We start from the raw sequence: 56286 nt of genomic DNA, 5'->3' as shown, positions 1-56286 counted from the left end.
CTTCTGACTTTCTGCGCCCGTGCGCAGCGGCGCATGGGGTTTATTGCGTTTTCTGTACAAAGGAATCCATCATGAAGTTCATCCCACGTGCATTCTTCTTCGCGGCGGCGCTGGTGTGCGCGCATGCACACGCGCAGGCCCCCTATCCCAATCAGCCGATCCGTCTGATTGCACCGTTCACCCCGGGCTCCAGTTCGGATGTGACCGCCCGCGCCATTGCGCAACAGATATCCACCACGCTGGGACAGCCGGTGGTGGTGGAGAACAAGCCCGGCGCCAATGGCGGCATCGGTATGCAGACGGTCGCGCGCAGCAAGCCCGACGGCTACACCTTCGCGGTGGCCACCGTCTCGACGACCGTGGTGCCACCGCTGATCTCGAAGCATGTGCCCTTTGACCTGTTCAAGGATTTCGTGCCCGTGGCCACCATGGCCAACACGCCGCTGCTGCTCACCGTGGCCAATGAGTCGCCGTACCGCAGCGTGCAGGACCTCGTGGCCGCGGCCAAGAAGCAGCCCGGAACGCTCACCTACGGCAACTCGGCTGGTCTGTACCGCATTGCCATGGAAGCCATGAACCACGCCGCCGGGATCGACCTGCTGGGCATTCCTTTCAGGGGCGCTGCGCAAGCCGCCACCGAGTTGCTGGGCGGGCGTATCACCGTCAACCCCGATGCGTTGGGCGCGGCCGCACCCATGCTGCAGGCCAAGCGCCTGCGCGCACTGGCCATGCTGGGTTCCAACCGCACACCGTCTCTCCCCGACGTGCCCACGATGCAAGAGTTGGGCTACAAGGGCTTTGCTTTTGACGGCTGGTTGGGCGTTCTGGCACCGGCGGGCACACCACAGGCCATCATCGACCGCATGCACAAGGAAATTGCAGCGGCCGTGAAGACGCCAGAAATCCAGTCCCTGTACACGCGTCTGGGCATGGAAGGCACCGTCTTGTCGCCTCAGGCCTATGGTGAAGCAATGAAGAAGGACACCGCGAAGTACGGCGCGGTGGCCCAGCAGGCCGGGATCGAGAAAGAATGAGCGCGCCCGCTCCTGCGCTGCTGCAGATCGTGCAGCAAGCCCGCGCCATGAGCGCTGGACGCATTCCGGAGCGGGTGCTGCACCAGGCTCGCCTGAGCATCCTCGACACGGTTGGCTGCAGCCTGGCGGGCACGCGCACCGAAGAGGCCGGCCTCGTCGTGGCCTGCGAACCGGCCAGTGGCGATGAGCGCACCACGGTGTTCGGGACGCCGCACCGGCGGTCGCTCAAAGGCGCGGCGCGCATCAACGCCTACCTGGGTGACGTGCTCGAACTCAATGACCTGATTGGCGGCCACGCCAGCATTGGCAACGTGAGCGCGGCGCTGGCCCTGGGTGAGTCGCTCGGCGCATCGGGCACGCGGGTGCTGGAGGCGGTGGTACGCGGCATTGAGGTCACCACGCGTGTCTACGAATCCGTTTACCCCACGTTGCGCCGCTACACGGAAATGGCACTGGTGCCGGTGGGCTTTCCGTCCACCGTCGGCGTTGCGGCGGCGGCGGCCCACCTGCTTGACCTGGACGAGACGCAGACGGCCCACGCCCTGTCCATCGCGGCCAGTCTGGCGGGCTGGTGTCCGGCAGAAGTCATTTTCGGCAACGGTGGCTCGGTCAAGCCCATGCTTTTTGGCGCGCAGCCGGCCGATATCGGCCTGACGGCGGCGCACTATGCGCGCGCCGGCATGACCGGTTCGCCGAACCTGCTCGATGGTTCCTTTGGCTTCTTTGCTACGGCGTCCACCGCAGGCGCGTTCAACGCCGAGGCCTGGCACGACCGCTGGGCGCTGGACCAACCGCGCCGCAAGCTGCACGCCTGCTGTGGCTACCTGCATGCGCCAGCCGATGCGCTTGGCCGTCTGCGCGCATCACGCGCGCTCAATGAGACAAGCATCACGCTGCGCGTGGCTCCCTACGTCGCCGACGTGGTGAGCAAAGACCGTCTGCCCGACTCGCCCAACGACGCGCGCTTCCACCTGCAATACGTGCTTGCCTTGGTGGCGTGTGGCGCCGACGTGATCCTGCCGGAGCACAGCATTGCGCTGAACGAACAACTGCGCCGGCCCGAGGTTGTCGCCGCCATGGAACGCGTGCGCGTGATCGCCGATCCGGCGTTCACGCACTACCACCAGTGCAGCATCAAACTCACCGACGCAAACGGCCATGTCACCGTGGAGGCCGTATCGGCTCCGCGCGGTTCACCGCATGCACCTTTGAGCGACGCCGAGGTGGTGAACAAGTTTCTTAGCCTGGCCGAGCCGGTGCTGGGGCGCGAGCGCGCCGACCGCTTCGTCGAGCAAGGCATGGTGCTCGAAGCCACGGCCAACGTCCGCGACTGGATTGCGCTGCTGCGCAACGCGTGAACGGAGGAACGGCCAGCACGGCCTTTCGCTGGCGCCACCAACACAGAGCGAACAGACAAAAAAGGCCCGCCGGTATCGGCGGGCCTTTTCGCATGGAGCGTTGCACCCCACCAGGCATCAGAGCGCCAGTTGCTTGGCGATGATGTTGCGTTGGATCTCGCTGGTGCCGCCGCCGATGGGCCCCACGCGCGAGTCGCGGAAGAACATCTGCATGTCGTACTCGTTGGAGTAGCCTGCGCCGCCCATGATCTGCATGCCGATATCCGCGCACTTGAAGTTGTTTTCGGTGGCGACGATCTTGGCGATCGAAGCTTCCGTCACCACTGGCGAGCCGGCGTCCAGCAAGTCGGCCACGCGGTAGGTCATCTGGCGGGCCGTCTCGGCCATGATCACCATGTCGGCGAGCTTGTGCTGGATCACCTGGAACTGCGAGATCGGTTTGCCGAACTGGATGCGATCACGCGCATAGTCGCGCGCGTACTCGGTGATCTTGAAGCAGTGGCCAGCCGAAATGGCGGCCAGCCCCAGGCGTTCGAGACCCAGGCAGTTCATGATGTTCTTCCAGGCTTGGCCTTCGCCGCCGAACAGATAGTTTGCGGGCACGCGCACGTTGTCGAAAAACACCTCGTTGGCGTGGCTGGTCCGTCGGCCCAGCATGGACAACGGGCGGATCGTCACACCGGGGGTCTTGGTCGGAACCAGGATCGTGCTGATGCCGTTGTGGCGTGCCTGGGTGTCGGTCTTGACGATGGCCACGATGTAGTCGGCCACGTGGGCGCAGGTGATCCACACCTTGTTGCCGTTGATCACGTATTCGTCACCATCACGCACGGCGGACGTCTTGATGCCGGCCACGTCGGAGCCGGTGCCCGGCTCGGACATGCCCAGCGCCAGCTTGGCCTGGCCGGAGATGATCTTGGGAACAATCTCCTGTTTCAGCTCAGGGGAGCCAAACTTCGCGACGTGCATGCCAGCGTAGATCGCCGACGTGGTGACGGCCTGGGCGATGCCGGTGTAGTAGTAGCCAAGCGTCTCCAGCATCACGGCGATGTCCTTGTAGGAACCGCCCATGCCTCCGAGCGCCTCGGGGTAGAACAAGCCGAGGTAGCCGGCCTCGGCCAGGGCGTTGTACGCCTCGTGTGGAAACTCGCGCGCTTCGTCCATCTGGCGCACCTTTTCCCAGGGCAGGTGGCGCGACAGCAGATCGAGCACGCCCTCGCGCATCATGTTTTGTTCTTCGGTAAGGCCAGTGGTATTGATCAGGGATTGGGACATGGTTGGCTCCGGGATGTGGGGATTCAGGGTTTGGTCAGGACGGCTTCGCGGCCGGTGCGAGTGAGGACCATGGTGGTCATCAGACCGGTCTGCACGACTTCGTCGCGCTGGTTCAGCAGTTCCATGCGGCGTACGAGCACGCCGCGGTCGGGCTTGGACGTGGGGCGCGCTTCAACGACGGTGGCGCGCAGGCGCACCGTGTCGTTGAAGAAAATCGGTTTGAGAAACTTCCACTCGTCGATGCTCAGAGCGGCCACGGCGGTGCCGTCGAGGTAGCCCAGGCTCGCACTTAAGCCTGTGACCACGGACAGGCCCAGTGCGCCGTGTGCAATGCGTTGGCCGATCGGTGATTTCGCGCTGGCCACCGCGTCGGTGTGCATGGGGTTGACATCGCCCGAGATCCAGGAGAACTGGACCACATCGGTCTCCGTGATGGTTCTGGCGCGGCTTTCGTCGACCCGGCCGACCTCGAACTCTTCAATGCAAAGGCCTCGCATGGTGTGTTCCTTGAGTGAGGTTTCAGGGGGTGGCGGGGCGGGCCGCGAACAGCGGTCCGTCTTCGTACTGCAACACGGCCATCTCGACGGCCGTGCCTGGCTTCCAGTCACCGGCGAGCGCATCGGTCAGGCGACACGCGAGACGGATGCCGACATCGAGGTCGACGATGCCAACGGCATAGGGCGACTCGGCCGCAAACACAGCGGGTGCGGCATGGATGCGCGTCCACGAATACAGCGTGCCGCGCGGCGACAAGGCGCACCAGCTGACCGTGGCGGACCAGCAATGCGGGCAGATGGGACGCGGCGGGAAGGTCTGTTTTCCGCAGGCATCGCAGCACGTGGTTTGCCACTGACCCTGCGACAGGCCGTCCCAGAACGTTTTCGTGAAAGCCGAGCGGCGCGGGGGGTAGGCGCGCAGACCTGTGGTGGGGATGATGGGAAGCTGTGTCATGCCATGGCCTCCAGCACGTGGACGAGGGCGGCGTTGTAGTTGCCCAGCTCGCCCGTTGAAAGACCGAAGCGGGCGTTTTTCACCTGGCGTTCGCCGGCGCGGCCACGCAACTGCGCGGCCAGCTCGACGTAGTTGTAGAGCGATGTCACGTAGGCGGGGTGGCCGCGCGAGGTGAGGCCACCCGAGGTAGACACCGGAATGCGCCCTCCCAACCGTGTTTCCCCTTCGGCAGCGGCGCGGGCACCTTGACCGCGCGGCACCAGGCCAAGCGCTTCGCTGACCAGCACTTCGACAATGGTGCATGGCGCATACAGCTCAGCAATGTCGAGATCGGCAGCCGTGATGCCCGCCTGGGCATAGGCGTCCTTCGAGGCGCGCACAGCGGATTCGAAGGCGATCATGTCGTTGGGCACGTCGTTGATCTGGTGCGAGCCATCGTGGTAGAAGCCGCGGCCGCGCACCAATGCGTAGGGCCGGCCAATCGACTTGGCGACTTCTTCGCTTGCCAGCACCAGGCAGGCGGCGCCGTCGCCGCGCGGGGGCACGTCGTACAAGCCCAAGGGCTCGACGATCGGGCGTTGCGACACCACCTCTTCCAGCGTGATGGGCTTGCGGTACTGCGCCAGCGGGTTCAACGACGCGTGGTAGCGGTTCTTCACCGCAACAGCGCCAAGCTGCTCGCGCGTAGCGCCGTGTTCGTGCATGTAGCGCATGGCGTCCATCGCGTACCAGGCGATGGGCGTGAAACCGGCTGACGTGTGGAAGTCCACGTCGCCCGTGGTGCGCATGCTGCTCATCATGTGCTCGGCGGCGGAGACGGCGCTTTCCATGTTGATGCCGAGTGCGAGTGCAACCTCTGACCGGCCCAGCAAGATTTCGTCGCACGCCTTGTCGAATGCCAGCGCCGCGGTCATGCCGTTGCCCATCACCTCCATCACGCTGCCGCGGCATGCCAGGCGCAGTTGGCCAATGAGGAAAGTGTGGAAGTACTTCTGCCGCGTGTAAGGCCGGGGGAGCGTGAATACCAGGCTCTGGATGTCCTCTTTGGAGACCCCTGCGTCCTGCACTGCTTCGGCAATGAGGCGCGTCATGATTTCGTTCTCCAGCACCTGCAACGCTTCTTCATCGGCCGTCTGGTGGCGACCGATGGGGATGGCGCTGGCGCCGATGAGGGCGACGCGGCGTGTCATGCCGCGGCTTTCTGCGACTGTGCGGCCGCCGCTGCACCGAAAGCGCCTTCGGCCTCAAGCCGGGCGATCCGAGCATCGTCATAACCCAGGGCATCGCGCAACACGGCCTGCGTATGTTGTCCCACGGCCGGTGCGGCTTTTGGTGGCACGCACGGCGTGCGCTCCAGGCGCAACGGGTTGGCGATGTTGGGGATCCATCCCTTCACCGGGTGAGCGATACGCGTCACCAAGCCGCGCGAACGTGCTTCGTCCGACGCAAGGGCCTCGCCCAAGGTGCGCACCTGACCGTGCGGGACGTTGGCCGCGCGCAAAAGCGGCGCCCAGTGGCTCCAGGGCTGTTTCGCAAAGGCCTCGTTCATCACCTGGAAGATGCGTTCGCGATGCTCGAGTCGTTTGGCTCGCTGGGACAGCACTGGGTCGTTGGCCAGGTCGGGGCGCGCCAGAACCTGCTCGAACAGGCGCTGAAAGATCTTGTCATTGCCGCAGTTGATGTAGAAGGGCTTGTCTTTCGACTCAAACACGCCTGAGGGGCAGGTGTCGGGGCTGACGTTGCCGTTGCGACGCGGCTCGTGGCCCGTGGTCAGGTGCTGCATGGCACCGTACCCGGTCATCACAATGGCCGTGTCGAACAGGGCCACCTCCACTTTCTGCCCGACACCGTCACGGTTCCTGGCCATCAGTGCGAGCAGGATCGCGTTGGTCGCTGACATCGCGGTGGCCACGTCCATCACGGCAGCGCCCGTGCGAACACCCTGGCGGTCGTTGTATCCGTTCATTGAGATGAAGCCGCTCTCTGCCTGTGCGATCGGGTCAAACCCGAGGCGGTCGGCGGAGGCGCCCTCGCGCCCATAGGCAGAAATGGAGCAGTAGACGAGGCGCGGGTTGAGCTTTGCGCAGGTGGCGTAGTCCAGGCCGAATCGGTCCATCACACCGCTGGAAAAGTTTTCAACGAGCACGTCGGCTTGGGCGATGAGTTCCTTCGCCACCGCCAATCCGGCCTCGCTCTTCATGTCCAGGCCGAGGCTTTGCTTGTTGCGGTTGGCCCAGAGGAAAGGCCCACCCTGAGCAGGGATCTCAGGATCAACGGTCGGGTAGTGCCGGAAGTCGTCCCCACGCTCGGGGGCTTCGACCTTGACAACGGAAGCGCCGAAGTCAGCGAGGTTCTGGGTGGCCAGAGGCCCTGCGATGAAGTGCGTGAAATCGACGACTCGAAGCCCTTGCAGCGCGGGTGCCCCGGTGCCAGGGGTGCTTTGATGGACGGGCAACGCATTAATGCTTTGCTGATTGAACATGGCTACTCCTATCAATGGTTGAACCATTATAAGATGCGATGCGAGGGTGCGCAAACCCCTATTCCGCACCGGGGAACTGTTCGAGCAGCCGGAGACGCCGGGCGCGCAGTGGCGCGCCCGGCGGGGCGCAGCCGGTGGTTTGGGTGAGGGACAAAAAAACGGCGCACCCGACCGGGCCGCCGTCTTCAAAGTTGGGCTATGCCCGGCGCAACGATTGCGCTCAGCCCATTTTGCGAGGACCGCTGCCGCGTGCTCGCGTTGGCGGCTGTGATGTGTCCACCGAAAGTGGCCTGGCGGTCGTGACTGGGGCCGCTTCCTTGGCGTGTGAGAGATAGCTGCGTTGAAGCCGCTTGAGGCTGGCCTCCATCTCCGCTACAGCGCCAGGTGCGTCGCGCGCCTCCAGCAGCTTGATGAAACGCTTGCGAGAGGGCAATACGAAGGAATTCTCGTAGGGGCCGATGGTCACGACGAAATGCCTCAGTACGCCCAGCACGCTGTCCATGACGATCACCATCACCGGGTTGCCCGTCATGCGCGTGAGGATGCGATGGAACTCCAGGTTCACCTCGGCACGGGTAGCCAGGTCACCACGTTCGTTGGCCTCCTCCGAATCACGCACGTTCTCACGCAACTGCTCTATCTGCTCGGGCGTGGCTCGCTGGCAAGCCTCGCGCACCACGATCGACTCCAGCCAGATGCGGGCCTCCGTCAATTGGGCCGCCTGTATGCTGCCGCTGTGAAACATGTCCAGCAACCCCGTGGCAATCGTGTCACCGCTGACCTCAGTGATGAAAGCGCCGCCTGTGGCGCCTTTCTGCAGCCTTAGAAGTCCCGCGTGCTCCAGCGATCGCAACGCTTCGCGCAACGTGTTGCGCGATACGCCAAACTGCTCGGCAAGTGCGCGTTCTGATGGCAGCCGATTGCCAACGCGAAGCTTGCCCTCGGCGAGCTGACTTCGGATCTGCGCTGCGATTTCCTCAAACGCACGAGGCGAACGAATTGGGCGGAAGACGGCATCATGGTCGTCGGGTGTAGGGGAGGGGGATGATCGAGTGACCACGTTATAAACGCGAAAGTGGTTGATCGGCTCAATGATAGAACCATAACCATTTGACAGCACGATACGGGGTGGCTGTAGACAGAAAAATCGGGGTGCGGACGAATTCTTGGACTGCCTGGAGGTAGTTCCATACACGGATCGTGGTCGCGCTCTAAGATGAGTTCGGCAACCGCTACCGCATCTTCAAGTTCGACCACAAGAATTTCGTCTATCTCGCTCATACGCTCCATGGGCGGGCGACATTCCTACGCGTGGCGGGATGGGCATCTCCTCGCCGTGCGCACCGAGGTGGTATGGCTGAGAACGGCCGCGCCTGCGTGGAAAGCCGACGGCACGCCGCTTTCCTCCATTGCGACGGCCTCGGACGCAGTCTTGGTCCTGCCCGGCCCCCCCAAATCAATCAAGCGGAAAAGTCGTGATTTAAGTCACATCGTGCAGTTGGATTCGGAAGACAGATTGGATAGGTTTTAAGGAGCAATACTGCCAATCACCGCAAAAGGTCGAAAGTTGTTGTCTTCCACTGAAAACCGACCCAGTGGGGGTGCGGACGAAAACTTGGACTGGTTTATGCCATGAGCCCAAGACTGTCTCGATACGCGATGTGACTGACCAGCACAAATCAGCTTCCCCATCGCTTGAAAGGCAGATAGCTTGGCTCGTCGTTGGCGCTGCGATCAGTCTGGGGGCGTGGGCCTGCCCATGCAGCGCGCCAGTCAGATCGGCGAGCTGCTGCCGCATCGCTGGCAGCCCTTGGCCTAAGCCCTAGGCTGGTAGCCTTGGGGCATGACCAACCCCTAGAATGCCAAGCGCTCCACCGCCGTGCAGCGCGTCTATCAACTGCATATCCAGCTCGTATAGGCGCTGTCGCCATTCACAAGCTGCTCGTTACCGTGCAACACCTCGAGAACCGGCAGCGATTGTTCGAGAACAGGCCGGGTGGTAAAGGCCGCCGTGTTGATGGGAACCTTTACTCCACCTGAATGTTCTGGCGCTTGATGACCTCGCCCCATTTCTGGGTCTCGGCATGCATGAAGTTGGCGAACTGTTCGGGCGTGCCACCTGCGGATTTGAGCGATTGTTCGTCGAGGAATTTCTGAAACTCGGGTGACTTCAGCGCCGCGTTCACACCGCCGTTGAGCTTGCTGACCACGTCGGCGGGCACACCTGCGGGTGCGAGCAGACCGACCCAGGAATGGGCCTCGAAGCCGGGGTAGCTGTCGTTCACGGTGGGCACGTCGGGCAGCGCGGGGATTCGCTCGCGCGAGGTCACGGCCAGCGCGCGCATCTTGCCGGCGCGAATATGGGCCAGCACCGAGGTGACGCTGACGAACATCACCTGCACCTGCCCACCGAGCACGTCGGTGATGGCCGGCGCACCACCCTTGTAGGGCACGTGGTTGAACGCGGTGCCCGAGGTGGCTTTGAAAAGTTCGGTGGTGAGGTGGTTGGAGCTGCCTGCGCCGGTGGAGGCGTAGTGCAGCGTGTCGGGCTTGGCCTTGGCCAGGTCCACGAGTTCACGCAGGCTCTTGGCCGGCACCGAGGGGTGCACGACCAGCACCAGGGGCGATGTGGCGATCAGCGCGATCGGCTTGAGGTCTTTGTCGGAGTCGAAGGTGAGCTTGTAAAGCAGCGGGTTGACGGCGTGCGTGTCGAAGGCGGTCAGCAGGGTGTAGCCGTCCGCCTTGGAACGCGCGACCTGGGCCGCGCCGATGGAGCCGCCGGCGCCGGCCTTGTTCTCCACCACCAGGGACTGGCCCATGCTGGCGCTGAGTTCGGTGCCGAGCTTTCGCGTCACGTTGTCCACGATGCCGCCAGCAGGGAAGGGCACGACCACCTGGATCGGCTTGTTGGGGTAGGCGCCCGACTGCGCGCTGGCGGCCAGCGGCTGGGCTTCCCTTTCCAGTGGAGATGGTGCTGGAGCTTCCCGTCAATGCATACGTGGTGGAGCAGAGAGGTGAATGGTGGGTCGTGCGCGTCGCTGCCACCAGTGAAGCCGTGTACCACGGCCCTGGGCCGGTTGGGGTGCTCGTCTCGCCGGCACCCTTTTGATCGACATTGATCGGTCCGTTCTGCTGTTTGGAGCTCTATTCCATACGGTTTAGCATCATTATTGGAATTGGCCAACCGGACCTGTGGGCTTACCCGAAGTAAATCTTTGCCCGCATTCTTAAACGCAAGGATATTGGTCCAAGGGGGCGCACAAATCGGCCAGTCTGCTACCAGGCTGGGGCCTCCTTCAGAACTTGGGGATGCGCAGGGTCTTGCTGATCATGGCCGTGCCCGACAGCGCGAACAGCACGCTCATGGGATGCAGCTGCCAGGGCCCGAGTTGCCACACTCCGCCCCATAGTTGCGCACCCAGCGCACCCTGCCAGGCGGCCCATGACAGCACCGCAGTGAGGATCACGCTGGTGGGGATCGGCGTGCCTTCAAAGTAGGCCACCTTGCCCGAGTCGGTGGTCAGGTGTTCGGCCGTGACGTTGAAGCGCGCCAACCGGCTGACGCCGCAGCAGACGAAGTAGCACAGGATGACGATGTCCCAACCGCTCTGCAGCCCCGCGGCGAAGCCCAGCGCTGCCGGGCCGACGCCGAAGGAGATGACGTCGGCCAGCGAATCGAGTTCGCGGCCCAGCGGCGAATGCTGGTGGCGCCAGCGCGCCACCTTGCCGTCGAAGACGTCGAAGACGAAGGCCAGCGGTGTCATTGCGGCCGACAGCAGAAAGTGTGTGAGCGAGCCGCTGGCCATGTACATCATCGCCAGGAACACCGACAAAACTCCGCAGGCGGCATTGCCCAGTGTGATGAAGTCGGCCAGATGAAAGCCGCGGATCATCGAGAAGCGGCGTGGCGGGGTAGAGGGCGTCATGTCAGAGTCTCCGTAGTTGGCGATGACAAGCGTTGCGAAGTCGACTCCCTGAAATGCCTGCCTGGGCCGCGTCTCGCACGCCTGGTCTTCGATCTATCGAGAATCCTCAAGTTGTCAGTGGCATCAAAAGCTCGCAATAAAGTAACAGATTGATCGGATGCTCAAGTTTTCAGTGCAGTGTCCGCTATGAATAGTGACGCACTCACATCTGCACCGAGACATGACCATCGAGCCATCAGCATCTCACCTTGAGTCTGAACAAAATGACCTCTTGACCGCCAATCCAACCATCGTGGATGGCGAGCGGGACATTCGCATTCCGTTCGGCCCTCGCTTCTTTTGTAAATTCGATCAGTCTCGTGGCGGGCTAGCGTCAGCGACCTCTGATCACTTTCTCGCTGCCCCGAGGCAAATCTTCGCTCTCGCAGAGGGCATCAGGCACTCGCTGCTTGAGGTGCACCACAAGCTGGGACACAACGTTACGTACGAGGTGAAGGAGACGATTCTCCAGTTACCAAACTCGGAGCAGGCATCGCGGTACGTGTCTGTGGCCCAGACCGCTGGCGAGTCGCTACAAGAGGACGTGAGACGGGCCGTGGTGGAGCGCTTTTGCGAACAGTGCTTTACTGCGAAGTACAGCTTGCGAGAACCTACAGACGAAGTCGTCGTAATTCCAGCAGAGGCATTTGAGGCAATGATGCGTGGGGATACGGACTATGTGTTGCCAGAGATCGAAACAACAAAGAGGGGGCTGGACATCCACGACGTCCTGGATCTGGAGGGGCTGGTGGCAGATGCAGTCGCAACACCTGCATTGAACTTCGCACGTGCAAACGCGGGCAAACAGGTGCAGTGCTTGGTTGTTACACCTGCAGGTAACCTAGAAATTATCGGAATTGCGGCTAGACCTGAAAGCAGATGGGAGTCAGCCGGCCCAATCACTTTGGTGCGCCAGATCGATGGCCTGGCCATCTCGGGCCACAAGGTCGACTTCGCGATGCCCAATATCTCCTTCAATGGCAGCGATGACCGGTCAGGAAATGGGCCCGAACCAATGCCAGATAACTTCGTCGCCGCGATCGGAAAGGGCGAGGAAAGCGACGTGCCGCCTGAGCCGCTTCTGACGCAAGTGCGTGAGTACATTGGCTCCAACACGCTGCTCGTACGGATTCGTGTTGAAGTTGTCGCGGTCGGGGCGAAGATCGGATATCAACTCGTTCACATGGAGAGAGTGCGTCTACCAGAGTTCTACGAGGTGCCACTCGTCGACTTTCAGTAAGAGATGTCGGCGGCCACAAGGCACGTCCACAAGGTCATCAGATCCAATCCATTCGAAAGCTCACCGCGAGGGCTTGGGCGTATCAGCACAGAGTATCGGTGCCGATACGAAGCCAGTTCGCGAGCATCAAAGCTCTCATAGGACCCAATGCGAGGTCGTGAGTCCGCAGGAGCGGCCGGCTCACGGAAACCCTGAAGGCGACTGGACACAAGAAGAGCCTCCATAGCCGCATTCGGGGTCGAAGGGGTTCGAATAGCGATGTCCTCGGGGGAGAGGTTGAGGCAACTGATCAGCAAATTGAAGTGTTCGAAGTGTTTGTCTTTGGCCAGCATCAACTGCATGCTGGAGGACACTTGGTCCAGTGCGGCGAGCGGAAGACGTAACTGCCTTGAATCGCACTGTTGGGCTAGCCTTAGCAGCACGGTCCATCGACTCTTCGGAAGATGACGCGCAAAGCGCTCGGTCGGATCTGGACTCAATCCAGAACCAGGAGGAACAAGTCTGGCGCCGACTTTCCCGAACAGGTCCTCAAGCTGCGCATAGACCTCAGGAGCAAGTCGGCCGAATGTGCCTGTGGCGGCCTGTGACGGGGTCAGGCCACGTGATCGGGATCTCAGGTACTTGACCGCAACCTCCACGCATGTGTGGCTGTATTGGGTTGTCGGTGCGGTGACTTTATCGCTCGACGGTTGAGATGCGCGAGGTACGGCGTCGAGGTACGTGACGTCAGGCAGGTCGATCCTTGGAGCATTGGAGAACGCGGTCGTTGCTTGTCGACGGGCTGTCTCCCCGCTCCAATCCAGCAGGAAGTGAAGGTAGCTGGCGCAGGTTGTTTCCCGCCTGCTGTGCCCCAACATCCGCGAGACCGCCCAGGTGGCACGACGCGTCGTTTCCGTTCTACTGAGCAGCAGTTTGCGCACATGTTCAGCCTGCAACGCGCTGTCGGCAATGCAATGCCCCCAAACAACACCCCAATCGGGCGAAGTGGGGAGAAGATGAAGTCCGACCATGTTGGCCAATGAATGCCTTGCATGGTGCAGCTTGATCTTGTCGTTTCTGGTCGCCCAGCGCAGTGCTGCGGTTACGTGCGTACGCAAATCGCTCAGGTCGCTTTCAGCTGACTCACCGTCGACATTCACCAAGAGCCGCTCATTGGCGGAGAAATCCGTGCTTCCGCGCCTGAACGCAAACCATGCGTGAACAACCGCTAACTCATGAGCATCGAGCGCAGAGATCAGGGGGACCTTTCGACGGGACCCTGGAGTTTTCAGTTTTATGTGCCGGTGATCAACGATCAGCACAATGCAGTCCGCCACTTCTATCCAGTTTCGCGCAGAAATATGTGTGGCCTCTGCCCCGCGAAGCCCGAAACGATAAGTCAACAACAGAAAGAAAGCCCGTTGAAGTGGTGTGGGAGCGGAGTTGTTAGGAACAGGGCACAGGTGGGAGAGCGCTAGACGGTACTCCTGGGGTGTGATGAATCCTGGCGAAACAGCAGAGTTGGTCAACCCTTCAGATATCTCGTCCCAATAAGGGGCGACTGCACCATAGCGCTCGGCATAGCGGTGAAACTCAACCAGCCGATCAAGAACGTACTGCTGTGCCTTCTTGTGTTTAGCCTCGCTGTCATGTTCGGTGTCCGCGAGCGTGGGGTCGATGACATTCTGGTAGAAGTTCGTGACTTCTTCTTGATCAGCGTCGGTTATGTCAATCGTGTGCGACAGCGCGAGGAATCCGGCCGACAGGGAATCCAGGTAGCGAGCCACAGAAGAGCCTTCCAACTCCTTTTTGTAGTTTTCTCCGCGCGTGAGCAAGTGAACGGCCCAATCCGCAAGGATCAGGATGTTTCTGGGTACGCAGGCATCTGCGCTGCGAATGGCTTCACGCATGTTGGCAGCCGCTTTGGCTCTCGTGTAGCCTATCTCGCCAGATTGCGTGTCGATCACGGTCGAACCTTTTCGCCTACCGTGAAACCTGGCTAGTGTTGCGCGCAAGCTGCCTAGAAGCGATCGCGCATCGAGCTTCCCAGTTTTCGTGGGCGCTTGGCGAGAGGCAAGCCACGCCGGATGTTGATCCTTCTGGTTGATCGAAGGAGCAGAACGCCGTGCATGCTCAGCTGATTCTTCTTCCTGAACGAGACGTTGGCCAAGGCTCGCTGCGACGAAATCCGAGCGGCCCAACGAGTATGAGCTAATTCGTCCGGACATTACGCCGCCTTGTAAGCCGGGCCGGTGTAGGCAGTTGTAGTGATCCGCCCAACGGCATAGCCAAACGATACCTTTGTCAATGCCGTCTGCTGCATCCAATTGCATGCTGTGCAGAAGCCTGACGGTCAAGGCGTTGCGGATGGTGCGGTTGTAGACTTTGGTAAGAGGCTTGGTGGTCAGAGTCCTGAGCAACGGCAAGGCACGTGGGGGAACGAGAAATCTCTTGACCGGACCATCAGCGACGGTCCGGTCAACTGGGCAGATCTCAAGATAGACGTCCGCCTTGTTCACCAGAAGCGCCATGCGTTCATGGTGCGCGTTGGCTATGCAGGTCAGGATCTCCGGGTCACTGACTCCGGCATTCACTGCAACATCCGCAATACAGAGCCAAGTGCATGCCAGTCTGGAAGGAACGGTGCCATCGAGCGCCTCATATGATTGATCAAGCGCCTCACGGACCGCGACAATCCTCTCAGGGGCCTGCAATGCAGCTGCACCGAATGCAGCCTTGCCAGGCTTCTGGGGGAGCACCCACGTGCGAACGCTTACTTTGATCCCGAGATCTCGATGTAGGCGATCGAGCCGCGTCTGAAACGCGGAGTAGCGACTGATAGCAGAGCTTCTGGCGTTGCCGTTCTCATCGAAAACGATCGCATCGCGCAGCGCCTCCCACTGCTCTGGTGTGACCGAGGCCAGATCCTTTGCCTCGCGCTTGAAGGCGTCGAAGATTTGGTTGGCCTCTTCGCGCGCCGCGCTGGCGGCTTCTGTCCGATGAAGCTTACGAAGCTCAGCACCAAAAGCCTTGCTATCAGTTTTGGGGTGTGTGCCTGTGGGTGGGTGGGTGGTCACGTCGGGAAAGCGCAGCCTCGGCAGTGTGAGGCTGAGTGGCGCAAGCGCCAACTCGACGCACTCCCTCCAGTAGGCTTCTTCATCAATCCAGCAGCGAGTTGAGAGGTCGCTGAACGTTTCTGTTCCAGCTTCCGCGTGCCCCAGGTGCGCATCAACAAGTTCGGCGCTCAGCCTCGCTTGCCGAAGGGACGTTGCCATACGATGGCGAAACGCGTTCGCGGGCAATGGCCAGTCGAAGATCCGCCGGTTGGTCAGCGCGCTCTCGGTCATCTCCAGCCATTCAGTGGGGTTGGAGTAGTTGAGTCGAAAGAAGAGGGGAATCCTCGGGTTGGCGTTCGGACCAAGGACGCTCAGAAGGTCCGCTGCCAACGGATGCGACAGATCATGCAGTTGGGCTTGGAGCTTACGTAAGTACGGCAGATACAGTTCTTCAAGCAGATCTACAGCGATGCGTGGCAACGGGATGATGCGGCCACACTTGTCACCAGTCACATCAAGCGAGGCCTTGTCGTCCAAGAACACACGTCCGCGCGACAGGTCGAAATGCGGCAAGCGTTCAAACACCGAACGCGCGGGCCTGGCGCCTGTGCAAACTAAGAGCAGGGTGACGCAGTAGGTGGTGAATGCGTTGTGGAAAGCTACCCAATCGTCGATAGCAGCGATTTCAACGATGCGTTCGTTCGCGCGCCTGATCTCCTTGGCGATCAAGTCGTCGATCAAGTTCAGCCGGCTTCCCATGGCGTTGACCACATCTGGAAGCGACGTCAGGGCGGTCACATGCGCTGGCGCTATGCTCTGCAGGCCGGTTGCAACTGCGGCGCGGTTCCAGCCGGGGTATGCCATGGGTCCTGACGTCAAGGACGACGGCCAATTCAGCAGCAGTCGTGCAAAGGTCGAATCGCCGGTAGCTTCGAAGGCCTGCTGTTCCCCGGCAATTGTCAGGAAGCCCGAAGAAACACGCCAAAGGTCGCGCGAAGACTTGGTCCAATGGTTGAACGCGCTTTCCGGGGATCCGGGGAAGATCTCGGCCAACGAACTCGCTCCGGGATTCTTAGCCCACGCTTTGGACATGGGGGTCACCACCTCGAAGCTCAACTGCAGAACCCACTCCTCACTGATTTCTGCTGTCCACGGCGTCAATTCAGGCGTTCTTGGAGCTGCGTTGACATGTCTTGACGCAGGGCGAGTCAGAGTTCGGTTTCTGAGATCGAGTACCCAAACCAACTTGTCATCGGAATCGTCCCCCTTGAGGCAGTGTGCGAATCGAACATGTCCCAGAGCGCGCATTGACAGCTTGGTTACAAGGGCCACGATGGTCAGGGCCGCGAGCAGTTGTTCCTCGTGCTGGGATGACTTCAGGCCTTGCTCAATCAATTGGCTGAGCTTGTCCTTCTCCCAGGGGCTCAACTGAGTCCAGCTGATGTCTAGGTACTGTCGATCTTCTTCCTTCTGCAGGGCAAGGCGCCTGGAGACAGCATGGAGTTCCCTTGCCGCTGTTGGCTCTTCGACTTGAACCTTGAGAAGTCGGCAATCTGATTCTTTGGGATTAGTGGTCAGTTCACAGACGTCAAGTGACTCCACGGCCAGCTGATAGGACGTGGCCGAGACAGGGTCGGTTCGCGGGTTTGAGTTGCGGGCGACGAAGTAGGCGCCGCCTTGACTGCCCGCCGTATTTCGGGATTCGAGGAGCCTGTACTCGCCATTGATGAGGCGATGCAGTGCATTCCTGGTCGTAATCAGGCTGTCATCGCTGTGGGTCTCATGAACATCGAGCTGGGCGCGCAGCGCAATCGTGTACTGCCCGAACTTCGCATTGAAGTTGCGGTCGGCAGGAGCTGTATCCACGAACCAGCGCAGTTTTGCCAGCTGCTCAGCCGTGTCTCTGGTGTTTCCACCTTGGAGGCTCTGCGCTTCGAGGCCAATTCGTAACTGCGTGCAAATGGTTCTGAGCGAAGCCTCACCAAGGAACCCGGCCAGCAAGGCCTCGTAAGCTATTGCGAACAACCAGACACGGAAGCGATGGAGACGGTGGACTTCATCTGGTGCAAGTCGACTGCTCAGCTGAGAGGCAATCTGTGCCGACAGGTAATGCTCTTCCAGGGTGCCGCGAAAGAACTTTTTGGTCTTGGCTCCCGTGGGGAGGGGCCGTACCAACTGTGGCGATACGGCCAGTTCCTCTGCGAGAGACAGGAGTGGATAAAGCGTGGTTCTGTCTGACCAGGTGCGAAGGGCGTGAGCCGTTTCCGGGTGAGTCAAGAACGCCAGGGTCGAGCCCAAGGCTTGCTCGATGTCCAGGTTTCCGATCAGCTTAAGCAACTGTTGAGCAGTGGTCGTTTGGCCTCGCTCGTGGGCCCAGTCCAAGAAGCACTGGATATGGGGCTTCTCTCGTTGCCGCGCGCCCAAATGCGGGTTTTGGTCAGCGCTCATGTGACCCGTTGCGTCGACCTGAGCGTCAGAAAAGTGGAGCTAGTCAGCATTGTGAGAGCCAGTCACGCAGAGGGTGGCAGGCCAGTTTATTGCATCTTGGTGCCATTTGCATAGCTTGCAGCTACTTTTTGGCAGCTACTATCACTTTAATTCTCCGAAGCTTCGAGGGTTGCTCACAGCTGCTGTGCCCAAGGGTGTGGACAACCCCTGGGACAACTGCCGCAGGCCGCGGCCCGCCTGGCGATGCGAGCGATGCTCAAAAAAGGGGCATGGCCCGCTCTCGAGTGCAGGGCAATGTCGAGATGAGCTGGTCGACCACGTACGAGCAGTGTGAGCTTGCTCAGGCCTCAGCCCTGATGGGATTGACCAGCGTTCCGATGCCTTCGATTTCCACCTCGCACACATCGCCGGGCCGCATCCAGACCGGTGGTTGACGCACAAAACCCACGCCGGCAGGTGTGCCGGTGATGATCATGTCGCCCGGGCGCAACCCGATGCCCTCGGAGCAGGCCGATACCAGTGTGGCCACATCGAAGATCATGTCGCGGGTATTGCCGTCCTGCAGCAGCTGGCTGTTGAGCCGGCACTGGATATTCAAGCCCCTGGCGCCCGGCGGCAGCTCGTCGGCCGTGACGAACTCGGGGCCGAAGCCACCGCTGGCGTCGAAGTTCTTGCCCCACAACCACTGGTGGGAGCGCGCCTGGTAGTCGCGCACGGTGCCGTCATTGAAGATGGAATAGCCCGCGACGTGTTTGAGCGCGCGGTCCCGAGGGATGTTCCGGCCCGCCTGACCTATCACGACCACCAGCTCCGCCTCGTAGTCGAACTGGGTGGACAGTTGGGATCGGACCATCGCCTGCCCGTGTGCGACCCAGGAGGAGGGAAAGCGCTGAAAGATCACGGGGTGGGGCGGAGGCGGGGCGCCGATTTCCCTGGCATGGTCGCTGTAGTTCAGACCGATGCCGAACGCCTTCGACGGATTGAGCAGCGGGGGCAGCCAGGTGATCCGATCGAGCGGGATGCGGTGGCGAGGCTTGCCTGCGATCGTGGCCCGGATCCGGTCCAGGCCCTCGTTCCCGAGAAGCAGCAGTGCATCGAGCGTTGACGGGTGTCCTTCGGCCGTGAGGTGGATGACCGTGTCGCCGTCCCGGGCGCCCAGGGCGGGGCGGCCAACGGTGTCGTCCATGAAAGCCAGCAATCGCATCGGGAAAGTCCTTTTCGGCAGGGGTTAGTTCTGTGCGACGGGGGCCAGTGACTGGATGTAGGCGGTTCCCGTCTTCAGGACATGTCGAAAGAGGATTTCGCCGGCGAAGCGCGCGTCGCGCAATTCCATGGCCGACATCACGAGCTCATGTTCCTTGACCGATTCTTCCCAGCGCCCATCGGTCGTGATCGCGACGAAGCGCGGGCGCCGGGCGCGTGTCATCAGGTCGGCATGGGTGCGGCTGAGCTGCGGGTTGCCCGCCATCGCGATGATGGTTTCGTGGATGCGGTGATTGAGTTCGAAGTAGCGGTCGCGGTCCTGCTCGGCAAACCGTTGCAGCATTTCGTCGTGCAGTTCGCGCAAGCCTGCCAGGGCCTGCTCAGAGGCCTCCAGCGTCACGGTCTCCACCGCCAGCCGCTCCAGCGCCGCGATCACGGCGAACAGGTTGACGATCTCATCGGTCGAAGGGGTGGTCACGCGCGACCCCCGATTGGGCAGCAGCTCGACCAGGCCTTCGGCCGCCAGCACCTTCAAGGCCTCCCGGATGGGCGTGCGCGAGACACCGAGCACCTCGCACAGATCCATCTCGTTGATGCGCTCGCCCGAGGCCAGGTCGCCGTGGACGATCATGTCCCGGATGCGGTCGCAGGTGTCGGCGTGCACGCCGTGCCGCCGTCGCCGGTCCTCGGCGCCTGACGGCTCTTCCGTGCCCTGCGCTGGCACGGGGCTTTCCACTGACTCCGTCATCGGCTTGTCCATCGCGCTCCCCATTTGCATGCAGATTTGACTTCAAGAAACTCGCTTTGCATTATATGAGTGCGAATTTCATGCAAGAACGCACTATAAAGGTGCATAAATGAATTGTTGACAGCTTTTTCTGAAAAAAGATAATTCACTTCAGCGTTCTTTGCATTACCACTGCGTTCGCGTCCGTGAATTCCATCCGTTTGCCCATCTTAGGAGTTGCCATGAAGTTTCGCCGATCCCTTCTACTCTCGGCCATTGCCGCGCTGGCCTTTGCGGGCGTTCACGCTCCCTCGATGGCCCAGCAGCGGCTCCGCGTGGCGGGCAACTTCCCTGCGGACCACACGGCCACCAAGGTGATGGAGATCTTCAAGAAGGAGGTCGAGGCGCGCACGCAGGGGGAGCTGCAGATCGATCTGTTCCCGAACATGCAGCTCGGTGGTGCGTCTGAAAACGTCGACCAAGTGCGTTCGGGCACGGTCTTCGCGATCGTGACCTCCATTGCCTATTTCACCCGCATCGTGCCGGAGTACGAGGCGGTCAGCCTGCCCTTCCTCTTCAGCTCGCGCGAAGCGGCTTTCCGGGTCATGGACGGGCCGGTGGGCAAGCTGTTTGACGAACGCATGGCTCAGAAGGGCTTTGTCAGCCTGGGCTATGGCGAGCTGGGCTTTCGCCATGTGACGAACAACGTGCGGCCCATCACGTCGTCCGCCGACTTCAAGGGACTGAAGATCCGGCTTCAGCCCAACGAGGTGCACCTGGATACCTTCCGGGCACTCGGCGCCAACCCGGTGGCCATGGACGTGAAGGAGGTCTACTCGGCCATGCAGCAGGGCGTGCTCGACGGCCATGAGAATCCCTACAACATCATCGCCAGCCGCCGCTTCAACGAAGTTCAAAAGCACTTGTCTGACACCGGTCACTTCTACGATTTCATCAACGCGGCCGCCAACAAGCGCCTGTTCGAGCGCCTGAAGAAGCCGCACCAGGATGCGGTGATGGCTGGCATGAAGGAGGCCATGGTCTGGCAGCGCGCCGAGGCGGCCAAGCAGGACGAGGGCTGGCGTCAGCAACTGGTGAAGGCCGGCATGACCTTCACCCCGATCACGCCGCAAGGTCGTGCCGATTTCCGCCGCAGCACCGCCAGCGTGGTGGAGTCGCTCAAGAAGCGCATTGATCCGAAGCTGATCGATGCGGTTGTGAGTGAGGCCGCGAAGTGACGCAGGGGCTGAACCCCTCGGAGGCGGCACCGCCTTCCGACGATCGGCTGCCTTCGATCTGGCCGGCTCTGCGGCGCTGGGTCGAAGCTTTTGACAAGGCGTCGATGGTTGTGATCGTCGTGGCGATGGCCGCGATGACGCTCATGGTGACTTTGCAGGTGTTCTGGCGCTACGTGCTGAGTTCGTCCATCGACTCCGCCGACGAGGTCTCTCGCCTGTTCTTCGTGTGGGTCATCTTCCTGGCGATCCCCCATGGCATCAAGTACGCGGTGCACGTGGGCATCGACTTGCTGGTCATGAACCTGTCTCCACGGAACAAGGACCGGCTGTTTCGCCTCGTGAGCGTGGCCAGCGCGGTGCTGATGGCGGCGATCTTCTACGCGGCCTGGATCGCCACCCTGGACAAGTGGCAGGAACTCATGCCGACTTTGCCGATCTCCGCCGGCATCTACTACGTCGCCGTGCTCGTCTGCGCGGCCCACTCGTTCGTCCACCTCGTGTTGCACGCGTGGCTGGGTTCGCGCATCTGGGAAGGAAGATTGTCATGACGCTCCTTGTGATCTGTGTCTTCTGCCTGCTCGCGTTCGCGGGCATGCCGCTGGCGTTCGCGCTCGGCTTCGCCTCACTGGCCGCGCTGTACGCCGCCGATTTCGAGCTCGTGATGCTGTCCCAGCGCATGCTGCACGCGGTGGACAACTTTCCCCTGATGGCGATCCCCCTGTTCATGCTGGCCGGTGAGCTGATGGTCAAGGCCGGCATGATGGAGCGGCTGGTGACTTTCGCCAACAGCCTGGTCGGTCGGGTGCACGGCGGGCTGGCGCACGTGACCATCATCGCCGGCACCATCCTGGCCTCGGTCAGCGGTGCGGCGGTGGCCTCGGCCAGTGCCCTGGGCAGCGCCCTCGTGCCTTCGCTGCGCAAGCACTACCCCGACAGCTTCAACTGCGCGGTGATCGCATCGGCGGCCAACCTGGGGCCGGTGATTCCGCCGTCCAACGCCATGATCGTCTACGCCCTGATGGCGGGCTCATCGGTCTCGGTCGGTGGCCTCTTCATGGCTGGCATCGTGCCGGGCGTGCTGCTGGCGCTGGGTTTCATCGGCATCGCCAGCTTCGTTTCCTGGAAACGCAAGTACCCGCCGACGGGCGAGGCCTTCAACGCGCGCAATGCCTGGGTGCAGTTCCGCAAGGCGCACATCATCCTGTTCATGCCGATCATCGTCGTGGGCGGCATCATCGGTGGCGTGTTCACGGCCACCGAGGGTGCTGCCATCGCTGTGGTGTATTCCGGGGCTGTGGGCCTGCTGGTCACGCGCAAGCTGCGCTTGGCGGACCTGCCCGGCTGCCTGTTCCGTGCGGCGGTCACGGCGTCGATGGTGGGTGCCCTGATTGCACTGGCCGCCACCGTGACCTTCCTGCTCACGATCGACATGGTGCCGCAGCAGATGGCCGACTTCGTCAAGGGCATGACCTCGGACCCCATGGTGTTCGTGCTGCTCACCATGCTGCTGCTGGTGGTGGTGGGCATGTTCCTGGAGTCGAACGCGGCTTACATCATGCTGGTGCCCCTGTTCGTGCCGATCGCGGACGCGTTCGGCCTGGATCCGTTGTGGTTCGGCTTCCTGTTCATGTTCAACCTCGTGATCGGCATGATGACGCCGCCGGTGGGGGTGCTGTTCTTCGTGATGAGTGGCATCACGCGGGTGCCCATGGGGGCGATCATCCGCGAGTCCATGCCCTTCGTGATCTTCCAGTTCGCGATACTGTTGCTGTGCGTGGCCTTCCCGTCCATCGTCACGGCGCTGCCGCGAGCCCTGGGTTTCTGAGCGGTGGCCGCCATGACACAAGCGCTTTCGCCCGGGGTGGATACGGGCTCGCTGGACCTGCTGATCACCGGCGCCACGGTGGTGCACACGCGCCCGCAGCTGGAGGTGATCGACAACGCGGTGATCGGCATCGCCGGAGCGCGGATCGCCTTCGTGGCGCGCGCCGACGCCGCGCCCCGCGCGAGCGCGCGACGCACCCTCGATCTGAAGGGGCACATGGTGCTGCCCGGTTTCATCAACGTGCACACCCACACCATCCTGACCATGGTGCGCGGCGTGGCCGAGGACATGGGCTTCGCGCCCGCCTATACCCCGGGCGTGCCACACGGCCATGAAGTGACCCCCGACGAGGCTGTGGCGCTGGCCCGGCTGGGCGCGCTGGAGGCGCTGATGTTCGGCTCCACGGTCATCAACGACAGCTATGTGCACGCGGACCTCACCTTGCCGGCCATGGCCGACGTGGGGCTGCGAGCCTATGCCTGTGGGCGCATCCATGATGTGGATTTCTCGCGGGTGCACCTGGGCGAATGGCGCCACGATGACGCGATCGGGGAGCGCACTCTCGCGGAGGCGATGGCGCTGCACGAACGATGGCACGGCGGCCCCGACAGCCGCACGGGCGTGCACCTCACCCCGCACGCGCCGGACACCTGCTCGCGGGCGCTGCTGCAGCGGGTGGCAGACCACCGCGAGCGCCATGGGGGCGTGGTGACCACGCATCTCTCGCAAAGCCGCATGGAGAACCAGCGCGTGCAGGAGCGCGACGGATGCTCGCCCTGTGAGCTGCTGGATGAGACCGGTTTGCTCGGTCCCGCGCTGATCGCCGCGCACGGCATGTACATGAGTGAGGCCGACATGCGGCGAGCTGGCGCGGCGGGCATGAACCTCGCGCACGTGCCCAAGGGCAATGCGACGGGCGGTCGCATCGCGCCCACGCGGAGCATGCAGGACGCCGGTATCCGCCTGGCGCTGGCGACGGACAACATGCACGCGGACATGATCGAGGTCATGCGCTGGGCGCTGAACCTCGGCCGTATCCAGGCAGGGGGCATCGACGACGGCTGGCAGCCGGCGGACATGTTGCGCATGGCGACCTACAACGGCGCGCAGGCCATGGGTCTGGGCGAGCATCTGGGCTCACTGGAGGTTGGCAAGCTGGCCGACATGGTGTGCGTAGACATGCGCCGTCCGCACTTGGTGCCCTGCATCAACCCCCTGGGCAACCTGGTGCACACGGGTCAGGGCCGCGACGTGGCCATGGTGATCGTGCACGGTGAGGTCGTCGTTGAAGGCGGTCGCGCCCTGCGCGTTGACCAGGACAGCATCTTGGCCGACGCCCAGCAGGCGGCGGCTGCACTTTGGCAGCGGGCTCGCGCACAAGTCGAGCCTCGGAGAACCGCTTGAAAATTCTCGTCATCAATCCCAACATCTCCCTCAGCGTGACCGAGCTGATTCGCAATGAGGCGCATCGCGCGGCCTTGCCAGATACGAGGATCACCATGGCCACCGCGCCTTTCGGTGTGGCCTATATCGAAACCCCTGGCGAGGCCGCCGTGGGTGCCTATGCATCTTTGCAGCTTCTGGCGCAGCAACAGGCCGAGCACGACGTGGCCGTGATCGCCGCTTTCGGCGACCCGGGTGTGGCCGCTGCCAAGGAGCTGCTGGACATCCCGGTGGTTGGCCTGACCGAATCCGCCGTGGCCGCCGCCTTCCTGCTCGGGGGCGCTTCGCCATCGTGGGCATCTCGCAGCGCATCGGCGCCTGGTACGTGCAGACCGTGGATCAATTGGGTTTGTCCTCACGCATGATCGGTTACCGCGGTCTCCAGCAGGGTTTTGCCAGCGTGGGCACGGTTCAACAGGAGGCGCGCGACGTGTTGCGCGAGATGTGTCTGGCTTGCGTGGAGCAGGACGGAGCGGACAGCATCATCCTGGCGGGCGCGCCGCTGGCCGGGCTGGCGCGCGAGATCGCCGACGACGTGCCTGTGCCGCTGATCGATGGGGTGGGCAGCGCGATCCGCATGGCCGAGGCCCTGGGGCGCGGCGCTTACACGCCCCGTCGCAACGGTGCGCTGTCACCCCCACCGCCCAAGGCACACCAGGGTCTGGAGGGTGGGCTGGCCACGCTGATCGGGCGGCAGCCATGAACGCCGCCTTCGATCTCGTGATCCGCAACGCCCGTGTGGCGACCGCATCGGATTGCTTCGAGAGCGACATTGGCATTCGCGATGGGGTGATCCAGCAACTTGGCCGGCAGCTTGCTGGCGGCGCCCGCGAGATCGATGCGCTGGGGCGGGTGGTCACGCCGGGTGGGGTCGATGCCCACTGCCATCTCGATCAGCCCATGGCCCCGCCCGTGCGCATGGCCGACGATTTCGATACCGGCACGCGCGCCGCGGCCTGTGGAGGCACGACCACCGTCATTCCTTTTGCGGCCCAGGTGAAAGGCCAGTCCTTGCGTGCCGCGGTGGACGACTACCACTTGCGCGCACAGGGAAAGTCGCATCTCGATCACGCTTTCCATCTGATCGTGAGCGATCCCACGCCCGACGTGCTGGCGCGGGAACTGCCCGCGCTGATCCGGGAGGGATACACGTCGTTCAAGATCTACATGACGTATGACGACCTCAAGCTCAACGACGGCCAGATCCTGGATGTGCTCGAAGTCGCGCGGCGACACGATGCAATGGCCATGATTCATGCGGAAAACGCCGATTGCATCGCCTGGCTGACCCGTCGCCTTGAGGCCGCGGGTCGCACCGCACCCCGCTTCCATGCGCACGCGCGGCCGATGCTGGTGGAGCGCGAAGCCACGCACCGCGCCATCGCGTTGGCCGAGCTGATCGATGTGCCGATCCTGGTCGTTCACGTGTCGGGGCGCGAGGCCGTGGAACAGATCCGCTGGGCCCGTTCGCAAGGCCTGAAGGTGTTCGCGGAGACCTGTCCGCAGTACCTGTTCCTCACCGCCGAAGACCTGGGCATCGACGACAGCTACAAGGGTGCGCGCTGCGTGTGCAGTCCGCCGCCGCGCGACAAGCAGAACCAGCAGGTGATCTGGGACGGCCTGGCCGACGGCCTGTTCACGGTGTTTTCGTCCGACCATGCACCGTTCCGTTACGACGGTACCGAGGGCAAGAAGCCGGGAGGAGAGGAAGTCCCGTTCCAGCACATTCCCAACGGGATTCCCGGCATCGAGACCCGCCTGCCGCTGCTGTACTCCGAAGGGGTGCTGGGCGGGCGCATCACGCTGCAGCGCTTCGTCGAACTCACGGCCACCAATCCCGCCAAGGCCTATGGCTTGCATCCTCGCAAGGGCACGATCGCCATTGGCAGCGACGCCGACCTGGTGATCTGGGACGAAGGCGAACGCACGGTGCGCAACACGGAACTGCACCATGCCGTGGACTACACACCCTACGAAGGCATGGGTTTGCGCGCCTGGCCAGGCACCACGCTGGCGGGGGGCGAGGTGGTGTGGGATGGCCGGAACTTCCACCCCCGTCAAGGCAAGGGCCGGTACTTGCAGCGAGGCCGGCCCAGCCTGTTGCCACAGGCACCCCGCTCGGCAACACCTTAGTGGTCCGGCGGGCGCCTAGTACGGCCGCCCGTCCTTGTGCGTGAAGGCCCAGCGGCCGTCGACCTGCACGGCCTGCAGGTCGTCCTCCGGGTAGCTGACCTCGTCGCCCTCGCTGCGGTCACCCACCTCCAGGTATTGCACCTCCTGGTCGGTTTCGTTGGCCAGCCGGTGGCCATTGCCGCTGCCGGCCGGAAAACCCGCGCACATGCCGGGCGACAAGGGCGTGGCGCCCTCGTCGGTGTACAGCGTCGGGTGCCCGGCCAGGATGTAGACGAACTCGTCCTGCCGGCTGTGGGCGTGGCGCAGCGCCGACACCGACTTCGGCGGCAGGGTCGTGTGGTTGACCCCGAAGTGGGTCAAGGCAAACAAGTCGCCCAGGGGACGCTTGACGCGCCCGGCCACGCGGGCTGCAAAGGGTTCGGGATAGTTCGAGGGCTTGGTGCGCGCCGGGGCGTCGGTGGCCATCACGGCCATGGGTCGGGTGTCGTTGGGCATGGGAAGGCATTGTGGGCGGGCGCTGAAAAGCGGGCAAGAGCGGGCCCTCTTCGGCGCATCGCCGCCAGGCGGGTGGCTCAAGATCGTGGCCAATCCGCCGATGCCCTGGGGGTGGTGGCGCTGGGCCATGACCGCCAAAAGCGGGCTGGCCCGGGACGCCGATCCCCTTACTCCTCCAGAAAGCTCTCCCGCATGAAACTCAACGACATCAAGGTCGGCAGCCGCCTGGCCATCGCCTTCGGACTGGTTCTGCTGATCACGGCCCTGATGGCCGGCATCGGCGTCTGGCGCCTGCAGGAGCTGGTGCAGACCACGCGCACGCTGGCCGGGGAAGACAACGAAAAACTGCAGCTGGCGGTGCGCTGGCGCCAGACCATCGACGTGAACTGGGTGCGCACCCGCGCCGCGATCCTGGATTCCGACACCAGCCGCATCCCGATGTGGCAGGCCGACATGGACAAGACCTCCGAGATCACGACCGCTTCGCGCAAGCGCATGATCGAGCTGGTCCACTCCGACACGGGCAAGGCGCTCATCGCCGACATCGACGCCGCGCGCGAGGCCTACCGCACGCCGCGCGGGGCCGTGCTCAAGGCGCGCATGGCCGGTGAGGACATGAGCGCCGCGCTCGACCGCGACCTCAAGCCGCTGGCCGAGAACTACATCAACACCATTCTGAAGCTGGAGCAGCGCCAGCAGGGCATCTACGACGCCGCCCTGAAAGAGGCCGAAGCGAAGGCCGCCAGCGGCCGCACCATCCTGATCATCGGCGGCGTGCTCGCGACGCTGCTGGGCGCGGCGGCCGCCTTCGTGCTCAGCCGTTCGATCACCGTGCCGCTGCGCCAGGCCGCCGAGGGCGCGCGCCGTATCGCCGACGGTGACCTCACGCAGGCCATCCGCACCGAAGGCCGCGACGAAGCCGCCCAGTTGCTGCAGGCGCTCAAGGGCATGCAGGACAGCCTGGGCCGCGTGGTCTCCAACGTGCGCGGCAACGCCGAGGGCGTGGCCATGGCCAGCGCCGAGATTGCCCAGGGCAACAACGACCTGTCGGCTCGCACCGAGCAGCAGGCCAGCGCGCTGGAAGAGACCGCCGCGTCCATGGAGCAGCTCAGTTCCACCGTGCGCCAGAACGCCGACAACGCGCAGCAGGCCAACCAGCTCGCGATGAGCGCCTCCACCGTGGCCACGCAAGGGGGCGAGGTGGTCGCCCAGGTGGTGGACACCATGCGCGACATCAACGACAGCAGCCGCAAGATCGCCGACATCATCGGCGTGATCGACGGGATCGCGTTCCAGACCAACATCCTGGCGCTGAACGCGGCGGTGGAAGCGGCGCGCGCCGGTGAACAGGGCCGCGGCTTCGCGGTGGTCGCCGGTGAAGTGCGAAACCTCGCGCAGCGCAGTTCGGAAGCCGCCAAGGAAATCCGCGGCCTGATCACCGCCAGCGTGGAACGCGTGGAGCAGGGCAGCTCGCTGGTCGACCGTGCCGGCGTGACCATGACCGAGGTGGTGAACTCGATCCGCCGCGTCAACGACATCATGGGCGAGATCAGCGCGGCCAGCCAGGAGCAGAGCTCGGGCGTGGCTCAGGTCGGCGAGGCCGTCACGCAGATGGACCAGGCCACGCAGCAGAACGCGGCGCTGGTGGAAGAGAGCGCGGCCGCGGCCTCCAGCCTCAAGACCCGCGCCGAGCAGATGGTGCAGGCCGTGGCGGTGTTCAGGCTCTCGTCGGGCTGAGCCAGCGGCGCAGCGACAGCCAGGCAAAGACCGCGCCCACGGCGGCGCCGGCCAGCACGTCCAGGAACACGTGCTGGCGGATCGCCATCGTGGACCAGACGATCACCCCGCAATGCAACACGCTGAGCCAGCGCAGCGCGGCCGGCGCGCCGGTCTCCCGGAAGATGCGCTGGAACCAGAAGGCCGAGAACACCGCCGAACCCACGTGCAGCGAGGGACAGGCGTTGCCCGAGGCGTCGATGCCTTTCAGGAAGGCCAGCCGGGGATGCTGGGACCAGTCGATGTCGGTCAACGGTGTCTGGGTCGGGACCAGCCAGAACAGCGCCAGGCAGAACACGCACAGCGCGCCCACCCACAGGCCGTAGCGCAGCAGCTCGCGCAGGTTGGGCAGCAGGGCCGGTGCCAGCGACACGTAGACCCACAGCGACACGTAGGCGTAGAAGGCGCCGGGCAGGAACGGCACCCAGTCGTCCACCACGAGCGTGGGCATCATGAGCGGTTCGGCCATCGGGTGGTGCAGCACCCAGAAGTAGGCCTGGAAGAACAACACCATGAACGCCATGGTGCCGAAGGCCTTGAGGTACCACAGCGTGACGAACCGGGACAGGAGCTGGCGGTACCAGGCGCGTTCGGTGGGGGTGGGCATGGGTGTGGGTGGGGCCGGCGCAGGGGGGCGGGCCTAATGTACGACACGCGTGTGACAGCCGGCCTTCCTGTAGCCCCTTTGTATAATCCCATGCCCTGTGAAGCAAGGGCGGCGCGCCCGCCCAAGGCCGTACCAGAACCCCAAGACGGTCTTTGCTTCGGAGGAGTTCCCCCATGTTCGTTTTTGCGCATCGGCTTGCGTGCAGGCCCCACCGTGCCAGTCTCATCCTTGGGCAATTTTCATGAGCTCCACTGAACTGATCCGCACCTTCCTTGTCGACCGCCTGGGTGTCCAGCCCGATCAGGTGCTGCCCGAGGCCTTGCTGGCCGAGCTCGGGGTGGACTCGCTGATGCTGGCCGAACTGATGTTCGAGGCCGAGGACCGGCTGGGCATCGACATTCCCTCCGACGTGCAGCCGCCCAAGACGGTGGCCGAGATGCAGGCCGTGATCGATTCGCTGGCCGCGCTCAAGGCCGGTTGAACATGCGCCCCCACCGCGTCGCGATCACCGGCATCGGGGTGATCAGCCCCTACGGCGGTGATGCCCGGGATTTCTTCGAACGCCTGCTGGCCGGGGAATCCGCCGTGCGCCACCTGCGGGTGACGCAGGACCTGCCGCGCCCGCTGTCCCACCCGTTCGTGGGCTGTGCCGGCTTCGACCCCGAGGCCGCGCTGGGCAAGCCGCTGGCGCTGATGATGGAGCGTTTCGCCCAGCTCGGCGTGGCCGCGGCCTTCCAGGCCTGGGCGCAGGCCGGCCTGCCGCGCCAGGCCACGGACACCGAGGGCGCCGAGCGCGAGGCCTGGGGCTGCATCTGGGGCACCGCCCTGGGCGGCCTGGAGGCGCACGAGCGCGGTGGCCGCGATCTGTGGATCCGGGGGCGCGAGCGCGTCTCGCCGCTGTCGGTGGTGCAGGGCATGAACAACGCGGTCAACGCCCACATTTCCATCCAGCTCGGCCTGGGCGGCGTGAGCACCAGCCACACGGCGGCCTGCGCGTCCTCCAGCATCGCCATCGGCGAGGCCTTCCGGCGCGTGCGCAGCGGTGAGGCCACGGTGATGGTCACCGGCGGCTCCGACGTCTGCCAGTCCTACAGCGTGTTGCGCGCCTGGGACGCCATGCGCGTGATGGCGCCCGGCGACGCCGACACCGCGCCCGCCGCCTGCCGCCCGTTCGCGGCCGACCGCGCCGGCCTCGTGCTCGGCGAAGGCGGGGCGGCGCTGGTGCTGGAGGCCTGGGACCACGCGGTCGCCCGCGGCGCGACCATCCATGGTGAAATCGTGGGCTATGGCACCAGTTGCGATCACAGCCACCTGGTCCGCCCGCACCGGCAGGGCCAGGTGCGCGCCCTGCGCGCCGCGCTGGCCGACGCCGGCCTGGCGCCGGCCGAGGTCGGCTACGTCAACGCCCACGGCACGGCCACCCCCGAGGGCGACCCGGTGGAGGTCGCGGCCCTGTGCGAGGTGTTCGGCGATGGCGCCGCGGAGTTGCCCGTGAGCGCCACCAAATCCATGCACGGCCACCTGCTCGGTGCCGCCGGCGCGATCGAGGCCGTGATCACCGTGCTGGCGCTGCGCGAGCAGGCCATTCCGCCCACCGCCCACCTGGCCGGTCGCATCGACCCCGCCTGCGAGGGCGTGGACCACGTGCTGCAAGGCCGCCGCCAGGTGCCGCTGCGCGCGGCGCTGTCCAATTCCTTTGCCTTCGGTGGCAGCAACGCCGTGCTGGCGTTCCGCGCGCCGCCTCTTTGAAGACTCCCCTCCCGAGTGACCGTCATGACCCAACCCGTTTCCCCCGCCACCGTCGATGCCCTCTGGCCCGAGGTGGTCGCGCTGATCATCGAAGCCCTCAACATGGAGCTCGCGCCCGCCGAGGTGGATCCCGACGGCCCCTTGTATGGCGACGGCATGGGCCTGGACTCCATCGACATGCTGGAGATCTCGCTCGTCATTTCCAAACGCTATGGTTTCCAGATGCGTTCGGACAACGAGGACAACGAGAAGATCTTCGCCTCGCCGCGCGCCCTGGCCGCCCACATCGCCAGCCAGCGCACCCAGTGAGATGACCGCTTCCACGCTGCTGCGGGACCTCGGCGCGCTGCTCCTGATGGTGGCCTGGGTGATCGCGGCGCACGTGGGCAGCAACGGCTGGGGCAATGCCGACTTCAACGCCGCCGTGGCCGTGCTGCCCATCGCCGTGGCCGTGCTGATGGCGCTGTGGCGCCTGCCCCATTGGGCCGTGCGCGGGGCCGGCGTGCTGGCCCTGGGCGCCTTGCTGGCCTGGCTCTGGCCGCGGCTGCGCCACAACGTGGCCCTGCTGTATTACATCCAGCACCTGGGCATCCACATCGCGCTGGGCGTGCTGTTCGGCAAGTCGCTGCTCGGCCCCGGCGACGCCCTCATCACCCGCATGGCGCGGCGCATCTTCGGACCCGAGCTGTCCGAGCGCAAGCTGCGCTACACGCGCGGCGCCACGCTGGCCTGGACGATCTTCTTCTTCGCCAATGCGCTGGTCTCCACCGGGCTCTTCATCTGGGCGCCGCCGGCCATCTGGTCGATCCATGCCAACGTGCTGACCGGTCCACTGATCGGCCTCATGTTCCTGGGTGAGCACCTCGTCCGCCTGCGGGTGCTGCCGCCGCACGAACGCCCGGGCCTGGCCGACATCCGGCGGGCCTACCAGCGCGAGTCGGCGCGCCGCGGCGCCGCGCCACCGCCGCCATGAACGACACGACCCTGCCGCTGATCGGGGCCCACGGGCTCGACGATGTGTTCGCCTGGCGCGCGCAGGGCGCGGTGCGCGTGCGCGAGTTCCTGGCCGACGCGCACGCACTCGCCGCCCGCCTGCCCGAGGGCGGCTGGCTGCTCAACGTGTGCGAAGACCGCTACCACTTCGCGGTCGGTTTCGCCGCCGGCTTGCTGGCGGGCAAGGTCAGCCTGCAGCCCTCGTCGCAGTCGCCCGAAACGCTGCAGCGCCTGGCGGCCGACTACCCCGGCGTGTCCTGGCTGGGCGACCGCCCCGGGGCGGTGCCCGACCTGCCCGGCCTGGTGTTTCCCGATCTTGCCGTACAGCCCCGGACCGAGGTCAAGGACATGCCCCGGCTGGACGCCGAGCGCGTGGTCGCCATCCTGTTCACCTCGGGCTCGACCGGCCTGCCCCAGCCGCACCGCAAGACCTGGGGCAAGCTGGTGCTCAACGGTCGCGCCGAGGCCACGGCCCTCGGCCTGATGCAGCGGCCGCAATCCATCGTGGGCACCGTGCCCATCCAGCACAGCTACGGTTTCGAGTCGACCTTTCTGATCGCGCTGCACGGCGGTTGCCAGTTCGCGGCTGGCAAACCCTTCTACCCGCAGGACATCGTGGCCGCGCTGGACGCCGTGCCGCGCCCGCGCATGCTGGTGACCACGCCGTTCCACCTCTCCGCGCTGCTGGCCTCGGAGCTGCCGCTGCCGCCCATGGACCTGGTGCTCTCGGCCACCGCGCCGCTCAGCCCCGATCTCGCGCGCCGCGCCGAAGAACGCTGCGGCGCGCCGGTGCACGAGATCTACGGCTCCACCGAATCGTCCGCGCTGGCCAGCCGCCGCACGCTCGACGGCGCGGCCTGGCGGCTCATGGAGGCCGTGCACCTGGAGCACGAGGGCGACACCACCTACGCCAGCGGCGGCCACGTCGAAGGCCGCGTGCCGCTGGCCGACATCATCGAGCCTGGCACCAAGGGCTGTTTCCTGCTGCACGGCCGCCATGCCGACCTGATCAACATCGCCGGCAAGCGCACCTCGCTGGCCTACCTGAACCACCAGATCGGCGCGCTGCCCGGCGTGGTGGACGCGGCCTTCTTCCTGCCCGATGAGCTCGGCGACGACGGCGTGACGCGCCTGACCGCCTTCGTGGTCGCGCCCACGCTGGACGCCCGCGCGCTCATGGCCGGCCTGCGCCAGCGGCTGGACGCGATCTTCCTGCCGCGCCCGCTGGTGTTCGTCGAGGCGCTGCCGCGCAACAGCACCGGCAAGCTGCCGCGCCAGGCCTTGCAGGCGCTCTACGCCGAGAAAGTGGGCCCTGGCCATGGACGCGGCTGAGTTCCACTGGGCCGTGCCGCCCGACCACCCGGCCTTCGCCGGGCACTTCCCGGCGCGCCCCATCGTGCCGGGCGTGGCGCTGCTTGATCAGGCGATCGTGTTCGCGGGACAGATGCGCCAACGCCCGTGGCAGGGCGGGTGGCAGGTCGCGCAGGCCAAGTTCTTCGTGCCGGTCGGGCCGTCCCAGGTGCTGCGCTTCGCGCTGCAGACCACGCCGCGCGGCGCCATCGCCTTCAGCGTGAGCTGCGAAGGCCGCGAAGTGGCGGCGGGCAGCCTCGTGCCCCCGGCGCCATGAAGGGCGGCACCCCTCCCGAGTGGATGCGCCAGCGCGAACGCAGCCACCTCGGCGCGCTGCGCTTCATGGTCTGGCTCTCGCTCACGCTGGGCCGCCCCTTCGGCCGCCTGGTGCTGCGCTTCGTCACCCTGTACTTCGTGCTTTTTTCGCCGAAGGCCCGGCGCGCCAGCCGCGACTACCTGCGCCGTGCGCTCGGCCGGCCACCCACCTGGGGCGACGGTTACCGGCACGTGCACAGCTTCGCCAGCACCGTGCACGACCGCGTCTACCTGCTCAACGACCGCTTCGACCTGTTCGACATCCGCTTCGTGGGCGACGACGCGCTGCACGAGGCGCTGCAGCGCCAGCGCGGCGCGCTGCTGCTCGGCGCCCACCTCGGCAGCTTCGAGGTGCTGCGCGCCATGGCCCACGCGCGGGCCCATGCCCCCGTGGCGATGATGATGTACGAGGACAACGCGCAGAAGATCAATGCCATCCTCAACGCCATCAAACCGGGCGCCCGGCAGGACGTGGTGGCGCTCGGCCACCCGGATACCATGCTCAAGGCGCGCGACAAGCTCGACGACGGCCACCTGGTCGGCCTGCTGGCCGACCGTTCCCTCGCCCACGACAGCACGGCAGAATGCCTCTTTCTGGGGGAGCCGGCGCGTTTCGCGGTCGGGCCCTGGCGCATGGCCGCCATGCTGCGCCGGCCGGTGTTCTTCATGGCCGGCCTGTACCTGGGCGGCAACCGCTACGAACTGCGCTTCGAGCAGCTGGCCGATTTTTCCACCGTCGAGCGCGGCGAACGCGACGCCGCCATCGCGCAGGCCATGCAGGCCTATGCCGACCGCCTGAGCGAACTCTGCCGCCGGGCGCCTTACAACTGGTTCAACTTTTTCGACTTCTGGCCACGCACATGATCCGACGACTCCTCACCGGCCTCGTGCTGCTGGGCTTCACCGCCCTGGCGCACGCCGCCCTCGACCTCGACCAGCTGATGGCCGAGCTCGCCCGCAACCCCGGCGGGCAGGCGAAGTTCGTCGAGAAACGCCACCTCGCGCTGCTCGACAAACCCGTCATCGCCACCGGCGAGATGCGCTACACGCCGCCCGACCGGCTGGAGAAACGCACGCTCACGCCCCAGGTCGAGACCATGGTGCTCGACAAGGACACGCTCAGCGTGGAGCGCGACCGCCGCCGCATGACGATCCGCCTGAGCGCGCGCCCCGAGGTGGCCGCCTTCGTGGACAGCATCCGCAGCACGCTCGCGGGCGACCGCGCCGCGCTGGAGCGCAACTACAAGCTCTCGCTCAGCGGCAGCCTGGAGGCCTGGGTGCTGGTGCTGGTGCCCAACGACGAGCGCATCACCAGCCTGCTCAAAAGCATCACCGTCAAAGGCGTGCGCCAGCAGGTGCTGGGCATCGACTACCTGCAGGCCGACGGCGACCGCACCGAAATGACGATCGAGCCGACGCCATGACCCGCAGCGTGTGGCGTGCCCTGCTGATCTGGCTGGCGGCGATGGCCGTCGGCCTGGGCCTGTTGTGGAACACGCGTTTCTCGGCCGACGTCTCCTTCTTCCTGCCGTCCAAGCCCACGCCCGAGCAGTCGGTCATGGTGGACCAGCTGCGCGAGGGCGCGGTCTCGCGCCTGCTGATGCTGGCCATCGTCGGCGGCAGCGCCGACCAGCGCGCCGACGCCTCGCGCGCGCTGCGCGCCTCGCTCAAGGGCGAGCCCAGCCTGGACACGGTGCAGAACGGCGAGGCGGAGGCGCTGGACGCCGCGCGCGATTTTCTGCTCGACCACCGCTACGTGCTCAGCGGCGCCGTCACGCCCGAGCGCTTCAGCGTGGAGGGCCTGCGCAGCGCGGTGAACCACAGCGTGGACCTGCTCAGTTCCTCGGCCGGCCTGCTCTTCAAACCCTACCTGGCGCGCGACCCACCGGCGAGCTGGTGGAACTGGTGTCGGGCCTCAATGCCGGCGTGCAACCCAACGAGCAGGACGGCGTGTGGGCCTCGCGCGACGGCGAACGCGCCATGCTGGTGGTGCAGACGCACGCGCTCGGCTCCGACACCGACGGCCAGGCCGCCGCCATCGACCTGATCCGTGAGCGCTTCGCGCAGGTGCAGCAGCAGCCGGGCATGGAGGGGTTGACGCTGGAAATGTCCGGCCCGGGCCTGTTCGCGGTGCGCGCGCGCGCCACCATCCAGGAAGAGGTCAGCCGCCTCTCGCTCATCAGCACCGTCATCCTGGCCGTGATGCTGGGCTTCATCTACCGCCGCGGGCGCCTCATGCTGCTCACGCTGGTGCCGGTGCTCAGCGGCACGCTCGCGGCCATCGTCGCGGTCGGCCTGGTGCACGGCACCGTGTTCGGCATCACCGTGGGCTTTGGTGCCGCGCTCATCGGCGAGGCGGTGGACTACGCCATCTACTACTTCGTGCAGTCGGGGCGGCAGGGCGTGGGGTCCTGGCGCGAGCAGTACTGGCCCACCATCCGCCTGGGCGTGCTCACCTCGGTGCTCGGTTTCGGCGCGCTGCTGTTCTCGGGCTTCCCCGGCCTGGCACAGCTCGGGCTGTACGCCATCACCGGCGTGCTCACGGCCGCGCTGGTCACGCGCTATCTGTTGCCGCAGCTGGCCGGCCCGGGTGTGCATCTGCATGACGGTGCGAGCAAGGGCCGCCTGCTGCGCCCGCTGGTGGAGCGCGCCACCATGTTGCGCTGGCCCTTGCTGGCGCTGGTGCTGGTGTCGGCGGTGTACCTGGTGCAGGAGCGCGACGACCTCTGGCAGTCCGACCTGTCCGCGCTGTCCACCGTGAGCCAGGCCGAAGGCGAACTCGATGCGCGGCTGCGCGGCGACCTGGGCGCGCCCGATGCGCGCTACATGGCCGTGATCACCGCGCCCGACCGCGAGAGCGCGCTGCAGGCCGCCGAACGCGCGGGCGCCAAGCTGCGGCCGCTGGTCGAGCAAGGCCTCATCGGCGGCTTCGACACCCCGGCGCGTTTCCTGCCGAGCGAGGCCACGCAGGCTGCGCGCCGCGCCAGCCTGCCCACGCCCGAAGAACTGCGCGAGCGCCTGCGCAGCGCGCTGGTGGACGCACCGCTCTCGGCCGATCGCCTGCAGCCTTTCCTGGACGACGTGGCCGCCGCGCGCGGCGCGCCCAACCTCACGCGCCAGGACCTCGAGGGCACTGGCCTGGGGCTGGCGGTGGACGCGCTGCTGATGCAGCGCCCCAGCGGCTGGAGCGTGCTGCTGCCCCTGCGCCCCTCGGCCGAGGCCACGGGCGCGGACATCCCGGTGGCGGCCGTGCGCGAGGCGCTGGCCGGCAGCGGTGCGCTCTTCATCGACCTCAAGGGCGAGTTCGACACACTCTACGGCGAGTACATCGACGAGGCCATCGTGCTCTCGCTGGCGGGCTTTCTCGCCATCGTCGTGGCCATGGCCTTCGTGCAGCGCAGCGCGCTGCGGCTGGCCAGCGTGATGCTGCCGCTGGTGATGGCGGTGCTGGTCGTGATCGCCGGTCTGCACTTCTTCGGCGTGCGCCTGCACCTGCTGCACCTGGTGGGCATGCTGCTCACCGTGGCCGTGGGCTCCAACTACGCGCTGTTCTTCGACCGCCTCGCGCTCGGCGAGGCGCTGGACGACGAGACCCTGCTGTCCATCGGCGTGGCCAGCTTCACCACCGTCATCGGTTTCGGTGTGCTGGCCTGGTCGACGGTGCCGGTGCTGCACGCCATCGGCGTGACGGTGGGGCCTGGCGCGGTGCTGGCGCTGGTGCTGTCGGCGGCCTTCGCCGTCAGAAGGCCCGCGCCGTGAAGGCCTTGCGCACGGTCGGCACCTCGGGCGCTGCGCCGCAGCTGCTCGTGATGCTGCCCGGCGTGGCCATGCGGCCCGAAGAGCTCTTCGAGGCCGGCTTCGCCGACGCCATCGAACGCCGGGGCCTGGCGCTGGACCTGCTGGCGGTGGACCTCAGCGGGCTCGGGCTCGACGCCGTCGACACCTGCGACGCCTTGCAGCACCAGGTGCTTACGCCGGCGCGCGAGCGCGGCGCGCGCGTGTGGCTGGGCGGCATCTCGCTCGGTGGCATGGTCGCCATGGCGCACCTGGCCGCGCGGCCCGGCGTGGCCGACGGCTTGTGCCTGCTCGCGCCCTACCCGGGCAGCCGCCCGAGCGTGAACGTGATCGAGCGCGCCGGGGGCATCGATCGCTGGCAGCCCAGCGCGCAGGACCTGCAGGATCCCGAGCTGCGCGTGTGGCAGTGGTTGCGGCAGCCGCCCGCCGGCCTGCCGGTGTTCGTCGGCCACGGCACGGAAGACCGGTTCGCCGCGCGCATCGCGCAACTGGCCGAGCGCTTCCCGGCCGCCTCGCGCCACACCGTGCCGGGCGGGCACGACTGGTCGGCCTGGCGGCCGCTGTGGGCGCGTTTCCTCGATGCCGGGCACTTCCACTGACATGGCCACGAAGCGCTGGAGCCCATCCCCCTTCCTGAGCGCGAGCGCCGCCGTGCACGGCGCGGCCGTGCTGGGCACGTTGGCCGTGCCGGCCGCCTGGCCCTGGGCGGTGGGCGCGCTGGTGGCCAACCACGCGCTGCTGGCCGGTGCCGGCCTGTGGCCGAGTTCGCGCCTGCTCGGCCCCAACCTGATCCGCCTGCCCGAGGCCTCGGTGCGGCGGCGCGAGGTCGCGCTGACCATCGACGACGGGCCCGACCCCGAGGTGACGCCGCGCGTGCTCGACCTGCTCGACGCCGCGAACGCGAAAGCCAGTTTCTTCTGCATCGGCCGCATCGCCGAACAGCACCCCGCGCTGTGCCGCGACATCGTGCGGCGCGGCCACTGCGTGGAGAACCACGGGTACGCGCACAGCAACGCGTTTTCGCTGTTCGGCCCGGGCGCCATGCGGCGCGACATCGTGCGCGCGCAGGCCACGCTGGCCGACCTCACGGGCGAAGCGCCGCGCTTCTTCCGCGCCACCGCCGGCCTGCGCAACCCCTTCCTCGACCCGGTGCTGCACGGCCTGGGCCTCACGCTCGCCACCTGGACGCGCCGCGCCTACGACACCCGCACCGGCGACCCCGAGCGCGTGTTCCAGCGCCTCTCGCAACACCTGGGCCCGGGCGACATCGTGCTGATGCACGACGGCCACTGCGCCCGCACCCCCGCCGGTGAACCCGTCATTCTCGTGGTGCTGCCGCGCCTGCTGCAGACCCTCGCCGAGCGCCAGCTTCCTCCTGTCACCCTGAACCAAGCCCTGCCCCCATGAGCCGTCAATCCGTCCAGCTGCTGGTCAACGAAGCCAGCCAGACCTTCCGCCCCAGCGGGCGCTTCGCCTACCACTACGCGCGTGGCAAGCTCGGTTACGACAGCATCTTCCACGAGATGCTGCGCCGCGGCCTGCTGCCCGAAGGCGGCCACTACCTCGACCTCGGCTGCGGCCAGGGCAGCCTGTTCGCCTGGCTGCTGGCCGCGCGCCGGCTGCACGAGCAGGGCCACTGGCCGGCGGGCTGGGCGACGCCGCCGCAGCCCAGGAAGCTGCGCGGCATTGAGCTCATGCAGCGCGACGTGGACCGCGCCGCGCGCGCCTTCGGCCCGCAGCACCCGGTGGTGCGGGTGGAGCAGGGCGACATGAACGCGGTCGACTTCGGCCGGCCCGACGCCATCCTCATCCTCGACGCGCTGCACTACTTCAGCCACGAGCAGCAGCGCGAGGTGCTCGCGCGCATCCGCCAGGCGCTGCCGCCCGGGGGCGTGTTCCTCACCCGCATCGGTGACGCGGGCGCGGGCCTGACCTACCGCATCTGCAACGGCGTGGACCGGCTCGTCACCTACACGCGCGGGCACCGCCTGCCGCGCCTGTACTGCCGCACCCTGCAGGACTGGGTGGCCGAGCTGCGGCAGCTGGGCTTCGTGGTCGAGACCGAGCCCATGAGCGGGCGCAAGCCCTTCGCCAACGTGATGCTGGTCTGCCGGGTACCGCACTGAGCGCGGGCGGTTTTCCTGCCACCATCTGAGACAATGCCCGACCCCGTTTCTGCCCCCTGCCCGTGAAGCCCCTGCTGCTGTCCGCCTACACCGCCACCACCTGCCTGGGGGTGGGACTCGATGCCCACCGCGAGGCCGTGCGCCAGGGCCGCAGCGGGCTGCGGCCCTGCCATTTCGAAACCGTGGAACTGCCGACCTGGGTGGGTGAGATTCAGGGCGTGGACGCCCAGGCGCTGCCCGCCTCGCTGGCCGCCTACGACTGCCGCAACCACCGGCTGGCCTTGCTCGCGCTGCGCGCCGATGGTTTCGAAGACCGCGTGCGCGCCGCCGTGCAGCGCCATGGCGCGGGCCGCGTCGGCGTCTTCATGGGCACCAGCACCTCGGGCATCCTGGAGACCGAGCTCGCCTATCGCCAGCGCGACCCCGCCAGCGGCGCGCTGCCCGCCGCCTTCAGCTACGCCACCACGCACAACCCGTATTCGCTCAGCGAGTTCCTGCGCGAACACCTGGGCATCACCGGCCTGGCCATGACGATCTCCACCGCGTGTTCGTCCAGCGCCAAGGTGTTCGCCGCCGCCGCGCGCCAGATCGAGCTGGGCACGATCGACGCGGCCCTGGTCGGCGGCGTGGACTCGCTGTGCCTGACCACGTTGTACGGTTTCGCCTCGCTCGAACTCACGTCCACCGAACCCTGCCGACCCTACGACGCGGGGCGCGACGGCATTTCCATCGGCGAAGGCGCCGCCTACGCGCTGCTGGAGCGCGGCGCTGACGCCCCCGACGCGCAGGCCGTGTGGCTGCTGGGCGCGGGCGAGTCCAGCGACGCGCACCACATGTCCGCGCCGCACCCCGAAGGCCTGGGCGCGAAGCTGGCCATGGAGGCCGCGCTGCGGTCCTCGTCCTTGAACGCGGACGACATCCACTACATCAACCTGCACGGCACGGCCACGCCGGCCAACGACAGCGCCGAAGGCAAGGCCGTGGCCGCCGTGTTCGGCGACCGCGTGCCGTGTTCGTCCACCAAGGGCGCCACCGGCCACACCCTGGGCGCGGCCGGTGCGGTGGAAGCCGTGTTGTGCGCGCTCGCCCTGGTCGACGGTGTCGTGCCCGGCAGCCCTGGCACGCGCGAACTCGACCCCGCCATTCCGCTGCGCTACCAGCTGCACAGCGAGCCCGCCGCGCTGCGCCACGCGCTCACCAACTCCTTCGGCTTCGGGGGCAGCAACTGCAGCCTGGTGCTCGGGAGGGCGCAGGCATGAACGCACCCCTGACCGCCTGGATCACCGGCATCGGCCTGATCGCGCCGGGCCTGCCCGACTGGCCCAGCGCGCGCGCCGTGCTGCGCGGCGAGCAGGCCTGGGCGTCCGCGCCCTCCGTGCTGCCCACGCCCAGCCTGCTGCCACCGGCCGAGCGCCGCCGCGCCAGCCGTGTGATCAAGCTCGCGCTGGGCATCGGCCTGGAGGCCGCGGCCGGTGCCGACGTCGCTACCCTGGCCACGGTGTTCAGCGCTTCGGGCTCCGACGGCCACAACTGCCACGCGCTGTGCGAGCAGCTCGCCACCGACGACCGCCACATCTCGCCCACGCGCTTCCACAACTCGGTGCACAACGCGCCCGCTGGGTACTGGGGCATCGCCACGAAGTCGATGGCGCCGTGCCAGGTGCTGTGCGCCCACGACGGCAGCTTCGGCGCCGGCCTGATCGACGCGCTCGGCCAGGTGGTGCTGGACCGCCAGGCCACGCTGCTGCTGACCTACGACAGCGAGTACCCCGAACCCCTGTTCGCCAAGCGGCCCGTGCCGGACTGCGCGGGCGTGTCCCTGCGGCTGGAGTGCGAGCCCTCGCCGCAGGCGCTGGCGCGCATCACCGTGCAGACCACCGAATCGCCCGCGCGGCCCCTGGAGCACGCCACGCTGGAACCCTTGCGCGCGGCCATTCCCGCGCTGCGTTCGCTGCCGCTGCTGGAGCGCCTGGCGCAAGGCCGCAGCGGCGAGGTCTGCATCGACTACCTGCCCGGCCTGCGGCTCGCGGTCCGGATCGACCCCGCATGAGCGCAGCGCCGGGCCGTTCCCAAGCAAGCTCGCACCGCAGCCCGCAGGGCGAAGGTACGCCAGTGAGCCCGGCCACGCTGGACCACGAGGACATCGCGGCCCGCATCCCGCACCAGGGCACCATGTGCCTGCTCGACGCCGTCACCGAGTGGTCGGCCGATCATGTGGTGTGCCGCGCCGTGGGCCACGCCGACCCGGCGCACCCGCTGCGCGCGCACGGCCGCCTGGGCGCGGCCAATGGCATCGAGTACGCGGCCCAGGCCATGGCGGTGCACGGCGCGCTGGTGGCCGGCACCGAGGCCGCGCCGCGCCAGGGTTACCTCACCAGCGTGCGCGGCGTCACCCTGCACGCCGAGCGGCTCGACGACCTGCCGGGCGCGCTGGACGTGCGCGCCGAGCGCCTCTCGGGCGATGCCTCCAACGTGCTCTACCGCTTCACCGTGGGCCACGCCGGCCGCTGCCTGCTCGAAGGGCGCGCGGCCGTGGTGCTCGACGCCGACTCCCTGAACCCGAACAAGGACCCGCAGCCATGAAACGAGCCCTCGTCACCGGCGGCAGCGGCGGCATTGGCGCGGCGATCTGCCAGCGCCTGGCCACCGACGGCCACCACGTGATCGTGCACGCCAACCGCCAGCTCGACAAGGCCCAGGCCATCGCGTCGACCATCCGCGACAGTGGCGGCAGCGCCGAGGCCGTGGCCTTCGACGTGACCGACCGCGTGGCCACCGCCGCCGCGCTGGCCACGTTGACCGAGGCGGGTGCGATCCAGGTCCTGGTGAACAACGCCGGCATCCACGACGACGCCGTCTTCCCCGGCATGAGCGGCGAGCAGTGGGACCGCGTGCTCGATGTCTCGCTCAACGGCTTCTACAACGTGACGCAGCCGCTCACCATGCCCATGATCCGGAAACGCTGGGGCCGCATCGTGAGCATCTCGTCCATCGCCGGCCTCATGGGCAACCGGGGGCAGGTCAACTACGCGGCCGCCAAGGGCGCGCTGCACGCGGCGAGCAAGTCGCTCGCGCTCGAACTCGCCAGCCGGGGCATCACCGTCAATGCGGTGGCCCCGGGAATCATCGAGACCGACATGATCGAAGGCGCCTTCGACGCCGAGGCCATCAAACGCCTGGTGCCCATGCAGCGCGCGGGCCGCGCGGACGAGGTGGCCGAGCTGGTGGCGTTTCTGGTGTCCGACAAGGCGGCCTACGTGAGTGGGCAGGTGATCTCCATCAACGGTGCGATGTGCTGAGGGCCTGCCTGTGAAACCTGAAAACCTCTCCCCGTTCATCCTGCTGTGCGGCCTCGCCGCGGGCCTGCCCGCACAGGCGCAGACCGAGACGCCCCCACGCTGGAGGCCTGCGCCGCCATCGGCGCCGCGGCCGACCGCCTGACCTGTTACGACAAGCTCGCCGGTCGCGCGCCAGCGCCTGCCGCCCCGGTGGCGCAGCAACCGTTCGGGGGCGAAGCGGCCACGGCGGACCCAGCCCCCTCGCTGCTGTCGCAGTCGGGCGGGCAGCTGCCCCCGGCGGCCGCTCCGGCCTCTTCCAGCAGCCTTCTGGCCAAGTTCTGGGAACTGGACCCGGCCGACAAGCGCGGTGTGTTCAATTTCGTCGGCTACCACCCGAACTACGTGCTGCCCGTGCACGTCACCTCCCGCATCAACCGCTCGCCCCAGTCGCCGACGCAGGCGGCCGTGACCGCGCCCGACGATCGCCGGGAAGAGGCGAAATTCCAGCTGTCGCTGCGCACCAAGTTCCTGCAGGATGTCGGTTTCCCCGGGGGCGACCTGTGGGGAGCCTTCACCCTGCAGACGATGTGGCAGGTCTACAACCACGCCGACTCGCGGCCCTTTCGCAACACCGACTACCAGCCCGAGCTGATCTACGTGGTGCCCACCGCGCCGCAGTTCCGCGCCTTGCCGCTGGGCTGGCAATGGCGCTTCACCCAGCTGGGCCTGGCGCACCAGTCGAACGGGCAGTCCGATCCCTTGTCGCGCAGCTGGAACCGGGTGTACCTCGGTGCCGGCTTCGAGCGCGGCAACTGGACCTTCACGACGAAACTCAACAAGCGCCTGCGGGAGCGCGAAGAGACCGACAACAACCCCGATCTCATCGATTACCGGGGCAAGGCGGAGTTCAACCTCGGGTGGGCGAGCGGGGTGCACACCGCGTCGCTGTTGCACCGCAGTACGCTGCGCGGTGGCAACCGCGGGAGCACGTCGCTCGAATGGACCTACCCCGTGGTGCGCGACCAACCCAATGGGCTGCGCTGGTACGTGCAGCTGTTCAGTGGTTATGGCGAAACGCTGTCGGACTACAACTTCCGCCAGACCAGCCTGGGCGCGGGCGTGAGCTTCCTGCAGTTCTGAGCCTGCCGTCAGGGATGGCGCAGCGCGCTGGCGCCCCGCGCAGCGCCGCGCAGCTTGGGCTCCACGATGGGCACCGTGAGCATGGTGCTGGCCACCGCCATCAGCAGCAGCGCGGTGAAGGTCTCGCTGGTGATCACCTGCTTGTCCAGCAGGATGTTGGCGAAGATGATCATGATCAGCGCCTTGGTCTGCAGCAGCCAGCCGATCAGGGAGGCCTCGCCCGGCGGCCACTTCAGCACGCGGCCGGCCAGGTGCACACCGATCAGCTTGCCGCTGACCGAGGCCAGCAGCAGCAGGGCCGCCATGCCGAACACCGCCGCACCGCCCACGTCCCAGTTGGTGCGCAGGCCGGTGGAGAGGAAGAACACCGGCATGATCGCCAGCAGCACGTGGTGGCGCAGCTGGTCCAGCTTGTCCTGGTCGAACCAGTCGGCGTCCATCACCACACCGGCCAGGAAGGCGCCCACCATGTAGTGCAGGCCCGACCAGTCGGCGCCGAAGGCGCAGACCGCGAGCCAGATCAGCGCGACGGCCCAGCGGTCGGCTTCGGCCAGGCGGCGCATCAGGTGTCGGAAGGCCCAGCTCAGCACGATGAAGGCGAGGATGAAGGCGCCCTGTTTGCCCACGCGCTGCCAGTCCATCAGGATCAGCGCGAGTACGCCCCAGATCGCGATGTCGTCCACGCTCGCGTAGCGCAGGATGCGCTGGCCCAGCGGCTGGCGCAGCAGCTGCAGCTTCTCCATCAGCAGGATCAGGATGGGCAGCGCGGTGACCGCGCAGGCCATGCCCACGCCGAGCACGAACTGCCAGGGCCGCGCGGACGCGCCCATCCAGCCCGGCATGCCCAGCATCACCAGCGCGGCCGCGCTGCCCAGCAGCAGCGGCGCGCCCAGGGCCAGACCGGCGGTGATGCCGCTCTCGCGCCGGTGTTTCCAGGCCTGGCGCAGGTCGAGTTCGATGCCCGCGATCATCACGAACAGCATCACGGCCCACCACGCGATGCCGTTGAGCGACTGGATCACCGCCGGGTTGAAGACGAAGGCGTGGTACTCGGGGAAGGCCTTGCCCAGCACGCCGGGGCCGAGCAGGATGCCGGTGACGATCTGCACCACCACCAGCGGCGCCCAGTAGTCGGTGCGCCCCAGCCGCCAGATCAGCCACGGCACGGTGAAGATGATCGCCATGGCGATCAGGAAGATCTCGGTGGTGTTCATGGCGGGGTGGTTGTCAGCCGGTCAGGCGCCGCCAGAGCAGCAGGGGCAGGCGCAGCACGAAGCCGGTGAACAGGCGCGTGTGCATGCCGCTGAGCAGCAGGTTGTCGCGCAGGTAGTTGAAATGCGAGACGCCACCCTCTTCGGGCGTGAAGTAGCGCACCGGGGCATCGATGTTGATCGGCCGCACGCCGGCCCAGCTCAGGCGCACCACGGCCTCGGGGTCGAAGTCGAAGCGGCGCATGAAGCGCGTGCCGTGCATCACGCGCATCAGCGGCGCGATCGGGTAGACGCGAAACCCGTAGAGCGAATCGCCGATGCCGAAGCCCAGCGTTTCCAGGTTGGCCCAGCCGTTCGAGAGCTTGCGGCCCAGCACGCGCACCAGGGGCGCTTCGGGACCGAACACCGGCTTGCCCAGCACCATGGCCTCGGGCTCGGCCTGCGAGGCGGCCATGAAGTCGGAGATCAGGGTTTCGGGGTGCTGGCCGTCGGAGTCCATGGTCAGCGCGTGCGTGAAGCCCTGCTGCGCCGCGACCGTGATGCCGTGCAGCACGGCCGAGCCCTTGCCCTGGTTCTCGGGCAGCACCAGCACGCGCAGGCCGGGGTCGCTGGCGGCCTCTTCGGTCAGCCAGTCGGCCGAGCCGTCGGTGCTGCCATCGACCACCACCCACACGGGCGTCCATTGCGCGCGCGCGGCGCGCACCGTGGCCAATACCTTGCGGCCCGGGTTGTAGCTGGGAATGAGGACCAGGTGCGTGGTGCTGGAAACGGGCATGGATCAGGCGGCGGCGGACGACGCCATCGGTGGGGAAGAGGGGTCGAGCATGGCACGGAAATAGTCTTCCAGCTCCTGCGTGAAGGCGCCCGGGTTGCGTGGCGCCTCGAAACGCCGGCCCAGGCGGATGCGGCAGGTCAGCGGCAGCAGGGGGCGGCGCCAGATCGGCCAGCCCTTGCCGAGGTAGGGGCTGGAAAACTCCACGATCAGCGTCTGCACCGGCACCTCGGCGCGGGCGGCGATCAGCGCGGTGGAGCGCGAGAGCGGGTTGATCGGGTTCGCCGGGTAGCCGCGCGTGCGCGTGCCCTCGGGGAAGATCAGCACCTGCGCGCCCTGCTGCAGCTCGCGGCGGCAGTTCAGCACGGCGGTGAGCAGGTTGTCGTTGCGCACGTAGCGCGCCAGGCGCGCGCCCGCGCCGAGCAGCGGGTTGTCCATCAGGTCGGCCTTCATGAAGCAGACCGCGTTGGGCAGGCGCGAGGTGATCAGCACGGCGTCGAGCAGCGAGGGGTGGTTGGCCGCGATGACCATGGGCCCCTGGTCGCGCAGCGCATCGATCTCGGACAGGTCGAAGCGGCAGGCGCACAGCAGGCGCAGGATGCCGACGTACAGGCGAAAGCCGCGCATGATGGCCTGGCGGCCGAGCCAGCGGCCCAGCGGCCGGGGCAACAGCGGGTACAGGGCCAGCGCCGGTGGCGTCCAGCTCAGGCACACCAGCGCCAGCGCGCTCAGGCCCACCACCATCGCGAGGTGCTCGTACACGCTCCACAGCAGCGAGGTCGGGCGGGTCGCCGCCGTGCTCATGGCGACCCCAGCGGGTGGATGGCCTGGCTCTCGATTTCCACCAGCAGGTCGGCGCGGCAGATGTCGGCCTGCACGCACACCAGCGAAGCGCCGCGCAGCAGCGGCTGCAGCGTGCGCTGCACGGTGTCCACGTCGGCGGCGTGGCGCACGTAGGCGCGGTGGCTCAGGCCGTTGAACGAAAACGGCCGGCCCGAGCGCGCCACGCGGTTGGCCTCCTGCACCAGGCACTCGATGTTGCGCGCGGTCTCCTCGCACTGCGCGGCCACATCGCCGGGATGCACCGTGGCGTGCCCCACGATGCTGGCCGTGCCCGAGACGAACAGCGCCTCGCGCCCGCGCGGGTAGGCCAGCGCGGCGCGCGAAAAGGTGGGGGCGCGCGGCCCGTACTGCGAGGGGTAGCGCCAGGCACTCACCTGGCGCGGGTTCTCCAGCGGCACCACCGGCGAGCGGCCGGCCAGGAAGGCCACCGAGAGCGGGCCACCGGCCACGCCGATGGCGCAGGCCGCGGGCACCTGGCCGCCGGTCTCGCGCTGCGCGTGCACGAAGGCTTCGTAGCGGCCCAGGTTGAACTGGCGGTAACGCTCCAGCCCGTGCGACTCGCCGTTGATGTCGGCCATGTAGTTCCAGACCCGCCACAGGTGCGGCGTGCCCTGCGCGCGCAGCAGGCGGAACAGGCGCTCGTAGAGCACTCGGCTCGCCGCCTGCAGCGGCGAGCCGCCCCCGGCCGTGGGGGCCTGTTCGGCCTCATCCAACTCGATTACGCCATAGAGCAGTTCGGCGTTGCGGCACCAGTGGATGCCCTCGTCGCGGCCTTGGCGCAGTGGGCCGTCCACGCGCCAGTGCTCGTGCACCGCTGGCGCGCCCGCGGGCAGCACGGGCGCGCGCAGGGGCTGGTGCGGCCAGGCCATCGGGCCCAGGTCCTTCGGTTCCCCGATCGACATGCCGCCCAGCACCTCGCCGTTGGCGGGCGCGGCGGACGCCCGGCTGATGGTGTGTTGCAAGCTCACGGCGTGCGGGCCAGGGCGGTTTCGTCCGCGGGCCGGATGTTGAAGCGGCGCTTGCGCCAGGCGTTGAACGCGCGGCGCGGCTGGGTGAGGTTGGCCAGCAGGTACAGGGTCTTGAAGGCCAGCATCGACCGCCCGATCGGCGCGCCGCCATACACGTCGCCCGCCAGCGTGGACAGCAGGGCTTCTTTCACGCGGAAGATGTTGCGTGGGCCCATGAAGAAGTCGCGCATGATGGGGTTGGTCACGCGGTAGATGAACCACGAGAACGCCTTGGGTCCGTGGCGGCTGTGGCGGTCGAAACGCCTGAGCGCCGCGCGCGCCTGCGCGGGCTGGCGCAGGCAGGTGTCGATCGTCTGCGCGCCCAGCTCGCCGCCGTTCATGGCCAGCCACACGCCCGAGGAGAACACCGGGTCGATGAAGGTGTAGGCGTCGCCCAGCATCAGGTAGTTGTCGCCGTGGTTGCGCTGCGCGGCGTAGGAAAAATTGCCGGTGGCCTCCACCGGCGCCACCCGGTGCGCGTCCTTCAGGCGCTCGGCCAGGCCCGCGCAGGTGGCCACGTTGTCCATCAGGAACTGCTCCACGCTGCGGCCGGCGCGCGTCTTCATGTGGTACGGCCAGGTCACCATGCCCACGCTGGTGACGCCGCCCGTGAGCGGGATGAACCAGAACCAGCCGTGGTCGAACCAGAAGATGGTGATGTTGCCCTCGGCCTCGCCGGTGTTGCGGCGCGCGTTCGCGAAGTGGCCGTAGACCGCCGCGCTGTTGTGGTTCGGGTTGCGTTCCTTGATCTTGAAACGGGATGCAAGAAATGTGTCGCGCCCCGAGGCGTCCACCAGGAATTTCGCGTTCCACACGCTGGTGCGGCCGTCGTCGTGCTCGGCGTGCACGCGCACCGTGCGGTCGGGCAGGAACTCCACCGAGCGCGCCTTGCAGCCTTCGTGCACCTCCACGCCTTTTCGGGCCGCGTTGCGGAACAGGATCTCGTCGAACTCGGCGCGCTTGACCTGGTAGGCGTAAGGCATGGACTTGTCCCAGGCGTCGGCGAACTCGAAGGTCTGGGTGTGCGCGTGGTGCGGCGAGACGAACTCGGCGCCCGGCTTGTGCTGCCCGATGGCGCGCACCTCGTCGGCCACACCCAGGCGCTCCAGCAGAGGCAGGTTGGCCGGCAGCAGGGATTCGCCGATGTGAAAGCGCGGGTGGTGCGCCTTCTCGAGCATCACGACGCGGTGGCCCTTGCTGGCCAGCAGGGGAGAGACGGTGGACCCGGCGGGCCCGCCACCGATCACGAGCACGTCACAGGTCTGGTGGTCGGCGCCTGGATGGTCTGGGTTCATGGCCGGGATGCTCGGGCAGTGGACAGTCCAAAATTGTACGGTGTCAAACGAAGGTGGTAGCGCCCGAAGCGGCTTTGGTTACAAGCGCGGGGCGCTGAACTTTTCGGAGATGAGATTCACCCAGTCGAGGCCCTTCAGCTTTCTGGCAACGACCCCATGAACACCAGCTTCCCCTCGTCCAGTGTTTCCATTCCACCCGGTGGGACGTCCCTGCACGGGGTCACGGATTTGATGAAAGACACGCAATTCAGAGAATTCACGAAAGAGATGGTGAAGAACTACGAGGACGCCCAGGAAGAGCAGAAGGTCCGGGAGGTGCCGGCAGAAGATGCCTTCGCTCAGGAAGTTGTCCGAAGCGCCAGCGCCCACCAGGCCCCCGTTCGCCTGAACCTCCTTGACCGCGGCGAGAAGAAGGACCAGGACGACCTCAACGGCAGCCAGCAGAAATTCATCTCTCGCCAGGGCGTGCCCTTGGTGCAGGTGCATGCCGAGCCACAGCTGTCCCCGCCGCCAAGGGTGCTTCGACCGGGCCTTCTTTCGCGCCTGAGCACGGGTTGTCTGAACTTCGTCCAGCGCTGCTTCGGGCGCCCGGCCGGCTGACCCGTCGCCCCTTCCCGATGCGGCCCACGGCCGCTTCGAGCGCCCGCCACAAGCCGCACAGCGTGGCATTTCTCGCACTTCATCGGAATGGATGGGCAGCGGGGCAATGAGCTTGTTACAAAATGCCGCATCGCCCTTGCCCGTGCGCGACGCCCATGGCGCGACAGGGCCATCGACCCGATCGGAGCACCATGCAACTGCACATTTCCCTGGCCGCCGTTCTTGTTGCCGCGCTGTTCAGCGCTGGGCCTGCCGCCGCCCAATCGCGCGGCGATCGGCTGACCACGGCCGAGCAGCAGTGCCAGCCCGGGCGCGAGGCGCGCGCCGCGGTCGCCAAGGGCACACCGGTTCCCGAAGGCGCCATGCCGCTGCAGGTGCCCGGCGCCATCACCATCTCACCGCGCGAGGCCCACTGCATGATCGAGCAGATGGGGCTCGGGCTGGCCGTGGTCGCGGCCATGCGGACGCAGGACAAGCTCCCGGGCACCCTGGTCGAAATGCCCCAGGTGGCCGGTGATTCGGACGAGATCCGCCAGGCGTACGCCAAAGCCTTTCAGCGGTTCACCGGGGGCGAGAAGGACACGCCCATGCTTTTCTACTGCCACCATGACCGCTGCCAGCTGTCGGTGTTCGCCGTGCAGCGGGCCGTGGACGCCGGCTACCGCAAGCTCTACTGGCTGCGCGCGGGCAACAGCGGGTGGGTGAATGCCGGGTTGCCGCTCGAGCGCGATCTGGCGGCCAAGGCCGCGGCCGAAAAGGCCCAGGAGGCCATGCGGTATGCCCAGGTGGGCTTGCGCACCTGCGGCATCGAAGTCACCGATCAGGAGTTCGTGGCGATCGCGCTGAAGTCGCCCACGGACGTGCAACTGACCGCCAACCTGCGTTCTGAGGTTCAGCAGGACAGGAACCTGCGCACGGAATGCCTCAAGGGCGTGCGCGAGCATGTGGCGAAACTCGACGCGCAAAGCCCCGCGCTGGCCGAGATCGACACCTTGGTGGCCCGCACGCCGGAGGAGGTCGACCGGGCCTACAAGGCCGCCCGCGCCCGCGTCGAGGCCTCGCCTTCGACCCACCTCAAGGCGCCGTTGGACCAGATGTTCCTGCCTGCCTTGAAGATGGCCCTGGACGAGGCGCGCGCGTCGAAATCGGCGCGCCAGGTGTGCGGGACCTTCGACCGCGCCATGCCCTCGAACCAGGCCCAATGGAACGCCGCCAAGACGGGACTCGATGAATACCGGACCTGTCTGGATCGCCTGGAGAGCCGGGCCGAGAACGCGTTCACGGAGGCGGCCATGGGACACACCAGCGGCAGCGACTTCAATGCCGACGAGGCCGTCGCCCTGGTGACCGGGTCGGCGCGTTACCGCTGCTCCGTGCACGCCGCGTCGGGCTGCCTGCCGGATGCCAGCTGGGACCGCGTGGCTGCGGTTGCCACGCCCGCGAGCATCGCCGCGTTCGAAAAAGCCCGCAGCGACCGGCGCAATCAGTCCCGCGACATCGGCACCCTGCGCGCCGAGGCCAACGACTGGGTGGATCGCTTCAATGCCCACCTCGAGCAGCAGGAGGCGTCGCGTGCCCGCTCCAGCAGCGCCGGTGGCTACAACCCGGCACCATCGAACAGCGCCCCGCCGGTGCGCCGCTCGTACAGCACCTCGGCCCCCGGGATGAAATAGACCCCGGGCCTCAGAGCTTCTCGGTCTCGCCGCTGCGCGGCTGCCATTTCATGAGCCGCTTCTCGATCCGGCCCACGGCCGCGTCGAGCGCCAGCGCGAACAGCGTGAGCACGACGATGCCGGCCATCACGGTGTTGATGTCGAAGCTGCCCTCGGCCTGCAGGATCAGGTAGCCCACGCCCTGGCTCGACCCCAGGTACTCGCCCACCACCGCGCCCACGAAGGCCAGGCCCACCGAGGTGTGCAGCGAGCTGAACACCCAGCTCGTGGCGCTGGGCAGGTACACGTGGCGCAGCAGCTGCTTCTGGCTCGCGCCCAGCATGCGCGCATTGGCCAGAATGACCGGGCTGACTTCCTTCACGCCCTGGTAGACGTTGAAGAACACGATGAAGAACACCAGCGTCACACCCAGCGCCACCTTGCTCGCGATGCCCAGCCCGAACCACACCGCGAAGATGGGCGCGAGGATGATGCGCGGCATGGAGTTCATGGCCTTGATGTAGGGCTCCAGAATGGCCGAGGCCATGGGCGAGAGCGCCAGCCACAGGCCGCCGGCCAGGCCGCCGACCGCGCCGATGGCAAAGGCCAGCACGGTTTCGGTGAGTGTCACACCCAGGTGCTGGTAGATGTCGGCGTCGCGCACGAACCAGGTCCAGATGCGCTCGGCCACGCGCAGCGGTTCGCCGAAGAAGAACGCGGCCTGACGGTCGTTCTCGAACATGAAGGGCGGCACCAGCCCGGGCGTGGTCATCAGGTACCAGAACACGATGAGCGCGACCAGCAGCGCCAGCTGCCACAGGCGCAGCGTGGACGGCTGCGGTTTGATGTGCTTCCACATGGGGTCAGGCCACCTTGAGTTGTTGCTGGTAGCCCTTGAGCACTTCCTCGCGCATCACGGCCCAGATGGCGGCGTGCAGTTCGACGAAGCGGGCGCTGGTCTTGATCTCGGCCACATCGCGCGGGCGCGGGATGTCGATGGCGAACTCGCCGATCGGGTGGCTGGCCGGGCCGGCGCTGAGCACCACCACGCGGTCGCTCATGGCAATCGCTTCGTCCAGGTCGTGCGTGATGAAGAGCACCGCCTTCTTCTTCGCGGCCCAGAGCTCGAGCACCTCGTTCTCCATCAGCTGGCGGGTCTGGATGTCGAGCGCGGAGAAGGGTTCGTCCATCAGGATGATGTCGGGGTCGAGCACCAGGGTCTGCGCCAGGCTGGCGCGCTTGCGCATGCCGCCGCTCATCTGGTGCGGGTAGCGGTCGCCGAAACCGCCCAGGCCCACGCGGCGCAGCCAGTCCTCGGCCTGGGCGCGCGCCTCGACCTCGGCCACGCCACGGAACGACAGGCCCGCCATCACATTGCCCAAGGCGGTGCGCCAGGGCATCAGGCTTTCGGTCTGGAACATGTAGCCGGCGCGCGTGTTGATGCCCTGCAGCGCTTGCCCGAACACCCGCACGCTGCCGGTGCTGGGCGCGAGCAGGCCGGCCGCGACGTTGAGCAGCGTGCTCTTGCCGCAGCCGGTGGGGCCCACCACGCTCACGAACTCGCCCGCGCCCACGGTCAGGGTGACGTTCTGCACCGCCGTGTAGCGCTGGCCGGGGTCGTCCTTGCTGATGAAGGTGCAGGACACGCCCTGCAGGTCGATCGCGGCTGGACTCGTCACATCAACCCTTCGGGTATTTCGCGTTGGCCTTCTGCACGAAGCTGTTGGTGTAGACGGCGTTCAGGTCGAGCTTGGCCTTGGCCAGTTCGGCGTCCACGCTGGCCAGCGCGCGAAAGGCGGTGTCCGCGCCCTTGGCCGGGAAGCTGCCGTCGGGCGAGAGCGCGCCCTTGGCGGCCATGAAGGCGTCGATGTAGACCGCGCGGTCGCCCAGCAGGTAACTCTCGGGCACGGCCTTGATGATGTCGCCCGGGCCGGCGGCCTGGATCCACTTGTCGGCGCGCACGATGGCGTTGGTGAGCGCCTGTGCGGTGTTGGGGTTCTTGTCCAGGAAGGGCTGGGGCGCGTAGAGGCAGGCCGCCGGCATGGGGCCGCCGAACACCTTGGCCGACTCGGCGACGATGCGCGTGTCGGAGATGATCTTCAGGTCGCCCGAGCGCTGCAGCAGGGTGATGACCGGGTCGAGGTTGCTGATGGCGTCGATCTGGCCCGCGCGCATCGCGGCCACCGCGCCGTTGCCCGCGCCCACGCCGACGATGCTCACGTCGCTGGGCTTGAGGCCGGCCTTGGCGAGCACGAAGTTGACCATCACGTTGGTCGAGCTGCCCGGCGCGGTCACGCCGATCTTCTTGCCCTTGAGGTCGGTGATGGCCTGGTAGCCGCCCATGGTCTTGGGGTTGACGCCGAGCACGATCTGCGGCGCCAGGCCCTGCAGCGCGAAGGCGCGCATGGGCTGGCCCTTGAACTGCATGTTGACCGTGTGCTCGAAGGCGCCGGAGACCACGTCGGCGCTGCCACCCACCACCGCGGCCAGCGCGCGCGAGCCGCCCGCGAAGTCGACGATGGTCACGTCCAGCCCCTCGGCCTTGAAGTAGCCCAGCTGTTCGGCGATGGTCAGCGGCAGGTAGTACAGCAGGTTCTTGCCGCCCACGGCGATCGTGACCTTGGGTTTCTCCAGGCCCTGCGCGAATCCGAACGGGGGCAGGACCGCGGCGGCCAGGCCACCGGCCATCAGGTGTCGTCTTTGCATGGGTGTCTCCTTGGTTGCGAGCGCCGCCAGGGCTGGGCGAAATGCCCCTGGGGGTATGTTGGAAACACCATGGTAGCCCGGGGCCGGGCCCCGCGCATCCGGGAAATCACGGCAGGGGCAGGCCGTCCACGAACACCTTGAGCTCGTTGGGCTCGAAGGCGGTCCATTGTTCGTTGCTGGTCAGTGGCGTGGTCACGACCACGGCGGCGCGGTCGCCGGGGTGGTTGAGTTCGGCGAAGTTCACCGTCCAGTCCTGGTCCATCAGCGTGGCCTGGGCGAACGGGTGCTGGCGCACCAGCCAGTGCAGCTTGGTGCTGCAGTGGGCCCACAGGGCCTCGCCGTTGGAGAGCAGGAAGTTGAAGGTGCCGAACTGGCGCACCTGCGGCACCAGCTCGCGCAGCGTGAGGGTGAGTTCGCGCACGTCGGGCAGGCCGGCGTGCGACTTGGCGAGTTCCTGCATCAGCCAGCAGAAGGCGCGCTCGCTGTCGGTGGTGCCCACCGGGCGGAAGTGGCTGTGCAGCGTGGGCGCGTAGTCCTTGAGGTCGCCGTTGTGCGCGAACACCCATTGGCGGCCCCAGAGCTCGCGCACGAAGGGGTGGGCGTTTTCCAGCGCCACGGCGCCGATGGTGGCCTTGCGCACGTGGGCGATGATGTTGCGGCTCTTGAGCGGGTACTGCTGCAGGAAGGCGGCCATCGGCGAGTCGGACGCGCTCTGGTGGTCCACGAACAGCCGCAGGCCCTTGCCTTCGAAGAAGGCGATGCCCCAGCCATCGGCGTGATGGTCGGTCTTGCCGCCGCGCTGGCAGAAACCGGTGAAGCTGAAGGCCGCGTCGGTCGGCGTGGCGCAGTTGAGTCCGAGCAGTTGGCACATGGTGTTTATTGTGACGCCTGGGGCTTGGACGTCGCCTTCAGTCTCAGCGCAGCGGTCAGCGCCAGCGCGCAGATGGCGGCCAGCATGAGAAAGGTCTCCTCGAAGGCCGTCACGCGCGCCGGTGTGGCGACGCCGCCGGTGGCGAGTTGCGCGCCATGCGCGGCCAGGCGCCATTCGAGCACGATGCCGCACAGGCTCACGCCGGCCGAGCCGCCGAGCATGCGCAGGAAGCTGATCACGCTGGCGCCCTGTGCGATGTCCGCGCGGTCCAGGTCGCGCATGGCGCCGATGTTGAGCGAGGGCAGGATGAAGCCCAGGCCGATGCGGCCCACGATGGCCCAGGTCACCAGCAGCGGGATGATCTGCGCCGGCCGGCCGGGGTCGATGGTGACCATGAGGGCGAACGACGCGCTCAGCAGCAGCAGGCCGATGCTCACCAGCCGGCGCGTGGGCTGCCGGTCGGCCAGGCGCCCGACCCCCGCGATGACCACCGCCAGCACCAGCCCGGCCGGCAGCAGGATGGTGCCGACGTGGGAGGCCGAGAGGCCCAGGCCGCTCTGCATGTAGACCGGCAGCAGGTAGGTGGAACCGAACAGGGCGATGCCATAGATGAAGGCCACGATGCTGCCCATGGTGAACAGCCGGTTCTTGAATAGCGAGAGGTTCATGAGCGGGTCCACGCCCTGGTCCGGGTGCTGCCGCCGGTTCTGCAGTGTGCGGCGCTCCAGCGCCACGAAGGCCACCAGGGCCAGCACGGCACCCCCCAGCAGCGCACCGGCCGCGGTGGCGGTGCCGCCGTGCAGTTCGACCAGCCCGTTGAGCAGGCACAGGGTGCCCGCGGCGGCCAGCAGCAGGCCGCGCCAGTCCAGTCCGCTGCCCTGTGGATTGGCGCTGGTGCCGCCCGGCGACGAGGTGGGCACGAAGCGGTGGGCCAGCCAGAACGAGGCCAGGCAGAACGGCACCACCATGAAGAAGATCGACCGCCAGCCGAAGCCGTCCACCAGCAGTCCGCCGATGCTGGGTCCCACGGCGGGTGCCAGCACCACGCCCATGCCGAAGATGCCGCTGGCCCGGCCCTGCTCGTTGGGCGCGAAGGCGCGCAGGATGATGATGGCCGGGATGGTCTGCACCACGCCCGCGGCCAGGCCCTCGGCCACGCGCGCAGCCAGCACCAGGGGGTAGGTACTGGCGAAGCCGCCGGCCAGGCCGCCGGCCATCAGGAGCCACATGCAGCCGACGTAGGTGCGGCGGTAGCCGTAGCGCGCCAGCATCCAGGGGGTGGTGAGCATGGAGACCGTCATCGCCACCATGAAGCCCGAGGTCACCCATTGCGCGCGCTCCTGGCCCA

General features: G+C 66.7%; 53 protein-coding genes and 1 pseudogene (2 of these 54 cut by a window edge). 31 read left to right on the top strand and 23 right to left on the bottom strand.

Annotated elements, in window-relative coordinates; translation table 11 throughout:
- The 3 genes from ABSY19_RS12015 to ABSY19_RS12005 all read left to right on the top strand — a co-directional run.
- Window positions 1–7, top strand: partial view of an NIPSNAP family protein gene (locus tag ABSY19_RS12015; protein ID WP_382162989.1) — the end only. Its footprint begins 347 nt before the window's first position; the window shows 7 of its 354 coding nt (coding positions 348–354); the start codon falls outside the window, past its left edge; its stop codon occupies window positions 5–7.
- Window positions 8–71: 64 nt separating this feature from the next.
- The gene (locus ABSY19_RS12010) at window positions 72–1034 is read left to right on the top strand and encodes a Bug family tripartite tricarboxylate transporter substrate binding protein (RefSeq protein WP_382162987.1); all 963 of its coding nucleotides are present in this window, start codon (window positions 72–74) and stop codon (window positions 1032–1034) included.
- Window positions 1031–2392, top strand: coding sequence for an MmgE/PrpD family protein (locus tag ABSY19_RS12005; protein WP_382162985.1), 1362 nt, complete (start codon window positions 1031–1033; stop codon window positions 2390–2392). Before ABSY19_RS12010 ends, ABSY19_RS12005 begins: the two co-directional genes overlap by 4 nt.
- A gap of 117 nt (window positions 2393–2509) precedes the next feature.
- Here ABSY19_RS12005 and ABSY19_RS12000 read toward each other — a convergent pair whose 3' ends face one another.
- From ABSY19_RS12000 to ABSY19_RS11965, 8 genes are all read right to left on the bottom strand, one after another.
- Window positions 2510–3667, bottom strand: a complete 1158-nt coding sequence (locus ABSY19_RS12000; RefSeq protein ID WP_382162983.1) for an acyl-CoA dehydrogenase family protein — start codon at window positions 3665–3667, stop codon at window positions 2510–2512.
- A 23-nt stretch (window positions 3668–3690) separates the two neighbouring features.
- On the bottom strand, window positions 3691–4164 hold the full coding sequence (locus ABSY19_RS11995) for a MaoC/PaaZ C-terminal domain-containing protein (RefSeq protein WP_382162981.1): 474 nt from the start codon (window positions 4162–4164) through the stop codon (window positions 3691–3693).
- Between the two features lie 22 nt (window positions 4165–4186).
- A complete protein-coding gene (locus ABSY19_RS11990) occupies window positions 4187–4618 on the bottom strand; it encodes a Zn-ribbon domain-containing OB-fold protein (protein ID WP_382162979.1) in 432 nt (143 codons plus the stop codon).
- A complete protein-coding gene (locus tag ABSY19_RS11985; protein ID WP_382162977.1) occupies window positions 4615–5808 on the bottom strand; it encodes a thiolase family protein in 1194 nt (397 codons plus the stop codon). Before ABSY19_RS11985 ends, ABSY19_RS11990 begins: the two co-directional genes overlap by 4 nt.
- Window positions 5805–7100: a CaiB/BaiF CoA transferase family protein gene (locus ABSY19_RS11980; RefSeq protein WP_382162975.1), complete on the bottom strand. Its 1296-nt coding sequence runs from the start codon at window positions 7098–7100 to the stop codon at window positions 5805–5807. Before ABSY19_RS11980 ends, ABSY19_RS11985 begins: the two co-directional genes overlap by 4 nt.
- Before the next feature lie 220 nt (window positions 7101–7320).
- The gene (locus ABSY19_RS11975) at window positions 7321–8220 is read right to left on the bottom strand and encodes a FadR/GntR family transcriptional regulator (protein ID WP_382162973.1); all 900 of its coding nucleotides are present in this window, start codon (window positions 8218–8220) and stop codon (window positions 7321–7323) included.
- Window positions 8221–9127: 907 nt separating this feature from the next.
- Complete coding sequence (locus ABSY19_RS11970) at window positions 9128–9988, bottom strand: tripartite tricarboxylate transporter substrate binding protein (RefSeq protein WP_382162972.1); 861 nt, start codon at window positions 9986–9988, stop codon at window positions 9128–9130.
- Between the two features lie 408 nt (window positions 9989–10396).
- Window positions 10397–11026, bottom strand: a complete 630-nt coding sequence (locus ABSY19_RS11965) for a CDP-alcohol phosphatidyltransferase family protein (protein ID WP_382162971.1) — start codon at window positions 11024–11026, stop codon at window positions 10397–10399.
- A gap of 220 nt (window positions 11027–11246) precedes the next feature.
- Between ABSY19_RS11965 and ABSY19_RS11960 the strand changes: the two genes are divergently transcribed.
- The gene (locus tag ABSY19_RS11960; RefSeq protein WP_382162969.1) at window positions 11247–12305 is read left to right on the top strand and encodes a hypothetical protein; all 1059 of its coding nucleotides are present in this window, start codon (window positions 11247–11249) and stop codon (window positions 12303–12305) included.
- On the opposite strand, the gene ABSY19_RS11955 is transcribed toward ABSY19_RS11960, so the two are convergent.
- From ABSY19_RS11955 to ABSY19_RS11945, 3 genes are all read right to left on the bottom strand, one after another.
- Window positions 12299–17788 (bottom strand): hypothetical protein, encoded by a 5490-nt coding sequence (locus ABSY19_RS11955; protein ID WP_382162968.1) that lies wholly within the window; start codon window positions 17786–17788, stop codon window positions 12299–12301. The genes ABSY19_RS11960 and ABSY19_RS11955 overlap by 7 nt on opposite strands.
- A 340-nt stretch (window positions 17789–18128) precedes the next feature.
- Window positions 18129–18992: a fumarylacetoacetate hydrolase family protein gene (locus ABSY19_RS11950; protein WP_382162967.1), complete on the bottom strand. Its 864-nt coding sequence runs from the start codon at window positions 18990–18992 to the stop codon at window positions 18129–18131.
- A 24-nt stretch (window positions 18993–19016) separates the two neighbouring features.
- A complete protein-coding gene (locus ABSY19_RS11945; RefSeq protein ID WP_382162965.1) occupies window positions 19017–19751 on the bottom strand; it encodes a GntR family transcriptional regulator in 735 nt (244 codons plus the stop codon).
- A 173-nt stretch (window positions 19752–19924) separates the two neighbouring features.
- Here ABSY19_RS11945 and ABSY19_RS11940 point away from each other — a divergent pair, with 173 nt between their 5' ends.
- From ABSY19_RS11940 to hydA, 6 genes and pseudogenes are all read left to right on the top strand, one after another.
- A complete protein-coding gene (locus ABSY19_RS11940) occupies window positions 19925–20956 on the top strand; it encodes a TRAP transporter substrate-binding protein (RefSeq protein WP_382162963.1) in 1032 nt (343 codons plus the stop codon).
- 104 nt (window positions 20957–21060) lie between these two features.
- The gene (locus ABSY19_RS11935; RefSeq protein WP_382162961.1) at window positions 21061–21504 is read left to right on the top strand and encodes a TRAP transporter small permease; all 444 of its coding nucleotides are present in this window, start codon (window positions 21061–21063) and stop codon (window positions 21502–21504) included.
- The gene (locus ABSY19_RS11930) at window positions 21501–22781 is read left to right on the top strand and encodes a TRAP transporter large permease (RefSeq protein WP_382162959.1); all 1281 of its coding nucleotides are present in this window, start codon (window positions 21501–21503) and stop codon (window positions 22779–22781) included. The genes ABSY19_RS11935 and ABSY19_RS11930 overlap by 4 nt, the downstream gene beginning before the upstream one ends.
- A 12-nt stretch (window positions 22782–22793) precedes the next feature.
- Window positions 22794–24185 carry an amidohydrolase family protein gene (locus ABSY19_RS11925; RefSeq protein WP_382162958.1) on the top strand — a complete coding sequence of 464 codons (1392 nt, stop codon included), beginning with the start codon at window positions 22794–22796 and terminating at the stop codon, window positions 24183–24185.
- Window positions 24182–24927, top strand: a pseudogene (locus ABSY19_RS11920) (aspartate/glutamate racemase family protein). The gene ABSY19_RS11925 and the pseudogene ABSY19_RS11920 overlap by 4 nt, the downstream one beginning before the upstream one ends.
- A complete protein-coding gene (hydA, locus tag ABSY19_RS11915; RefSeq protein WP_382162956.1) occupies window positions 24924–26357 on the top strand; it encodes a dihydropyrimidinase in 1434 nt (477 codons plus the stop codon). The pseudogene ABSY19_RS11920 and the gene hydA overlap by 4 nt, the downstream one beginning before the upstream one ends.
- A gap of 15 nt (window positions 26358–26372) precedes the next feature.
- Here hydA and ABSY19_RS11910 read toward each other — a convergent pair whose 3' ends face one another.
- Complete coding sequence (locus tag ABSY19_RS11910; protein WP_382162954.1) at window positions 26373–26852, bottom strand: cupin domain-containing protein; 480 nt, start codon at window positions 26850–26852, stop codon at window positions 26373–26375.
- 192 nt (window positions 26853–27044) lie between these two features.
- On the opposite strand from ABSY19_RS11910, the gene ABSY19_RS11905 reads away from it, so the two are divergent.
- On the top strand, window positions 27045–28589 hold the full coding sequence (locus ABSY19_RS11905) for a methyl-accepting chemotaxis protein (RefSeq protein WP_382162951.1): 1545 nt from the start codon (window positions 27045–27047) through the stop codon (window positions 28587–28589).
- Here ABSY19_RS11905 and ABSY19_RS11900 read toward each other — a convergent pair.
- Window positions 28570–29235 carry a phosphatase PAP2 family protein gene (locus tag ABSY19_RS11900; RefSeq protein WP_382162949.1) on the bottom strand — a complete coding sequence of 222 codons (666 nt, stop codon included), beginning with the start codon at window positions 29233–29235 and terminating at the stop codon, window positions 28570–28572. The two genes, ABSY19_RS11905 and ABSY19_RS11900, sit on opposite strands and share 20 nt — an antisense overlap.
- Window positions 29236–29476: 241 nt before the next feature.
- Here ABSY19_RS11900 and ABSY19_RS11895 point away from each other — a divergent pair, with 241 nt between their 5' ends.
- The 18 genes from ABSY19_RS11895 to ABSY19_RS11810 all read left to right on the top strand — a co-directional run bounded on the left by ABSY19_RS11895 (window position 29477) and on the right by ABSY19_RS11810 (window position 43981).
- Entirely contained in the window at window positions 29477–29716 is a 240-nt protein-coding gene (locus ABSY19_RS11895; protein ID WP_382162947.1) for an acyl carrier protein, read from the top strand.
- Window positions 29717–29718: 2 nt separating this feature from the next.
- Window positions 29719–30984 carry a beta-ketoacyl-[acyl-carrier-protein] synthase family protein gene (locus ABSY19_RS11890; RefSeq protein WP_382162945.1) on the top strand — a complete coding sequence of 422 codons (1266 nt, stop codon included), beginning with the start codon at window positions 29719–29721 and terminating at the stop codon, window positions 30982–30984.
- Window positions 30985–31008: 24 nt separating this feature from the next.
- A complete protein-coding gene (locus tag ABSY19_RS11885; protein WP_382162943.1) occupies window positions 31009–31293 on the top strand; it encodes a phosphopantetheine-binding protein in 285 nt (94 codons plus the stop codon).
- Window position 31294: 1 nt separating this feature from the next.
- Window positions 31295–31957: a hypothetical protein gene (locus ABSY19_RS11880; RefSeq protein ID WP_382162941.1), complete on the top strand. Its 663-nt coding sequence runs from the start codon at window positions 31295–31297 to the stop codon at window positions 31955–31957.
- On the top strand, window positions 31954–33309 hold the full coding sequence (locus ABSY19_RS11875; protein WP_382162939.1) for an AMP-binding protein: 1356 nt from the start codon (window positions 31954–31956) through the stop codon (window positions 33307–33309). Before ABSY19_RS11880 ends, ABSY19_RS11875 begins: the two co-directional genes overlap by 4 nt.
- Window positions 33296–33604, top strand: coding sequence for a hypothetical protein (locus ABSY19_RS11870; RefSeq protein WP_382162937.1), 309 nt, complete (start codon window positions 33296–33298; stop codon window positions 33602–33604). Before ABSY19_RS11875 ends, ABSY19_RS11870 begins: the two co-directional genes overlap by 14 nt.
- Complete coding sequence (locus ABSY19_RS11865) at window positions 33601–34506, top strand: acyl-CoA synthetase (protein WP_382162935.1); 906 nt, start codon at window positions 33601–33603, stop codon at window positions 34504–34506. The genes ABSY19_RS11870 and ABSY19_RS11865 overlap by 4 nt, the downstream gene beginning before the upstream one ends.
- Window positions 34503–35066: a LolA-related protein gene (locus ABSY19_RS11860; RefSeq protein ID WP_382162933.1), complete on the top strand. Its 564-nt coding sequence runs from the start codon at window positions 34503–34505 to the stop codon at window positions 35064–35066. Before ABSY19_RS11865 ends, ABSY19_RS11860 begins: the two co-directional genes overlap by 4 nt.
- Window positions 35063–35689 carry a hypothetical protein gene (locus ABSY19_RS11855; protein WP_382162932.1) on the top strand — a complete coding sequence of 209 codons (627 nt, stop codon included), beginning with the start codon at window positions 35063–35065 and terminating at the stop codon, window positions 35687–35689. The genes ABSY19_RS11860 and ABSY19_RS11855 overlap by 4 nt, the downstream gene beginning before the upstream one ends.
- A complete protein-coding gene (locus ABSY19_RS11850; protein WP_382163778.1) occupies window positions 35623–37401 on the top strand; it encodes an MMPL family transporter in 1779 nt (592 codons plus the stop codon). The genes ABSY19_RS11855 and ABSY19_RS11850 overlap by 67 nt, the downstream gene beginning before the upstream one ends.
- A complete protein-coding gene (locus tag ABSY19_RS11845; RefSeq protein ID WP_382162930.1) occupies window positions 37398–38036 on the top strand; it encodes an alpha/beta hydrolase in 639 nt (212 codons plus the stop codon). Before ABSY19_RS11850 ends, ABSY19_RS11845 begins: the two co-directional genes overlap by 4 nt.
- Before the next feature lies 1 nt (window position 38037).
- A complete protein-coding gene (locus ABSY19_RS11840) occupies window positions 38038–38844 on the top strand; it encodes a polysaccharide deacetylase family protein (protein WP_382162928.1) in 807 nt (268 codons plus the stop codon).
- Window positions 38841–39563, top strand: coding sequence for a methyltransferase domain-containing protein (locus ABSY19_RS11835; protein ID WP_382162926.1), 723 nt, complete (start codon window positions 38841–38843; stop codon window positions 39561–39563). The genes ABSY19_RS11840 and ABSY19_RS11835 overlap by 4 nt, the downstream gene beginning before the upstream one ends.
- A gap of 62 nt (window positions 39564–39625) precedes the next feature.
- Entirely contained in the window at window positions 39626–40822 is a 1197-nt protein-coding gene (locus tag ABSY19_RS11830; protein ID WP_382162924.1) for a beta-ketoacyl-[acyl-carrier-protein] synthase family protein, read from the top strand.
- On the top strand, window positions 40819–41613 hold the full coding sequence (locus ABSY19_RS11825; RefSeq protein WP_382162923.1) for a beta-ketoacyl synthase chain length factor: 795 nt from the start codon (window positions 40819–40821) through the stop codon (window positions 41611–41613). Before ABSY19_RS11830 ends, ABSY19_RS11825 begins: the two co-directional genes overlap by 4 nt.
- A complete protein-coding gene (locus tag ABSY19_RS11820) occupies window positions 41610–42146 on the top strand; it encodes a 3-hydroxylacyl-ACP dehydratase (protein WP_382162921.1) in 537 nt (178 codons plus the stop codon). The genes ABSY19_RS11825 and ABSY19_RS11820 overlap by 4 nt, the downstream gene beginning before the upstream one ends.
- Complete coding sequence (gene fabG, locus ABSY19_RS11815) at window positions 42143–42862, top strand: 3-oxoacyl-ACP reductase FabG (RefSeq protein WP_382162919.1); 720 nt, start codon at window positions 42143–42145, stop codon at window positions 42860–42862. Before ABSY19_RS11820 ends, fabG begins: the two co-directional genes overlap by 4 nt.
- A gap of 45 nt (window positions 42863–42907) precedes the next feature.
- A complete protein-coding gene (locus ABSY19_RS11810; RefSeq protein ID WP_382162917.1) occupies window positions 42908–43981 on the top strand; it encodes a phospholipase A in 1074 nt (357 codons plus the stop codon).
- A gap of 8 nt (window positions 43982–43989) precedes the next feature.
- Here ABSY19_RS11810 and ABSY19_RS11805 read toward each other — a convergent pair whose 3' ends face one another.
- The 5 genes from ABSY19_RS11805 to ABSY19_RS11785 are packed head-to-tail and all read right to left on the bottom strand — an operon-like array spanning window position 43990 to window position 49109.
- Window positions 43990–45195 (bottom strand): cation:proton antiporter, encoded by a 1206-nt coding sequence (locus ABSY19_RS11805; RefSeq protein ID WP_382162915.1) that lies wholly within the window; start codon window positions 45193–45195, stop codon window positions 43990–43992.
- 13 nt (window positions 45196–45208) lie between these two features.
- The gene (locus tag ABSY19_RS11800) at window positions 45209–45967 is read right to left on the bottom strand and encodes a glycosyltransferase family 2 protein (protein WP_382162913.1); all 759 of its coding nucleotides are present in this window, start codon (window positions 45965–45967) and stop codon (window positions 45209–45211) included.
- A gap of 3 nt (window positions 45968–45970) precedes the next feature.
- A complete protein-coding gene (locus ABSY19_RS11795) occupies window positions 45971–46768 on the bottom strand; it encodes a lysophospholipid acyltransferase family protein (RefSeq protein ID WP_382162911.1) in 798 nt (265 codons plus the stop codon).
- Window positions 46765–47775 (bottom strand): hypothetical protein, encoded by a 1011-nt coding sequence (locus tag ABSY19_RS11790; RefSeq protein WP_382162909.1) that lies wholly within the window; start codon window positions 47773–47775, stop codon window positions 46765–46767. Before ABSY19_RS11790 ends, ABSY19_RS11795 begins: the two co-directional genes overlap by 4 nt.
- Window positions 47772–49109, bottom strand: a complete 1338-nt coding sequence (locus ABSY19_RS11785) for an NAD(P)/FAD-dependent oxidoreductase (RefSeq protein ID WP_382162907.1) — start codon at window positions 49107–49109, stop codon at window positions 47772–47774. Before ABSY19_RS11785 ends, ABSY19_RS11790 begins: the two co-directional genes overlap by 4 nt.
- Before the next feature lie 156 nt (window positions 49110–49265).
- Between ABSY19_RS11785 and ABSY19_RS11780 the strand changes: the two genes are divergently transcribed.
- Entirely contained in the window at window positions 49266–49709 is a 444-nt protein-coding gene (locus ABSY19_RS11780; RefSeq protein WP_382162904.1) for a hypothetical protein, read from the top strand.
- A 191-nt stretch (window positions 49710–49900) separates the two neighbouring features.
- Entirely contained in the window at window positions 49901–51382 is a 1482-nt protein-coding gene (locus ABSY19_RS11775; RefSeq protein WP_382162900.1) for a rhodanese-like domain-containing protein, read from the top strand.
- Between the two features lie 10 nt (window positions 51383–51392).
- Here ABSY19_RS11775 and ABSY19_RS11770 read toward each other — a convergent pair whose 3' ends face one another.
- From ABSY19_RS11770 to ABSY19_RS11750, 5 genes are all read right to left on the bottom strand, one after another.
- Window positions 51393–52220: an ABC transporter permease gene (locus ABSY19_RS11770; protein WP_382162898.1), complete on the bottom strand. Its 828-nt coding sequence runs from the start codon at window positions 52218–52220 to the stop codon at window positions 51393–51395.
- A gap of 4 nt (window positions 52221–52224) precedes the next feature.
- Window positions 52225–53040, bottom strand: coding sequence for an ABC transporter ATP-binding protein (locus tag ABSY19_RS11765; protein ID WP_382162895.1), 816 nt, complete (start codon window positions 53038–53040; stop codon window positions 52225–52227).
- 1 nt (window position 53041) lies between these two features.
- On the bottom strand, window positions 53042–54067 hold the full coding sequence (locus tag ABSY19_RS11760) for an ABC transporter substrate-binding protein (protein WP_382162893.1): 1026 nt from the start codon (window positions 54065–54067) through the stop codon (window positions 53042–53044).
- Between the two features lie 106 nt (window positions 54068–54173).
- Window positions 54174–54938 carry a class II glutamine amidotransferase gene (locus ABSY19_RS11755; protein WP_291117293.1) on the bottom strand — a complete coding sequence of 255 codons (765 nt, stop codon included), beginning with the start codon at window positions 54936–54938 and terminating at the stop codon, window positions 54174–54176.
- Between the two features lie 5 nt (window positions 54939–54943).
- A protein-coding gene (locus ABSY19_RS11750; RefSeq protein ID WP_382162890.1) for an MFS transporter crosses the window boundary here: on the bottom strand, window positions 54944–56286 show its 3' portion. The gene runs 163 nt beyond the window's last position; 1343 of the gene's 1506 nt are visible here — the last part of the coding sequence; its start codon lies beyond the right edge, outside the window; its stop codon occupies window positions 54944–54946.

Origin of the sequence: Hydrogenophaga sp. ANAO-22, from assembly GCF_042466645.1 — a bacterium.
Taxonomy (GTDB): Bacteria; Pseudomonadota; Gammaproteobacteria; order Burkholderiales; family Burkholderiaceae_C; genus Hydrogenophaga.
The sequence above is the reverse complement of the archived record's forward strand: the minus strand, read 5'-3'. Positions and strand labels throughout refer to the sequence as shown.

Bases quoted from the DNA above. Each gene is read 5' to 3' on its own strand.
- ABSY19_RS11945 (WP_382162965.1), bottom strand. From the start codon at position 19,751: ATGGACAAGCCGATGACGGAGTCAGTGGAAAGCCCCGTGCCAGCGCAG.
- ABSY19_RS11885 (WP_382162943.1), top strand. From the start codon at position 31,009: ATGACCCAACCCGTTTCCCCCGCCACCGTCGATGCCCTCTGGCCCGAG.
- ABSY19_RS11850 (WP_382163778.1), top strand. From the start codon at position 35,623: ATGCTGGTGGTGCAGACGCACGCGCTCGGCTCCGACACCGACGGCCAG.
- ABSY19_RS11965 (WP_382162971.1), bottom strand. From the start codon at position 11,026: ATGACGCCCTCTACCCCGCCACGCCGCTTCTCGATGATCCGCGGCTTT.
- ABSY19_RS11795 (WP_382162911.1), bottom strand. From the start codon at position 46,768: ATGAGCACGGCGGCGACCCGCCCGACCTCGCTGCTGTGGAGCGTGTAC.
- ABSY19_RS11950 (WP_382162967.1), bottom strand. From the start codon at position 18,992: ATGCGATTGCTGGCTTTCATGGACGACACCGTTGGCCGCCCCGCCCTG.
- ABSY19_RS11985 (WP_382162977.1), bottom strand. From the start codon at position 5,808: ATGACACGCCGCGTCGCCCTCATCGGCGCCAGCGCCATCCCCATCGGT.
- ABSY19_RS11925 (WP_382162958.1), top strand. From the start codon at position 22,794: ATGACACAAGCGCTTTCGCCCGGGGTGGATACGGGCTCGCTGGACCTG.
- ABSY19_RS11805 (WP_382162915.1), bottom strand. From the start codon at position 45,195: ATGAACACCACCGAGATCTTCCTGATCGCCATGGCGATCATCTTCACC.
- ABSY19_RS11900 (WP_382162949.1), bottom strand. From the start codon at position 29,235: ATGCCCACCCCCACCGAACGCGCCTGGTACCGCCAGCTCCTGTCCCGG.
- ABSY19_RS11770 (WP_382162898.1), bottom strand. From the start codon at position 52,220: ATGTGGAAGCACATCAAACCGCAGCCGTCCACGCTGCGCCTGTGGCAG.
- ABSY19_RS11905 (WP_382162951.1), top strand. From the start codon at position 27,045: ATGAAACTCAACGACATCAAGGTCGGCAGCCGCCTGGCCATCGCCTTC.
- ABSY19_RS11865 (WP_382162935.1), top strand. From the start codon at position 33,601: ATGAAGGGCGGCACCCCTCCCGAGTGGATGCGCCAGCGCGAACGCAGC.
- ABSY19_RS11890 (WP_382162945.1), top strand. From the start codon at position 29,719: ATGCGCCCCCACCGCGTCGCGATCACCGGCATCGGGGTGATCAGCCCC.
- ABSY19_RS11800 (WP_382162913.1), bottom strand. From the start codon at position 45,967: ATGCCCGTTTCCAGCACCACGCACCTGGTCCTCATTCCCAGCTACAAC.
- ABSY19_RS11860 (WP_382162933.1), top strand. From the start codon at position 34,503: ATGATCCGACGACTCCTCACCGGCCTCGTGCTGCTGGGCTTCACCGCC.
- ABSY19_RS11780 (WP_382162904.1), top strand. From the start codon at position 49,266: ATGAACACCAGCTTCCCCTCGTCCAGTGTTTCCATTCCACCCGGTGGG.
- ABSY19_RS11935 (WP_382162961.1), top strand. From the start codon at position 21,061: ATGGTTGTGATCGTCGTGGCGATGGCCGCGATGACGCTCATGGTGACT.
- ABSY19_RS11870 (WP_382162937.1), top strand. From the start codon at position 33,296: ATGGACGCGGCTGAGTTCCACTGGGCCGTGCCGCCCGACCACCCGGCC.
- ABSY19_RS12010 (WP_382162987.1), top strand. From the start codon at position 72: ATGAAGTTCATCCCACGTGCATTCTTCTTCGCGGCGGCGCTGGTGTGC.
- ABSY19_RS11755 (WP_291117293.1), bottom strand. From the start codon at position 54,938: ATGTGCCAACTGCTCGGACTCAACTGCGCCACGCCGACCGACGCGGCC.
- hydA (WP_382162956.1), top strand. From the start codon at position 24,924: ATGAACGCCGCCTTCGATCTCGTGATCCGCAACGCCCGTGTGGCGACC.
- fabG (WP_382162919.1), top strand. From the start codon at position 42,143: ATGAAACGAGCCCTCGTCACCGGCGGCAGCGGCGGCATTGGCGCGGCG.
- ABSY19_RS11875 (WP_382162939.1), top strand. From the start codon at position 31,954: ATGAACGACACGACCCTGCCGCTGATCGGGGCCCACGGGCTCGACGAT.
- ABSY19_RS12000 (WP_382162983.1), bottom strand. From the start codon at position 3,667: ATGTCCCAATCCCTGATCAATACCACTGGCCTTACCGAAGAACAAAAC.
- ABSY19_RS11880 (WP_382162941.1), top strand. From the start codon at position 31,295: ATGACCGCTTCCACGCTGCTGCGGGACCTCGGCGCGCTGCTCCTGATG.
- ABSY19_RS11990 (WP_382162979.1), bottom strand. From the start codon at position 4,618: ATGACACAGCTTCCCATCATCCCCACCACAGGTCTGCGCGCCTACCCC.
- ABSY19_RS11960 (WP_382162969.1), top strand. From the start codon at position 11,247: ATGACCATCGAGCCATCAGCATCTCACCTTGAGTCTGAACAAAATGAC.
- ABSY19_RS11995 (WP_382162981.1), bottom strand. From the start codon at position 4,164: ATGCGAGGCCTTTGCATTGAAGAGTTCGAGGTCGGCCGGGTCGACGAA.
- ABSY19_RS11785 (WP_382162907.1), bottom strand. From the start codon at position 49,109: ATGAACCCAGACCATCCAGGCGCCGACCACCAGACCTGTGACGTGCTC.
- ABSY19_RS11775 (WP_382162900.1), top strand. From the start codon at position 49,901: ATGCAACTGCACATTTCCCTGGCCGCCGTTCTTGTTGCCGCGCTGTTC.
- ABSY19_RS11820 (WP_382162921.1), top strand. From the start codon at position 41,610: ATGAGCGCAGCGCCGGGCCGTTCCCAAGCAAGCTCGCACCGCAGCCCG.
- ABSY19_RS11835 (WP_382162926.1), top strand. From the start codon at position 38,841: ATGAGCCGTCAATCCGTCCAGCTGCTGGTCAACGAAGCCAGCCAGACC.
- ABSY19_RS11895 (WP_382162947.1), top strand. From the start codon at position 29,477: ATGAGCTCCACTGAACTGATCCGCACCTTCCTTGTCGACCGCCTGGGT.
- ABSY19_RS11855 (WP_382162932.1), top strand. From the start codon at position 35,063: ATGACCCGCAGCGTGTGGCGTGCCCTGCTGATCTGGCTGGCGGCGATG.
- ABSY19_RS11760 (WP_382162893.1), bottom strand. From the start codon at position 54,067: ATGCAAAGACGACACCTGATGGCCGGTGGCCTGGCCGCCGCGGTCCTG.
- ABSY19_RS11955 (WP_382162968.1), bottom strand. From the start codon at position 17,788: ATGAGCGCTGACCAAAACCCGCATTTGGGCGCGCGGCAACGAGAGAAG.
- ABSY19_RS12005 (WP_382162985.1), top strand. From the start codon at position 1,031: ATGAGCGCGCCCGCTCCTGCGCTGCTGCAGATCGTGCAGCAAGCCCGC.
- ABSY19_RS11930 (WP_382162959.1), top strand. From the start codon at position 21,501: ATGACGCTCCTTGTGATCTGTGTCTTCTGCCTGCTCGCGTTCGCGGGC.
- ABSY19_RS11825 (WP_382162923.1), top strand. From the start codon at position 40,819: ATGAACGCACCCCTGACCGCCTGGATCACCGGCATCGGCCTGATCGCG.
- ABSY19_RS11840 (WP_382162928.1), top strand. From the start codon at position 38,038: ATGGCCACGAAGCGCTGGAGCCCATCCCCCTTCCTGAGCGCGAGCGCC.
- ABSY19_RS11980 (WP_382162975.1), bottom strand. From the start codon at position 7,100: ATGTTCAATCAGCAAAGCATTAATGCGTTGCCCGTCCATCAAAGCACC.
- ABSY19_RS11910 (WP_382162954.1), bottom strand. From the start codon at position 26,852: ATGCCCAACGACACCCGACCCATGGCCGTGATGGCCACCGACGCCCCG.